This window comes from Pseudomonas sp. SHLD1, from assembly GCF_028640935.1.
Taxonomy (GTDB): Bacteria; Pseudomonadota; Gammaproteobacteria; order Pseudomonadales; family Pseudomonadaceae; genus Chryseomonas; species Chryseomonas aestiva.
The window spans coordinates 56587-113561 of record NZ_JAQZAD010000015.1 but is presented as its reverse complement, the minus strand read 5'-3'; the positions used below and the strand labels follow the sequence as shown (position 1 = coordinate 113561).

Here is a 56975-nt window from a genome sequence, read left to right as displayed (position 1 = left end):
CCAGCGCGACGACGGCAAGCAGTCGGCCTTTTCCCTGGCCTCGGCGCCCCACCAGGGGCGTGAGCTGGAATTGCACGTGCTGGCGCGCGAGGCCAGCAGCCAGGCGCTGCTGGCGCAACTGGAAAGCAAGGGCATGGCCCAGGTCGAGCTGCCCTATGGCGACGCCCACCTGGCCGAACTGCCTGAAGGCCCCCTGGTACTGATCGCCGCCGGGACCGGCATGGCCCAGATGCACAGCCTGATCGAAGACGCCCGCACCCGGGGCTTCGCCCATCCGGTGCACCTCTATTGGGGCGTGCGCACGCCGGACGACTTCTATGCCATCGAGGCCTGGGACGCCTGGGCGGAACTGCCCAATCTCACCCTGAACCGGGTGGTGAGCGATGCCTGTGGCTGGGAAGGGCGCTGCGGTCTGCTGCACGAGGTGGTGCGTGCGGATTTCGCCGACCTGAGCGGCCTGCATGTCTATGCCAGCGGCTCGCCAGCGATGGTCTATGCCACCCTGGACGCCTTGGTGGAAGCCGGCATGGACGCGCACCAGATGCGCGCCGACGTCTTCGCCTACGCGCCGCGGAGTTAATGCGGATTGCTACGGCGCACTAGCATGGCCGCGATGGATACGTCCGTAGGGTGGAAAACCGCGCAGCGTTTTCCACCTTGAGCCCCGGTGGATGAGGCTACGCCGTCATCCACGCTACGGGGATCCTTTCCAGGCTCAGCGCGCCGACTTGGCCACCATGCCGGTGTGTCTCAGGGTCATCGCCAGGAAGACGATGGCCAGGACGCAGGAGCCGATCAGCAGCATGAAGCCGCCATCCCAGCCGAAGTGGTCCACGGTGTAGCCGACCAGGGCGTTGGCCGCGACCGAGCCTCCCAGGTAGCCGAACAGCCCGGTGAAGCCCGCGGCGGTGCCGGCGGCCTTCTTGGGTACCAGCTCCAGCGCCTGCAGGCCGATCAGCATCACCGGCCCGTAGATCAGGAAGCCGATGGATACCAGGGCCGCCAGGTCGATGCCGGGATTGCCTTCCGGGTTGAGCCAGTAGACCAGGGTGGCGACCAGCACGCCGAGCATGAACACCACGCCGGTGGCGCCGCGGTTGCCGCGGAACAGCTTGTCCGAGAGCCAGCCGCAGAGCAGGGTTCCGGGAATGCCGGCCCATTCGTAGAAGAAGTAGGCCCAGGAGGTCTTGTCCACCGAGAAGTGCTTGGCTTCCTTGAGGTAGGTGGGGGCCCAGTCCAGCACGCCATAGCGCAGCAGGTAGACGAAGACGTTGGCAAAGGCGATGTACCAGAGCAGGCGATTCTTCAGCACGTACTCGACGAAGATCTCCTTGGTGGAAAATTCGCGTTCGTGACCTTCGCTGTAGCCCTCGGGAAAGTCCTGTTGCCAGTGTTCCACCGATGGCAGGCCGCAGGACTGCGGGGTGTCGCGCATGGCGATGAAGGCGAAGACCGCCACCGCCAGGGCCACCACGGCCGGGACATAGAAGGCGGCGTGCCAGTCGTTGAACCAGGCCAGGCCGAGCAGGAACAGCGGGCCGATCAGGCCGCCGCCGACGTTGTGGGCGACGTTCCACACCGAGACCACCCCGCCACGCTCCTTCTGCGACCACCAGTGCACCATGGTGCGACCGCTGGGCGGCCAGCCCATGCCCTGGAACCAGCCGTTGAGGAACAGCAGGACGAACATGATGCTGACACTGGAGGTGGCCCAGGGTGCGAATCCGAACAGCAGCATCACCAGCGCCGACATCACCAGCCCGAAGGGCAGGAAATAGCGCGGATTGGAGCGGTCAGAGACCAGTCCCATGAGGAACTTGGACAGGCCGTAGGCGATGGCCACCGCGGACAGCGCCACGCCCAGTTCACCCCGGCTGTAGCCTTGCTCCACCAGGTAGGGCATGGCCAGCGAGAAGTTCTTGCGCAACAGGTAGTAGCCGGCGTAGCCGATAAAGATCCCGGCGAAGATCTGCCAGCGGAGACGGCGGTAGACGGGATCGATGCGATCGGCGGGCAGCGGCGTGCGATGGGCCGCGGGGGCGAAGATTCCAAGCATGGGAGCCTCGGTATTGTTATAAGTATTAATCGAAAACGAACATTCCAGGTTCGTTTTCGAATATTACAATGATATTACAGCCTGCATAGGCTTTTCCGCCCTGTGGCAGCGAGCGCCAGGATTCCCCCTTGATCTGTACGGGTTGCGCGCCTAGGGTGGCGCGTCTTTGCTGCCGTTTTCACGAGTCGTCATGCCTGCCTGGAAAGTCCTGTCCTCCCGCGCCCTGAACCTGGCCACCGCCCTGTTCGAACGCTATCCGCGGCTGATCGCCCTGGCCGGCTTCATTTCGGGGATCTGCAGTTTCCTGCTGGTGGACCGGCAGAAGGGCTTCGCTCCGGTGATGGCGGTGATCATGCTGGCGAGCTGGGTCTGGCTGATGCTGGAAAACGTGCTGCGGGGCTGGGTCAGCCGGCGTTTCGGCTGGGAATTGCCGCCACCGCTGCTGCGCTACGCCACCCAGTTGATCCACCAGGAAAGCCTGTTCTTCTGCCTGCCGTTCTTTGCCATCACCACGGCCTGGAACAGCGGTCAGGCGCTGTTCACCGGGCTGATCGGCGCGGCCGCCCTGGTCTCCATCATCGATCCGCTCTACTACAAGGCGCTGGCGCCGCGGCGCTGGGTATTCCTCAGCTACCACACCCTGACGCTGTTCGCGGTGCTGCTCACCGCCCTGCCGATCATCCTGCACCTGACCACCACCCAGAGCTACGAACTGGCCCTGGGCGTCGCCGTGCTGCTGTCCTTTCCCAGTCTGGCGGTGGCCTTCCGGGTACGCCTGGGCTGGCGCTGGCTGGGATTGCTGGGTCTGTGCCTGGCCATTGGTGCCTTCGGCTGGCTGGGCCGCGCCTGGGTGCCGCCGGCCACCCTGTGGCTGACCGACATGGGCATGAGCACCAACTTTGACAGCCTCAAGCGCCAGCCCGGCGATGCGGTGAAGAGCCTGAGCAGCGCCCAGCTGCGCACCCAGGGGCTCTATGCCTTTACCGCCATCAACGCACCGCGCGGCCTGAACGAGCGCATCTACCATGTCTGGCGCCATGCCGGTCAGGAGGTGGATCGGATTCCGCTGGATATCAGCGGCGGTCGCGAGGCGGGTTATCGCGCCTGGACCCACAAGCAGAACTTCCCCGGCGACGTGACCGGCCGTTGGCAGGTGCAAGTGGTGACGGACGTCGGCCAGGTGATCGGAACCCTCAGGTTCGAGGTGACCCCTTGAATCCCGCTGGCTATGCTGCAGCCATTCACCTCTAGAGGATTCGCCGTGAAAGCCGTCGCTGCCGTTTTGCTGTCCTTCTGCCTGGCCTTCGGTGCCTGGGCGAACGAAGAGAAGAAGGAAGGGGAGGCACCCAAGACCGAATTCTACAACCTGACCCCGGCGCTGGTCGGCAACTATGGCAGCGGGCCCAAGCTCAAGTACTACAAGGCCGACATCGCCCTGATGATGACCGGCAAGGAAGCCAAGGATAAGGTGGAGTTTCACGAGCCACTGATCCGCAACCAGCTGGTGATGCTCTTCGCCCAGCAGACCGACGAGACCCTGGCCGGCGTGGAAGCCCGCGAGAAACTGCGCCAGGAGGCGCTCAAGCAGGTGCAGAGCGTGCTCACCCAGGAGGAGGGCAAGCCGCTGGTGGAGGACCTGCTGTTCAACAACCTGATCATCCAGCCCTGAGGCCGGCGCTCAGCCGCGCGCCGCGGCGACGATCGCCGTCCACTCCGCCGGGCTGACCGGCATCACCGAGAGGCGGTTGCCCTTGCGCAGCAGGGCGAAGTCGGCGAGCTCCGGCAACTGGCGCAGGCGCGGCAGGGTCAGCACTCGCGGAAAGGCCTCGACGAAGGCGACCTGGCGCGCCGTCCAGGGATTGTTCTCGGCGCTGGCCCTGGGCGCATGGTAGGGGCTTTCGGGGTCCAGGGCGGTGGGGTCCGCGAAGGCCGCGCCGACGATGCGGCCGATGCCGGCGATGCCCGGTTCGGCGCAACTCGAATGATGAAAGAAGAACAGCTCGTCGGGTGCCATGGCGCGCAGGAAGTTACGCGCCTGGTAATTGCGTACCCCGTCCCAGCGCGCCTGGCCCAGGTGTTCCAGGTCGGCTAGCGAGAACTCATCGGGCTCGGATTTCAACAGCCAGCAGGCCACGGTTCGTCTCCTGACGAATGGAGGCTCGGGAGCTTCCAGGAAAGGGTCTGGTCGATTGCAAGGGGCGACCGCTTGTCGCAGAATGCCGCCCATTCCGGATGTAGTCTGATCGTACGCGCTGAGCATAACAGGGCGACGTCCTGTCCTGCCCAAAGGTGCCAGCAAGGGGGTGGCCCAGCTCGATGAAACGCAAACCTGATCTGTTATGGGTGCTGGTCTTGATCTTTACCCTGGGCGTGGTCACCACCGGGTACACCCAGAGTTTCTGGGAACAGCACCAGAGCCAGCAGCAGTACGCCCGCTATGCCAGCGACGTTCAGCCGACGCGGGAAGTCTCTCCCATCCGCTGAGCGTACCAGTCGCCATCGCTCACCACGGCCGCCATGGGCACGTCCCAGGCTGCCAGTGCCAGTCGCTCCACCTTCTGACATTCATGGGCGCAGCCGATCAGCTGCGGACTGTGCCATTGCCGCCGGCGCGCCAGGTAGGCCAGGTTGCGGTCATAGAAGCCTTTGCCCATGCCCAGGCGTCCGCCCTGGGGATCAAAGCCCACCAGCGGCATCAGGATCAGCCCCAGGGCCCAGGTCGGCCGACTCAGGCGCCGATCCGGGCGCGGCTCGGCGATACCGAAGCGATTGCGCACCCAGGATTCGCCGTGACCGACGCGCTGAAAGATCATCGCCGTCCGCGGCCACCGCGAGAGCACGGGCAGATAGGTGGCCTTGCCGCGGCGCTGGGCTTCTTCGAGCAGTGGACGCGGATCGATCTCGCCATCGCTGGGCAGATAGAAGGCGATATGTCGGGCGCGGCGAAATAGCGGATGCTGGGCGAGTTGCCGATAGAGTTGGCGGGCGGCCTGGCGTTGCTGGACGGGGGTGAGGGCGCGACGTCGCTGGCGAAGAAGCTTGCGCAGCGCGGGCCTGCTGAGATCGGGAGAAGGCGGGATGGTCATGGAAAAAAATGAGCTCTCCGGAATGCCGCTGCCGGTGTAGCCCTTGAACCCTTGGTTCAAGGTGGGAGAAGTCGTAGACCTTTAGGCTTTCCGCCGTAGCGGACATGCACACCAGCCTTACGAGCAACCCCCGGGGTGTTGCTTATCGGCTCGGGGACATGACCGACTGGCGCACACACCAGAGAGTGACCTCCAGTATACGCCCCTGAGCCGGGATGCAAACCCCCCTGCCGATCCACGGCTGGCGGTCAGGCGGTGGTGTCGTGTTCGGTGATCAGCGCCCGATCGACGCGATCCAGCAGGTCGCGTACCCGCTCGCGAGTGCTGCTGACTTCCAGGCTGACGTCGTCCTGGCGGTGCAGCAGTTCGTGGGTGATGTTGAGGGCGGCCATCACGGCCACGCGGTCGGCGCCGATGACCTTGCCGCTGCCGCGGATCTCGCGCATCTTGCCGTCCAGGTAGCGAGCGGTGCTCTCCAGGTTGGCGCGCTCGTCAGCCGGGCAGCTGATGCGATATTCCTTTTCCATTATCTGGACGGTCACGGTCTCGATGCTCATGAGTCCTGCTCCAAAGCTTTCAGGCGTAAAATCATCGCTTCGACCTTCGATCTGGCCAATTCGTTCTTTTCGATCAACTCGGCACGCTCCTGGCGCCAGTTGCGCTCGCCCTGGCGCAGTTGTCGATTCTGCCGCTGCAATTCCTCAAGACGCAGGAGCAGGCGCTCCACACGGTCACCGAGGGCTTCCAGATCGGCGTCGAGGGGCGTGTCGCGAGACTCGCGCATGAGGGCTACAGCTCCAGAAGGGTGCAACGAGATTGGCCGCCGGCGGGGTCAGCGCGTAGGATAAGGCTTCATTCTAGCCAGCGCCTCCCCTCGACGCCATGTCCAGCTCAGCATCCGCCTACGCCGCCTTCTCCACCCTGCTCGCCGAGGCCGCTTTGCCGGTCTCGCCCGCCGAACTCCACGGTCACCTGCTCGGGCGGGTCTGTGGGGGCGCGGGCTTCGACGAGAACGACTGGCTGGCCGCGGCCAGCGAGCTGCTCGGTGGCGCGCCTGGCGAGCGTCTGCAGGCGGCGCTGTCGGGTCTGTTGGGCATGGTGCAGCAGGAATTCGCCGGCCAGCAGGTGGCCCTGGTGCTGATGCTGCCGCCGGACGAGGTGTCGCTCGCCGAGCGCACCGCTGCCCTGGGCCAGTGGTGCCAGGGTTTCCTGGCCGGTTTCGGACTGTCCGGGCGTACCGGCGAGGTCTCGGGCGAGGCGCGCGAGGTGCTCGAGGACCTGGCGGCCATCGCTCAGATTCAGGAACCCGCCGAGGAAGGCGAAGAGGGCGAGAACGACTTCATGGAAGTCACCGAATACCTGCGTGTGGCGCCGCTGCTGCTGTACGGCGAATACGGGCGCGGCCCCACCCCCGAACCTGCGCCCGTGGTGCACTGAGCGGCCATGCCGCGGATCCACAAGGCCGAATTCGCCCGTCGCCGCCGCGCCCTGATGGCCGAGATCGGCCACGGCGGCATCGCCCTGCTGCCCGCCGCGCCGGTGTGCCTGCGCAATCGCGACATCGAGCAGCCCTATCGCCAGGACAGCGACTTCCAGTACCTCACCGGATTTCCCGAGCCCGAGGCCCTGGCCGTGCTGATTCCCGGCCGGGCCCACGGTGAATACCTGCTGTTCTGCCGCGAGCGGGACGCGGAGCTGGAGCGCTGGGAAGGCCGGCGCGTCGGTCAGGAAGGGGCGCTGGCCGACTATGGCGCGGACGATGCCTTTCCCATCGGCGATCTCGACGACATCCTGCCCGGCCTGCTGGAAGGCCGCGAGCGGGTCTACTACGCCATGGGTGCCCATCCGGAATTCGAGCGGCAACTGCTCAACTGGATCGAACTGATCCGCGCCAAGGCCGACCAGGGCGCCTCGCCGCCGCGGGAGCTGCTGGCGCTGGATACCCTGCTGCACGACAGCCGGCTGTACAAGTCGGCCGCCGAGGTGCGCCTGCTCAAGGCCGCCGCCGAATTGACCGGTGCGGCCCACCTGCGCGCCATGCAGGCCTGCCGGCCGGGGCTGCGCGAGTATCACCTGGAGGCGGAACTGGACTACTGCTTCCGCCAGGGGGGTGCCCGACTGGCGGCCTATGGCTCCATCGTCGCCGCCGGGGCCAATGCCTGCGTCATGCACTACCAGGCCAACGACGCGCCCCTGCGCGACGGCGACCTGGTGCTGATCGATGCCGGGTGCGAACTGGAATGCTATGCCAGCGACGTGACCCGCACCTTTCCGGTCAATGGCCGCTTCTCGCCGGAGCAGCGGCAGCTGTACGACATCGTGCTGGCCGCCAACCAGGCCGCCATTGCCTGCGTGGCGCCCGGGCGGCACTGGAACGAACCCCACGAAGCCACGGTCAGGGTGATCACCGAGGGGCTGTTGGCGCTGGGTCTGCTCCAGGGCGAGCTGGACGAGCTGATCGAGACGGGCGCCTGTCGGCAGTTCTACATGCACCGCGCCGGCCACTGGCTGGGGCTGGATGTCCATGACGTCGGCGAATACCGCATCGGCGATCAGTGGCGGATGCTGGAGCCGGGCATGGTGCTGACCGTGGAGCCCGGACTGTATATCCCGGTGGAGGCCGAGGTGCCGCGCAAATGGCGCGGCCTGGGTATCCGCATCGAGGACGAGGTGCTGGTGACGCGCAGTGGTTGCGAGGTGCTGACCGCCGGCCTGCCCAAGGCGGCCGCGGAGATCGAAGGCTTGATGGCGGCCGCGCGCGACCGCCGGGAGAACGCTCATGCAACGTCCTGATATCGCCATCATCGGTGGCGGCCTGGTGGGTGCCAGTCTGGCCCTGGCCCTGCAGGCCGGCGCCAAGGCGCGCGGCTGGCGCATCCTGCTGGTGGAGCCCTTCGCCCCCGGCGACACCTATCAGCCCAGCTACGATGCCCGCTCCTCGGCGCTGTCCTACGGCTCGCGGCTGATCTACCAGCGCCTCGGCGTCTGGGACGCCCTGGCCGAGCATGCCGAGGCGATCCGCGAGATCCAGGTCTCCGATCAGGGCCGCTTCGGCGTGACCCAGCTGCTCGCCCGCGACGAGAATTTGCCGGCGCTGGGCTATGTGGTGGAGAACGCCTGGATCGGCCAGGTGCTCTGGCAGGCCCTGGATCGCGAGGTGGTGGAATGGCGCTGCCCGGCGGAGGTGCGCACGCTCGCCGCCATCGCCGATGGCTATCGCCTGGAGCTGGATGATGGCGACATCCTCGAATGCGGCCTGGCGGTACTGGCCGACGGCGGCCGCTCGGCGCTGCGCGAGTCCCTCGGCATCGAGGTGCGGCGGACGGTCTATGAGCAGACCGCGCTGATCGCCAACGTCTCGACCAATCTGGGTCATGGTGGTCGCGCCTTCGAGCGCTTCACCCCCCACGGCCCCCTGGCGCTGCTGCCCCTGCCGGGTCAGCGCAGCGCCCTGGTCTGGACCCAGCCGGATGCCGAGGCGCTGCGACTGCAACAGGCGCCCGACGCCGTCTTTCTCACCGAATTGCAGCAGGCGGTGGGCTATCGCCTCGGCAGCTTCACCCAGGTCGGTACCCGCCATGCCTATCCGTTGACCCTGCTGGAAGCCAATGAGCAGGTCCGCCCGCACTTGGTGGTCCTGGGCAATGCCGCCCACAGCCTGCACCCCATCGCCGGCCAGGGCTTCAACCTGTCCCTGCGCGATGTCGACAGTCTGGCCGAGTGCCTGCTGGAGAGCGCCGCGGTGCCCGGCGATTTCGCCACCCTGCAGGACTACCTGCAGCGCCAGCGCCTGGACCAGCAGCTGACCATCGGCTTTTCCGACCGTATCACCCGGCTGTTCTCCAACAGCCGGCCCTGGCTCAGTGCCGGACGCAACCTGGGCCTGGTCGGCCTGGAGCTGTGCCCGCCGGCCAAGAGTGCCTTCGCCCGCCAGGCCATGGGCCTGGGTACCCGTCCCTGACCTGCGAGGAGAAACGAGCATGCTGACCCATGCGGATCTGGTGATCGTCGGTGCCGGCATGGTCGGCAGCGCCCTGGCCCTGGCTCTGGCCGACAGCGGCCTGTCGGTGGTGCTGCTCGATCGCGGCCCGCTCACGCCGGGCGCGGTCGAAAGCGACCTGCCCTTCGAACCCCGGGTCAGCGCCCTGTCGCTGGCCAGTCAACGCATCCTGCAACGCCTCGGCGCCTGGGACGGCATCCTCGCGCGCCGCGTCAGTCCCTACCAGGCCATGCACGTCTGGGACGGCTCTGGCACCGGCGCCGTGCATTTCGATGCCGCCAGCGTGCATGCCGAGGTGCTTGGCCATATCGTCGAGAATCGCGTGGTGCAGGACGCCCTGCTCGAACGCCTGGCCGAGGCCAACGTCCTGCTCCTGCCCGAAGCGCGCCTGGAATTGCTGCGCCGCTCCGGCGACCAGTGGCTGGTGCAACTGGCTGGCGACCGCCAGATCCGCGCCCCGCTGGTGGTGGCCGCCGATGGCGCCACCTCCGCCGTACGCCGCCTGGCCGGTCTGGAAACCCGCGAGTGGGACTATCTGCACCATGCCATCGTCACCAGCGTGCGCTGCGCCGAATCGCACCAGCGCACCGCCTGGCAGAGATTCACCGACGACGGCCCGCTGGCCTTCCTGCCGCTGGACCGCGGTGGCGATACCCGCTGGTGCTCCATCGTCTGGTCCTGCACGCCCAAGCAGGGCGAGCGGCTGATGGCCCTGGACGACGCGGCCTTCTGCCAGGCCCTGGGCGAGGCCTTCGAGCAGCGCCTGGGCAAGGTGGAATGCAGCGACACGCGGCTGTGCATCCCGTTGCGCCAGCGCCATGCCAAGCGCTATGTGGAACCCGGTCTGGCGCTGATCGGCGATGCCGCCCACGTCATCCACCCGCTGGCCGGGCAGGGCGTCAACCTGGGCTTTCTCGATGCCGCGGTACTGGCCGAGGAGTTGCGCCATGCCCAGGCGCGCGGTGAATCCATCGCCGAACAGCGGGTGCTGGAACGCTACGAGCGCCGCCGCATGCCGCACAACCTGGCGATGATGGCGGCGATGGAAGGCTTCCAGCGGCTGTTCCAGGACGACCGCCTGCCGCTGCGCTGGCTGCGCAACGCCGCGCTCAAACAGGTCGATCGCCACTTCGAAGCCAAGGCGCTGTTCGTCCGCCGCGCCCTGGGCCTGTCCGGCGATGTGCCGGAACTGGCCAGGGTCGTGGCCTGACGGCTCAGGCGTCGCCCAAGGATCCGGCCAGCTCCAGCACCTGCTGCCGCCAGGCGGCCTCGCGGGGCAGGGCGAGGAAGTGCGGGTTGAGGAAGGACTCGCGCATCTCGTAGGTGAGGGGCTGGCCGTCCAGGGTCAGCACCTCGCCGCCGGCGCCTTCCAGCACGCCCTGGGCGGCGGCGGTATCCCACTGGGAAGTGGGGGCGAGTCGGGGATAGAAGTCGGCCAGGCCTTCGGCCAGGAGGCAGAACTTGAGCGAGCTGCCGACGCTCACCAACTTGGGTTCGCCGAGGGTATTGCCCAACTCGTCCAGCAACCGTTGCTGCGCCGGACTGCCGTGGCGGCGGCTGGCGACCACGGTGAAGGCGTCTTCCGGCTGGATGCGCACGCCGATCTCGATGCCGTCTTCGCCCTGGATGCGCCAGGCGCCCAGTTCGCGACCGCCGCTGAAGCAGACGTCACGGGTGGGGATGCCGACCACGCCGAAGATCACCTGGCCACGTTCGACCAGGGCCACGTTGACGGTGAACTCCTCGCTGCCGTCGATGAATTCCTTGGTGCCGTCCAGGGGATCGACCACCCACCAGACGTCCCAGGCGCTGCGCGCCGCGAAGGGGATGTCACAGGCTTCTTCCGACAGCACCGGCACGTCCGGGGTCAGCCGCGCCAGGCCGTCGGCCAGTACCCGGTGGGCGGCGAGGTCGGCGGCGGTCACCGGCGAGTCGTCGCTCTTCTGCCGTACCGCCACGCCCTGCCGCCAATGGGGCAGGATGGCCGCGCCGGCCTGGCGCACCAGGTCGATGACGTTGAGCACCAGGGGGGCGGTAATGGAAACGGGCGCCATCATGCCGGCAATTCTCCGCGTTGGGTGAGCAGGTCGCGCACCAGATAGAGGGCGGCCAGGGCGCGGCCTTCGGAAAAGCGCGGATTCTGCACCAGCTGCGACAGCTCGCGCAGGTCGACGCTGCTGACCTCGAGCGGCTCGGGTTCATCGCCCGGCAGGCGCTCCGGATAGAGGTCGCGCGCCAGCACCACATGGATGCGCTGACTCATGTAGCCCGGGCTCAGCGACAGCGCGGTGAGGTATTCCAGCTGATGGGCGCCGAAACCGGCCTCTTCCTTGAGTTCGCGATTGGCGGCGTCGAGGATCTCTTCGCCCGGTTCCACCAGGCCCTTGGGCAGCGACAGTTCGTAGTCTTCCACGCCACCGCAATATTCCTCGATGAGCAGGGCGCGGGTGGCGTCCTGCAGGGCCACCACCATCACCGCACCGTGGCCGGTGCCCTTGTTGGCCAGGCGCTCATAGGTGCGCTCCTCGCCATTGGCGAAGCGCAACTGCATCTCCTCGACGGTGAACAGGCGGCTCTTGGCCACGATCTGTCGGGCGAGAACAGTGGGTTTCTGGCGCATGGACGGCTCCTGGGCTGGGCGGACGGGTATGATAACCCGCCTGTTACATGATCCGGAGTCACCATGACCCCTCTCGACTGGAGCCGTATCGATACCGTGTTGCTGGACATGGACGGCACCCTGCTCGATCTGCATTTCGACAACCATTTCTGGCTGGAGTACCTGCCGCAGCGCTATGCCGAGCGCCACGGCCAGTCCCTGGCGCTGGCCAAGGCCGAGCTGGAGCCGCTGTTTTTCAGCCACCAGGGCAAGCTGACCTGGTATTGCCTGGACTTCTGGAGCGCCGAGCTGGGTTTTTCCATGCGCGAGCTCAAGGAGGAGATCGCCCACCTGATCGCCCTGCGTCCGGATGCCGACACCTTCCTGGCCGCCCTGCAGCGCGCCGGCAAGAAGGTGGCGCTGATCACCAACGCCCACCGCGATTCCCTGTCGCTGAAGCTGGAGCGCATCGAGCTGGCGCCCTATTTCGACCGGCTGATCAGCTCCCACGACTATGGCTTCCCCAAGGAAGAACAGCAGTTCTGGCACGCCCTGCAGGCCGACTTCGCCTTCGATCCGGCGCGCACCCTGTTCATCGACGACAACCTGCCGATCCTGCGCAGCGCCCGCGACTACGGGGTTGCCCACCTGCTGGCGATCCACGAGCCGGACAGTCGGCGCGGACCCAAGGACAGCGAGGAATTCGAGGCGGTGCGGGATTATCGCGAGCTGCTGCCGCAGTGACGACTGTTGCAGTCCTGGCGACCCTCACCCCGGCCCTCTCCCGGCGGGAGAGGGGGCAGAGCGCCTGGAGGTAATCCGTGGACATCAAGCAACTGCGCTTTCTTATCGCCCTGGACGAGACGCGGCACTTCGGCCAGGCCGCGGCGCGCTGTCACGTCACCCAGCCAACGCTGTCCATGCGCCTGCGTGGCCTTGAAGACGAGCTGGGGGTGGAGCTGGTGCGCCGCGGGCAGCGCTTCGAGGGCTTCACCGAGGCCGGTCAGCGCATCCTCGCCTGGGCGCGTACCCTGATGGCCGCCCACGACGGCCTCTATGCCGAGGCGCAGGCCTTCCAGGGGCAACTGGTAGGTACGCTGCGGGTCGGCCTGGTGCCGCTGGCCAGCTTCGATCCCATGCCGCTGCTGCAGCACCTGCGCCTGCTGCACCCCAAGCTGCATTTCCAGCTGCAGGTGCTGAGCACCGAGCGCATCCTCGAAGCCGTGGCCAGCAATCGCCTGGAGCTGGGCATCTCCTACCTGGAGCACCTGGACCCGGCGCGCTTCGACAGCCTGACCCTGACCGAGACGCGCATGGGCCTGCTCTATGACGAGCGGCATTTCAGCTTCGACCAGGCCGCGCTGGACTGGCAGGCGGTGGCCGGATTGCCGCTCGGCCTGCTGACCGGCGCCATGCATTTTCGCCAGTCGGTGGACCACGGCTTTCGCAGCCTGGGCCTGACGCCGCAGCCGGTGCTGGAGACCGATGCGGTCTATCTGCTCCTGCAGGCGGTCAATGCCGGTCTGTGCTGCGCCGTGGTACCCCTGGCCGGCGGCTTCGATCGTCTTACACCCCATGCCCGGCTGATTCCCATCGACACGGCCCGTACCCTGACGCCCCTGGGCCTGCTCATTCGTCGGACCGAACCCCGACTGGCGGTCGCCGATGCCTGCTTCCAGGCGGTCAAGGCGCTCTACGCCGAGAGTGATAGATAGCGTTTATCAAGGCATCGGTCATAGCGATTAGACGCCCCGGGATGTGCTGGTTAATCTTTGATCTGTGTCAAACCGCCGCAGGTCGTTTTCGCCCATGTCCCAGGAATCGCCAGACCTCGTTGCCGCGCCCCCCGCTGGCTATGCCTTCGCCGAGCTGGAGCAGCCTGCTGCGCGAGGCGAACAGCCGCTGGCCGAAGAGGTGGCGCTGGCCATCGCCTACAACGGCATCAGCCATGCGGTGATGATGGCGACCCCGGCCGACGTGGAAGACTACGTGGTCGGTTTCAGCCTCAGCGCGGGTATCGTCGATGCCATCGACGACATCTATGGCATCCAGGTGCGGCGCGTGGGCGAGGCCCTCAATGTCGACGTCGAGATCAGCAGCCGCACCTTCTGGGCGCTCAAGCAGCAGCGCCGCCAGCTGGCCGGGACCAGTGGTTGCGGCCTGTGTGGGGTCGAGGCGCTGGAACAGGCGCTGCCGCAGCTGGATCGACTGCGCAAGGTGCGGCTGCCCCCGGCCGCTCATCTGCACGACCTGCGCCAGCGGATCGATGCTGCCCAGGATCTTGGTCAACGCAGCGGGGCGGTACATGCCGCGCTGTTCATCGACGGTCAGGGTGAACTGACCCTGTGCCGCGAAGACATCGGCCGCCACAACGCCCTGGACAAGCTCATCGGCGCCCTGCTGCGCCAGCGCCAGCCGGTGCGCGAGGGCTGCGTGGTGGTCACCAGTCGCTGCAGTCTCGAACTCATCCACAAGGCGGTGCGTGCCGGGCTCGCCACCCTCATCACCCTGTCGGCGCCCACCGGTCTCGCCGTGGAATGGGCGCGCCGCCATCGTCTCAATCTGATCCACCTGCCGCACCGGTCCCCACCGCGGGTCTATGCCCCGGCGCCCGTTGCCCCTTGATCCCACAGGTATCGCCATGAACAAACCTCAGCAGTCCTTCAAACCCTATCAAGGCCCCGCCGCCGGCTGGGGCGCCCTGAAGAGCGTGGTGCACTTCTGGCTCGACAGCGGCAACGCCTTCAAGAATCTGCGGACGCTGCTCAAGACCAACCAGGACCACGGTTTCGACTGCCCGGGCTGTGCCTGGGGCGAGGCGCCGGAAAACGGCCTGGTGAAGTTCTGCGAGAACGGCGCCAAGGCGGTCAACTGGGAAGCCACCAAACGCCGTGTCGATGCGGCCTTCTTCGCTCGCCACAGCGTGACCTCGCTGCAGGAACAGAGTGACTACTGGCTCGAATACCAGGGCCGGCTGACCGAGCCGCTGCGCTATGACGCCGCCACCGATCGCTATGTGCCCATCGCCTGGGACGCCGCCTTCGCGCTGATCGCCAAGGAGCTCAAGGCCCTGGCCAGCCCCGACGAGGCCGAGTTCTACACCTCGGGTCGCGCCAGCAACGAGGCGGCTTTCCTCTACCAGCTGTTCGTGCGCGCCTATGGCACCAACAATTTCCCCGACTGCTCGAACATGTGCCACGAGGCCAGTGGCGTCGGCCTGGGTCGCAGCATCGGCGTCGGCAAGGGCACCGTGACCTATCACGACCTGGACGAGGCCGATGCCATCTTCGTCATCGGCCAGAATCCCGGCACCAACCATCCGCGCATGATCGAGACCCTGCGCAACGCGGTGAAGCGCGGTGCCCAGGTGGTCTGCTTCAACCCGCTCAAGGAGCGTGGCCTGGAGCGCTTCCAGCATCCGCAGAATCCGCTGGAGATGCTCACCAACGACTCGCGGCCGACCAACACCGCCTATTTCCGTCCGGCCCTGGGCGGTGACATGGCGGCGCTGCGCGGCATCGCCAAGTACCTCCTGCAGTGGGAGCGCGAGGCCGCCGCCAAGGGCGCCAAGCGCATCTTCGATCACGCGTTCATCGCTGCCCATACGCTGGGCATGGACGACTACCTGGCTCAGGTCGACGCCACCTCCTGGGAGCTGATCGAGCGCCAGTCGGGGCTGTCGCTGCACGAGATCGAGCAGGCCGCGCGCATGTATGCCCGGGCCGAGAAAGTCATCATCTGCTGGGCCATGGGCATCACCCAGCACCGCCATTCGGTGGCCACGGTGCAGGAGATCGCCAACCTGCAGCTGCTCTGCGGCCAGATCGGCAAGCCTGGCGCCGGTCTCTGTCCGGTGCGCGGCCACAGCAACGTCCAGGGTGATCGCACCATGGGCATCGACGAGAAGGCCCCGGCCTGGCTCAGCGACGCCCTGGCCAAGCGCTTCGCCTTCGAGCCGCCGCGCAACCGCGGCCACAATACCGTGGAGGCCATCGCCGCCATGGAACAGGGGCAGGCCAAGGTGTTCATCGCCCTGGGCGGCAACTTCGCCCAGGCCACTCCGGACACTCCGCGCACCCACAAGGCGCTGCGCAAGTGCCGGCTGACCGTGCACATCGCCACCAAGCTCAACCGCAGCCACCTGGTGACCGGGCAGCAGGCGCTGATCCTGCCCTGCCTGGGTCGCACCGAGACGGACGTGCAGAAGGGCGGCAAGCAGGCCATCACCGTGGAAGACAGCTTCAGCATGGTGCATGCCTCGGCCGGCATCCTGCGGCCGCTGTCGGCGCAGATGAAGTCCGAGCCGGCCATCGTCGCCGGGCTGGCCAAGGCCGTGCTGGGCAACCATCCGGTGGACTGGGAATGGCTGATCGAGGACTACGACCGCATCCGCGACCTGATCGCCGATGTCATCCCCGGCTTCCAGGACTTCAATGCCCGACTGGCCGCGCCCGGTGGCTTCTACCTGGGCAACAAGGCCGGGCGCCGGGAGTGGAACACCCCCACCGGCAAGGCCAATTTCGCCGCCAATGCGCTGCTGCATGACCTGCTGCCGGACGCGGTCCGCCGCCAGGGCGTGAAGCCGGATCTGATCCTGCAGACCATGAGATCCCACGACCAGTACAACACCACCATCTACAGCCTCGACGACCGCTATCGCGGCGTGAAGGGCCAGCGCGACGTGGTCTTCGTCAACCAGGCCGATCTGGATCGCCTGGGCGTGGCCGCCGGCGAGAAGGTGGATCTGGTCGCCCTGTGGGACGACGGTATCGAGCGCCGGGTCCGCGGCTTCACCGCGCTGCCGTTCGACATCCCGGTCGGTCAGGCCGCCGGCTATTACCCGGAGACCAATCCGCTGGTGCCCCTGGAGAGCTACGGCGAGGGCAGCTTCACGCCCACTTCCAAGTTCGTCGCCATCAAGGTCGAGAAGGCCAGCGCCGGCAACCGTATCGCCTCGGTGGCCTGAGGCCTTCCCGGAAATGAAAAAAGCCGTCGCGAGACGGCTTTTTTCATGGTGCGACTATCACTGCAGGGTGAAGAGGACCTTCACCTTGTCGGTGACCGCGGCCTTGTCCACGTAGCCGATGGCGTCGGCTTCGCCAGCCACCTGGGCGACCACGGCGGCGTCGCCGGCAACGCTGGGCAGCGGCTGGCCCTTGCCGGTGAACACCAGGCCCGACCAGTAGGACTTCAGCTGGGCTTCGTTCTTGTTGGCGACCTTGGCATAGAAGGTTTCCTTGGTGGCCGACCAGTCCTTCTGGTCGACGCCCTTCAGCGACTTGTCCTTGCCGAGGAAGATGTTGGCCACTTCATCCTGGCCGGGTGTCTTGGCCGCGGCCGGATTGACGATCACGGCGACTTCGGCGTGGACCAGGCCGACGCTGAGCAACAGGGCGGCGCCAGTGAGCAGGCGGAGAGAACTCATGGGCGGATTCCTTAGAAGATGAAGTCGAGGCCGATGCTGATGATGTCGCCGTCGAAGTTGCGCGCCGGCGCGCCGAAGCGACCGCCGCTGCGGTCGTAGACGGCATTGGCGATGCTCTCGCTGTCGGTTTTGACGAAGGTGCCGTTGTAGCCGCCGGTGGTGTCGACGCGCTTGTATTCGCTTTTGAGCACCAGGCTGGGGGTGATGTTGTAGTTCAGGCCATAGGTCCAGGAGCTCTGACGGCCGGCGTGTTCTTCGTCCAGCTGGGCGTAGGTCACGTGGGCCAGGAAGTCACCGAAGCGGCGACCGGCCATCAGGTAGAAGGCGTTGCTGCTGCCCTGGTTGTCGCCCTCGATGACGCGGCGGGTCCATTCGTTGCTGGTCAGCCAGGTGCCGTTGTCGTACTGGTAGCCGAGCGAGGTGAACTTGCCCTTCTGGTCGTCCAGGGTCAGCAACGGGTAGTGCAGGTCGATGCTCGATTCGGTGTAGGCCAGACGCACGGTGCCGTACTCGTTGGTCGCCAGGCTGACGTTGGCAGCGGCGATGCGCTTGTAGTCGATGTCGTAGAGATCATCGTTGACGAAGTAGTTGCGATTGACCGCCTGGCCACCGCTCACCTGGAAGTTCAGAGTGCCGAAGGCGACCGGCAGACTCCAGAGGGCGTCGGCGCCTTCGTAGTTGGAGACCTGCACCTGGCTGTAGACCTCGTCGGGCAGGCGCAGCCAGGGGTAGGTGATACCCACGTCCAGGGTCTCGGAATACATGAACACCGGCGTGCGCAGGCGGCCGGCGCGGAAGGTCAGGTTGTCGGTGGCGTGGAAGGCCAGATAGGCCCATTCCAGGTTGGCTTTCCACTGGTCCTGCTCGGCCTTGGCGGTGACCTGCACCGTGGCGTCCAGCTTGTCGGTCAGGCCGTACTGGAACTGGCCGCCCAGCTTGCTCAGCTGATCGCCACGCCAGTGATCGTTGGTCTGGCCGTTGATGCCGAAGCTGCGGCCGTCGTCTTCGCCACCCAGGTGGGTGATGCCGGCGGTGCCGAAGCCGTTGAAGCGGTAGTCACCCTGATCGAGGGCGAGCGCGGATCCCGCGCAGGTGAGGGCCGCGCCGAAGGCGAGCAGACGTGCAAAAGCCATGAAAATGCTCCTAGAGGTTTCTCGGTATAGGGAAAGTCGGTAGAGGACTAGCTAGATGCGGAAGCGTGAGGTCGCCTGCCGGAGATCGGTGTCGACCACCACCAACTGCTCGCCCATGCGGGCGGTGGCGGTGGTGCTGTCCGCACTGGACTGGGTATCGGTCTGCAGGCGGCGGGTGTCGCTGCTGATCGAATCGGAAAGACTCAGCTGTTCGCCGGTGAGCAGGGCGATCTGAGCGTTGTAGTCGTTGATGCGCGCCACGGCCTGGGCGATGCCTTCGAGCATCGCGGTGGCCGCCTGGGAGCTGCTGGCGCTGACCTGAGCCTGGGTGTGGCTGCCCTGCATGGCCTGCAGCACGCGCTGCGCGTTGCCCTGCAGGCGTTCGATGATCTGCTGGATCTCGGCGGTGGAGCGCGCGGTCTTCTGCGCCAGATTGCGCACCTCGTCGGCCACCACGGCAAAGCCGCGGCCCTGTTCGCCGGCCCGCGCGGCCTCGATGGCGGCATTGAGCGCCAGCAGATTGGTCTGCTCGGCGATGGACTTGATCACGTCCAGCACCAGGCCGACCTGGCGGGTTTCCTGTTCCAGCTGCTGCATGGACTCGGCCGACTGGCGCACGCTGTCGTCCAGTTCGCCCATGTTGCGCGACAGCTGGCCGATGCTGGTACGGGCGGCGGCGGACTGCTCGGCCGCGGCGGAGGCCTGGTCGGCGGCCTCGCGCGAGCGGTCGGCCACCTCGTGCAGGTTGGTGTTCATGGTCTGGATGTCACGGCCGATGGACTCGGTGTGACCCTGCTGGGAACGGGCGTTGTTCTCTACCGTCTGGGTGAGTCTATAGAGCTCGCCGGAAACCTGACCCAGCGGATGGGCGGCATCGACGATGGCCTTGATGGTGCCCTGCAGCTGATCGAGAAAGACATTGAACAGTGCGGTCATCTGGCCGATCTCGTCCCGCGAGCCGACCTGCAGGCGACGGGTGAGGTCGCCGTCGCCCTCGGCGATGGCGCGCAGCGAAGTGATCACCTCGCGCACGCTGCCGAGCACGCTGCGGATGGTCAGCACGGCGGCTCCGGCCAGGATCACCACCAGCAGCAGACTCAGCCAGATGCCGACCCGGGTGGTGTCGGCATTCTGGTCGCGGGCCTGGGCCAGGGTCTGCTGGAAGTCGGTATAGGCATGGCTGCGCAAGGTGGTACCCAGCTGCTGGGCAGCGGCGAGATCCGTGGCCATGCGGTCCAGATTGGGCCGCAGGGAATCGAAGGAACCGCTGCCCTTGATCAGCTGTTCGGAGGCGCTCAGGGCGTTGTCCGCATAGCGATGGATGCCCTGGCGCCAGCTGGAGATCTCGTCGTTGCGGGCCGAGGTCTGGCGGGTGAGGTCGGCCATTTCCTGCAGGCGGCTGTCGATGTCGTCGACCACCTTGCGGGCCTCGCCCAGGGTTTCCAGTTCACTGGCGGTCACGGCGCTGTTGAACAGCCCGGGCAGGCGGGAAAACTGGAAGAGCACCGCGTCGGCCTTTTCCAGCAGCGGATAGCTGTGGTTTTCCAGCTGGTCGAGGCGTTGATCGTTGCCAGCCAGCTGGGCAGAGGTATAGGCCACGTAGAGCAGCAGGCCCAGCAGAGCGGCAGCCGGCAGCAGCGACAGCTTGAGCGTCAGCGACAGGTTACGAAACATCTACACCTCGGGAAGCATGGGCAGTAGCAAGCAGCGAGGTGCGGCACCCTCTTTTCGAGCGAGGGCTTGCCAAGGGTCATGTCCTGACCGGTCACCACGTCCTGTTGGCCTCGCAAACGTGATTAAGCGAAGCCGTCACATTTTCGACATCTGCTGGTAAAACTTAAGACGACTAAACGTTATTGCGATTATTGGCGATGGGCGTTGCGAAAGGCGGTGCAGGCGGTCATCTTCGGGTTTTTCAGACTGACCAGTCCTGCCATGGCCCCCTTGTTTTCCCAAATCGAGTCCTGGTTGAAGGCCGATGCCGAGCGTCTGCGCCTGCTGCGCGTCCTTGCCGATTTGCACCTGCCCGACGCCTGGTTGGCTGCAGGCTTCGTGCGCAACCTGGTCTGGGATCGACTGCATGGCCATACCGAATCGACGCCGCTGGCGGATCTGGATGTCATCTATTTCGACGCGACCGACTGTCGACCCGAGCGGGACCGGGAGATCGAAGCGCTGCTGTTGCAGCGAGCGCCAAATTGGCCTTGGTCGGTACGCAATCAGGCCGCCATGCACCTTCGCAATGACGATGCGCCCTATGGCGATAGCCTGGATGCCATGCGTTTTTGGGTCGAGGTAGAGTCTGCCCTGGCCGCGCGCCTGACCGCCGAAGGTGCGCTCGAAGTCGTCAGTCCCTTCGCCCAGGAAGGGCTTCTGGCCCTGCATCTCACGCCCAATCCCTGGCGGCCCCGGCCGGAAGCCTTTCGCCAGCGGCTCGCGACCAAGGGCTGGCTGGAGCGCTGGCCGCGATTGCAGGTACGGACGGATCCCCTGCACGACGACCAGGGTTGAGCAGCAGCGGCGCTGGGAAAGCGTTCACTGCCAGGAACTCGGCAACACGCCAGGCCTTGCCGCTGTAGTGACGTCGAAAGGCCTGTGCAGGAACTGTCGAGGGGTTCGGTGACAAACCCTGAGCGCCAGGTGGAACTATCTGTTGAGATAAGAGATATCGTTCAACCGATAACAAAGGAAAGTGGGTCGTGGAGTCCTTGTTTCAAGTTTATGACTATTGAGAATGCTCTTCCTCCAAAGACTGACGAACTTCGGTCAGGATGAAGGCTTTATTACTTCCATAACTTCGCGGTTGGTTTTAAACCGATAACAGGAATTCTTTCGCTGCAGGCTTCTGCCTGGTTGAAGTATCGCCGAAGTGCATGGGGAAGACGCCCTTGGACGTCATGCCTGAATGAGCCCTCCGGTCATCAACGTCCGGGGGTTTATGTCCGTGAAGGGCAGGCCAGGAGCTCAGCGGAACGGGAGCCGGCCAGGCCTCAGACCCTAAAGCGCGACGTCAGCTCTTGCAGCTGCAGGCTCAGGTTGGCCAGTTCGGTGCTGGAACCGGCGGTTTTCTCGGTGGCGGCGGCGGTCTGGTCGGCGACTTCATGGACCTTGACCACGCTGCGGCTGATGTTTTCACCGGCCGCGCTCTGCTGCTCGACCGCGGTGGCGATCTGCTCGTTCATGGCCTCGATCTCGCTCACCGCACTGCTGACGCTGCCCAGGACCACGCCCGCCTGGCGGGTCAGGTCGACGCTGTCGCCGGTCAGCTGGATATTGCGGTCCAGGGCGGCGCTCATCTTGTCGGTGCTGCCGTGCAGCCGGGTGATGAGGCTGGCGATCTCGTCGGTGGAGGAGCGCGTACGCTGCGCCAGGCCGCGCACCTCGTCGGCGACCACGGCGAAGCCACGTCCCGCTTCACCAGCGCGAGCGGCCTCGATGGCGGCGTTGAGCGCCAGCAGATTGGTCTGCTCGGCGACCGCCTTGATCACGTCCAGCACGCCGCCGATGCGGTCGGCGTCCTGCCTGAGCAACTCCATGGTGGCCTGGGTGCTGTCCACTTCCTGGGCCAGGGTCTGGATCTGGGTGGCAACCTGGTTGACCATCTCATCGCCCTCGCGGGTCTTGAGGGTGGCCTCGCGGGCGGTCGTCGACGCCTGTTCGGCATTGCGCGCCACCTCATTGATGGTGGCGCTCATCTGCTGCATGGCTGTGGCGATCTGCTCGGTTTCCATCTTCTGTGCCGAGGCGCCAGCGCGCGTCTGCTCGGTGATGGCGGAGAGTTCTTCGGCGGCACTGGCGACCTGGATGACGCCATCCTTCTGCTCGCGGATCAGGTCACTCAGATTGACGATCATGAGCTGCATGGCCGCCTGTAGCTGACCGAGTTCGTCCTTGCGCTCCAACTCGATCTGCACGGTCAGGTCGCCGGCAGCGAGCTGCTCCACGGTCGCCAGGGTCTGGCGCAGCGGCGTCACGATGGAGCGGGTGATGATCCAGGCCGCGATCAGGCTGAGCAGTATCGCCAGCAGCAGCCCGCCAAAGAGCATCAGCTTGGCCTCGCGGATATCGTCGAGGCGGAACTGGTTCTGTATCTGCTTCATTTCGTCGGAGGTCTTGAGCAGCACCTGGATATGCTGGTAGAGGCCCTGATTAACGTCCTGGTACGCCTTCTGGATACTGAACAGCTGTTGGACCTGGCGCTGATACTCGTCAAGGAGCCCTGGCAGCTGCTGCAATTCCGGGGTCGAGGGCAGGGTCTTGAGTACCTCGCCGACCCTGTCCAGGGACGCTTGCAGGGCCTCCTGCTGGGGGCCGGCTGACTTGAGTACATAGAGGTGCAGGTGGATCCGCAGCTGCTGCAGCGCCGTCAGCAGGGAAGGCAGCGGTGCGCTGGCCTGATCGCCTTCGCGGTTCAGGGCGCCGGACGCCTCCTGCAACCGCTTGTCCAGCATATCGCCCGTGTTGCGCACGTCCTGAAGCGTGGTGGTGCGGTCCTGGGTCACCTTCAGCGTCTGCCGATAGAGGTCACGGTATTCCTTGAGGGTCTGTTCGGTACGGGCCAGCAGCGCTTTGCTCTCCGGGCGTTTGAACAGCGGACGGGCATCCTGCAAATGCTGTTCGAGGGCATCGATGCCGCCTTTCCAGCGACCGGCCTGGTCCGCTTCCGGCAAGATCGCAAAGTCCTTGCGGGCATTGCGCATGTCGCGGGCGAGTAGCCCGATCTGGGTGAACTGTTCGATCAGGTTGCCGCGTCGGCCCAGGGCCTGGATGCCGTTCCAACCGGTATAGGCGATCGCCAGGGTCAGGATGATCAGGACGGTAAAGCCGGAAAACAGCTTCGTACGAACACTCATGTTGCTCATTTTCATGGGGCTATTTCCCAACGTTCGGCGGAAAGTTCCGGGGTTCGAGGAGTGCTGAGGGCGTCGGATTCTAGCCGAGGGTCATGGGGAAAAGTTTGGTATTTACAACATTTAAATAATGGTAAGTCTAATATTTATATAGGGGCCTGAAGAGGGGTTTTGCTGTTTGCCAGTCTCCGGCATCAGGGCTATTGAAGAGTTGGATGTTTGGTCGGAAGTTTGAATGGAACGAGTGGTGCTGTTTCCAATAGGCTATTTTTTATTAGTCATGCTTTAGTGATGCGGCCAAAGGGTGGGGATCGAGAGGCCCTGGCCTGGATCCGGCAGGGAAGGGCGGCTGGAGGCCTCGTCGCCAGCAGGTGCGGCCCCTGGCGGAGATGAGCGACGCCTCGCGCCATCATCGGTTGTCCGGCGAACCCTGGAATGCCGCTAGACTCCATAGAAAGGTCATCCGCTTTCCCTCTCCGGCAAGGAATCCCCATGTCCACCACGGAGCGTCGCCGCGCCTTTCTGCAGCATCCGGGCTTTTCACGACTGTTCGCGCCAGGTCGTCTGACCCTGGGCTTTCTGCTGCCGCTGGAAGGCTATCCCGACGATCCCATGCCGACCCTGCGCGACCATGCCCGCCTGGCGCGGCTGGCCGACCAGCTGGGCTTCGCGGCGCTCTGGGCGCGCGACGTACCCTTCTACGATCCCGGCTTCAACGACGCCGGCCAGGTGTTCGAGCCCTTCACCTATCTCGGCTACCTGGCGGGCATCACCCAGCACCTGACCCTGGCCACCGGCAGCGCCGTCATCACCCTGCGCCATCCGCTGCACCTGGCCAAGATGGCGGCCTCGGTTGACCAGTTGAGCGATGGTCGGCTGGTGCTGGGGGTGGCCTCCGGCGATCGTCCGGTGGAATACCCGGCCTTTGGCCTGGAAAGCGAATTCGAGCGGCGGGGCGAGCGCTTTCGCGATGCCTTCGAGATGTTCCGGCTGGCCGGCGAGACTAATTTTCCCCGGGGTGAATTTCGCCGTTTCGGCGATCTGCAGGGATTGGCCGATCTGGTGCCCAAACCGGTGCACGGCCGCATCCCGGCGCTGGTGACCGGACGCAGTCGGCAGACGGTGGACTGGATCGCCGCCAAGGCCGATGGCTGGTTCTACTATTTCGTGCCCGCCGAGCACGTCCCGGCCCTGACACGGGTCTGGCGCGAGGCGCTGAACGAGATCGGCGGGCGCGAGCTGTTCAAGCCCTTTGCCCAGGGGCTGTTCTTCGAGCTGGCCAGCGATCCGGCCCAGCCACCACGGCCCATCCATGCCGGACTGTCCTGCGGGCGGCGAGCGCTGGTGGACTACCTTGCCCAATTGCAGGAGGCAGGCGTCAATCACCTGGCCCTCAACCTGCGGCCCTCGCGGCGTCCGGCCAGCGAAGTGGTCCAGGAGCTGGGCGAATTCGTGCTGCCGCATTTTCCGTCCCTGGCCTGAAGCCAGCGCCTTGGTGTGAAGCCAGGTAACACTTGCCAGGCTAACGATCTCTCCACGTCCGGCAGGCTCCCCTATGGCAGGGGTTCAACCTGGTCGCACCCCTTGGCCTGATCTCTGCATAGTCTTGCGATCTGTTACCCGCCTGCTGGTGCAACCGGATCGACGGTAGAACCTCATGGGTTGCACTTGGTTGCACTATTCTTTCGAGCAGCGCTAAGCTGCGCCGAATTTCGACGCCTTCTTGCTTGAGGACCTGCGCATGGCCACTACCACTACCCTGGGCGTAAAGCTCGACGAAGCCACTCGCGATCGTCTCAAGGAAGCGGCGCGCCGCATTGATCGGACGCCTCACTGGCTGATCAAGCAGGCCATCTATACCTACCTGGAAACCCTGGAAAGTGGCGCGACCCTGGCCGACCTGCAGGGCATCGCCCAGCGCCTGGCGGAAGGCGACAACGAAGCCGTCGAGGCCCTGGCCGATCCGGTCTACCAGCCCTTCCTGGAGTTCGCCGAAAGCATCCTGCCGCAGTCCGTCCTGCGCTCGGCCATCACCGCCGCCTATCGCCGGCCGGAAGAAGAGCTGTTGCCGCTGCTGCTGGAACAGGCGCGCCTGCCCGCGGCCCAGGCCAAGGCGACCCACGAGCTGGCCCATCGCATCGCCGAGAAGCTGCGCAACGCCAAGGGTGCAACCGGGCGCTCCGGAATGGTGCAGAGTCTGCTCCGCGAGTTCTCGCTGTCCTCGCAGGAGGGCGTGGCCCTGATGTGCCTGGCCGAAGCCCTGCTGCGCATTCCGGACAAGGGCACCCGTGATGCCCTGATCCGCGACAAGATCAGCACCGGCAACTGGCAGCCGCACCTGGGCAACAGCCCGTCACTGTTCGTCAATGCCGCCACCTGGGGCCTGTTGCTGACCGGTCGCCTGGTGTCGACCCACAACGAGGCCGGCCTCACCAGCTCGCTCAATCGCCTCATCGGCAAGAGCGGCGAACCGGTGATCCGCAAGGGCGTGGACATGGCCATGCGCCTGATGGGCGAGCAGTTCGTCACCGGCGAGACCATCGCCGAGGCCCTGGCCAACGCCAGCAAGTTCGAGGCGAAGGGCTTCCGCTACAGCTACGACATGCTGGGCGAGGCCGCCTTGACCGAGGCCGACGCGCGCCGCTACCTGGCCTCCTACGAGCAGGCCATCCACTCCATCGGCAAGGCCTCCCACGGTCGCGGCATCTACGAAGGCCCGGGCATCTCCATCAAGCTCTCGGCCCTGCATCCGCGCTACAGCCGCGCCCAGTACGACCGGGTGATGAGCGAGCTCTATCCGCGCCTACTGGAGCTGACCCTGCTGGCCAAGCGCTACGACATCGGCCTGAACATCGACGCCGAGGAAGCCGATCGCCTGGAGATCTCCCTGGATCTGCTGGAGCGCCTGTCCTTCGAGCCGCAACTGGCCGGCTGGAACGGCATCGGCTTCGTCATCCAGGCCTACCAGAAGCGCTGCCCGCTGGTGATCGACTACCTGATCGACCTGGCCAGGCGCAGCCGTCGCCGCCTGATGATCCGGCTGGTCAAGGGCGCCTACTGGGACAGCGAGATCAAGCGCGCCCAGGTGGAAGGCCTGGAGGGCTATCCGGTCTATACCCGCAAGGTCTACACCGACGTGGCCTACCTGGCTTGCGCCCGCAAGCTGCTGGCCGCGCCGGAAGCCATCTATCCGCAATTCGCCACCCACAACGCCCACACCCTGGCCGCCATCTACCAGCTTGGCGGGCAGAACTACTACCCCGGCCAGTACGAATTCCAGTGCCTGCATGGCATGGGCGAGCCGCTGTACGAGCAGGTGGTAGGCAGCGTCAAGGACGGCAAGCTGGCGCGGCCGTGCCGCATCTATGCCCCGGTGGGCACCCACGAGACGCTGCTGGCCTACCTGGTCCGCCGCCTCCTGGAGAACGGCGCCAACACCTCCTTCGTCAATCGCATCGCCGACCACTCCATCTCCCTCGACCAGCTGGTGGCCGATCCGGTGGTGCAGATCGAGCAGCAGTCCACCAGCGAAGGCGCCATCGGCCTGCCGCATCCGCGCATTCCCCACCCAAGCGCCCTGTACGGCGCCGAGCGTTGCAATTCCAGCGGTCTGGACCTGTCCAGCGAACACCGCCTGGGCTCGCTGTCGGCCGCGCTGCTGGCCAGCGGCAACACTGCCTGGGAAGCCCGCCCGCTGCTGGGTCGCACCAGCGAGCCGTCGATTCCGCAACCGGTGCTCAATCCGGCCGATCGCCGCGATCGCGTCGGCCAGGTCAGCAACGCTACCCGCGCCGATGTCGACATCGCCCTGGAAGAGGCCCTGGCCGCCGCACCCATCTGGCAATCCACCCCGCCCGAGCAGCGCGCCGCGGCCCTGGATCGCGCCGCCGAATTGATGGAGGCCCAGCTGCAGCCATTGATGGGCCTCTTGGTACGCGAAGCCGGCAAGACCTACGCCAACGCCATCGCCGAGGTGCGCGAGGCGGTGGATTTCCTGCGCTACTACGCCGCCCTGGTGCGGCGTGACTTCGCCAACGACAGCCACCGCCCCCTGGGTCCGGTGGTCTGCATCAGCCCCTGGAACTTCCCCCTGGCCATCTTCAGCGGCCAGATCGCCGCGGCCCTGGCCGCCGGCAACACCGTGCTGGCCAAGCCGGCCGAGCAGACGCCGCTGATCGCCGCCCAGGCCGTGCGCCTGTTGCTGGAAGCCGGCATCCCCGAGGGCGTGCTGCAACTGCTGCCGGGCGAGGGCTCCACCATCGGCGCTGCCCTGGTCAACGATGTACGGGTCAAGGGCGTGATGTTCACCGGCTCCACCGAGGTGGCCCAGATCCTGGCGCGCAACATCGCCGGGCGCCTGGATGCCCAGGGCCGGCCGATCCCGCTGATCGCCGAGACCGGCGGCCAGAACGCCATGATCGTCGACTCCTCGGCGCTGGCCGAGCAGGTGGTGACCGACGTGGTCGCTTCCGCCTTCGACAGCGCCGGTCAGCGTTGCTCGGCCCTGCGCGTGCTCTGCGTGCAGGACGACGTGGCCGATCGCGTGCTGGAGATGCTCAAGGGCGCCATGGCGGAGTGCCGCCTGGGTAACCCGGAGAACCTGGCCATCGACATCGGCCCGGTGATCGACGGCGAGGCCAAGGCTACCATCGACAAGCATATCCAGACCCTGAGAGGCAAAGGCCGCCGGGTGCACCAGGGCGGTCGTGTGGAAGGCGATGCCATCCACCGCGGCACCTTCGTCATGCCCACCCTGATCGAGCTGGAGAGCCTGGCCGAACTGGGTCGCGAGGTCTTCGGGCCGGTGCTGCACGTGGTGCGCTATGGTCGCAAAGACCTGGACAAGGTCATCGACCAGATCAACGCCACCGGCTACGGCCTGACCTTTGGCGTGCACACCCGCATCGACGAGACCATCGCCAAGGTGATCGAGCGCGCTCATGCCGGCAACCTCTACGTCAATCGCAACATGGTCGGCGCGGTGGTCGGGGTGCAGCCCTTCGGCGGCGAAGGCCTCTCGGGCACCGGTCCCAAGGCGGGCGGTCCGCTCTACCTCTATCGCCTGCTCAGCACGCGTCCGGATGGCGATCCCGCCGTGGCCCTGGCCAAGGGCAGCACTGGCGAAACCGAATGGCAGGTGCGCGACGCCCTGCGTCAGCAGGCCGGCAATCCGCTGGGCGCCCTGCACGACTGGGCCAGGCAGCAGGGCCTGGGCGAGCTGGAACAGGCCTGCCTGAGGTTCGCCGAAGAGTCCCTGAGCGGTCTGACCCGTCTGCTGCCGGGCCCGACCGGGGAGCGCAACAGCTACAGCCTGCTGCCGCGCAGCCGGGTACTGTGCCTGGCGGCCGACGACAGCGATCTGCTGCTGCAACTGGCGGCGGTCATGGCGGTGGGCAGCACGGCGCTGGTCGAGGACGCCCACAAGACGCTCCTGACACGCCTGCCGCACGCCGTGCGCGCGCGGGTGCAGGTGGCGGCCGACTGGCGCAAGGACGAGGTCGCCTTCGAAGCGGTCCTGCATCACGGCGATTCCGATCAGCTGCGCCAGGTCTGCCAGCAGGTGGCCAAGCGCAATGGCCCCATCGTCGGCGTCCAGGGCCTGGCCCGTGGCGAGACTGCCATTCCGCTGGAACGCCTGCTCATCGAGCGCGCCCTGAGCGTGAACACGGCAGCGGCCGGCGGCAATGCCAGTCTGATGACCATCGGTTGAGGGCTCGTCGGGCTGAGCTGGATGCAGCGAAGTCCGACATTCGCGTAGCCGTTGGGCTTCGACGATGGAGCTGTCTCAACCCAACCTACGGCAGTTCATTCGTAGGTTGGGTTGAGCGCAGCGAAGCCCAACAGGCAGGCCATGGCCTCGCTCAGGCGAGACTCCAGCAGGGCCTAATACTGCGCCCCATACCCCTCAGGCTCCACCGGAAAGCCGCCGTCGTTCGCCGCGATCAGCTTGTTCAGGCGTACCGGGATGGCCTTGGCCGCCGGTACCTTGCTGCCTTCGGCATGGTGCCAGAGCGGAATCAGGGCGTTGCATTCCGGGTAGTAGCCGCCACAGGCGCCTTCCGGGATGTTGTAGGGCGTGACCCGCAGCGGCCCCACTTCGCGGCGCACGCCATCGTCGGCCACCGTCGACACCTGCACCTTGTCGCCTTCGGCCAGGCCCAGGCGTTCGATGTCGTTGCGATTCATGAAGAGCACCGCCCGGGTACCCTTCACGCCGCGGAAACGATCGTGATAGCCGTAGATGGTGGTGTTGAACTGGTCGTTGCTGCGCAGCGTCATGAGGGTCAGGACGTCACGCCCGCTCGCGGGCATGTCCGGATCCTCTTCCAGGCTGCGTGGCACGATGAGGTTGGCCTTGCCGGTTTCGGTCTTCCATTCGCGCTTGGCTGCCGGCAGCGGGCGATGGAAGCCACCTACCTCCCACATCCGCGCATTGAAGTCGTGGAAGATCTCCGGAAAGGAGAGGGCGATCTCGTCGCGGATCAGGGCGTAGTCTGCCACCCAGGCATCCCAGGCGACCCTGGGGTTGTCGGGCAGGGTAGCCTTGGCCAGCCCGGCGACGATGGCTGGCTCGGACAGCAACTCACCCTCGGGCGGCTCGGCCGCGCCGCGCCAGCCGTGGATGCAGCCGGTGCTGTCCTCGGTGCTATGGGCCTGCTCCACCTCGTTCTGGCGATCGATCTCGGTACGCCCCAGGCAGGGCAGCAGATAGGCTTTGTCCGCCGGCACCAGATGATTGCGATTGAGCTTGGTAGCAATCTGCACCGACAGGCGCAGGGTGCGCCAGGCGGGCTCCATCAGGCTGGTCTCGGGAATGGCGCGCAGGAAGTTACCGCCCAGGCCGATGAAGGCCTTTACCGAGCCGTCGAGGATGCCTTCGCAGGCCTCTACGGTATTGCGGCCCTTGTCTTGCGGCGGGGCGAAGCCGAAACGCTCGCCCAGCTGCTTCAACGGCGCCAGTTCCGGTTTTTCGGTGATACCCACGGTGCGCTGACCCTGGACATTGGAATGCCCCCGGACCGGACAGATACCGGCGCCAGGCTTGCCGAGGTTGCCGCGCAGCAGCAGCAGGTTGGCCAGCATCTGGATGGTTTCCACCCCGTAGCGATGCTGGGTCAGCCCCATGCCATAGATACCGATGACCTTCTGGCAGCGGGCATAGACGGCGGCGGCCGCCTCCAGCGCGCTGCGGGTGAGACCCGACTGGCGCTCCAGCTGGGGCCACTCCTGGCGTTGCAGCCATTCGCAGAAGTCGGCGAAGCCATGGCAGTGCTCGGCGATGAAGGCATGGTCGAGCACCGCGGGCTGGCCCTGTTCACGGGCCTGGTCATCGGCGGTCAGCAGCGCCTTGCACATGCCGGTAAGGGCCGCGAGGTCGCCGCCCGGCTTGAGCTGATGGTACTGGGTGCTGATCTGGGTGGGATGGTCGGTCAGCATCTCCACCGGCGATTGCGGATTGACGAAGGTCTCCAGGCCACGTTCGCGCAGGGGGTTGAAGGTGATGATGGGCGCGCCGCGTTTGCGTGCTTCCTGCAGGTCATGCAGCATCCGCGGGCTGTTGCTGCCCGGATTCTGGCCAAAGAACAGCAGGCAGTCGGTCTGATCGAAGTCGTCGAGGGTCACGGTGCCCACGGTCACGCCGATGCTCTTGGGCAGGGCCACCGAGGTGCTCTCGTGACACATGTTGGAACTGTCCGGCAGGTTGTTGGTGCCATACAGGCGGGCATAGAGCTGATAGAGGTAGGAGGTCTCCAGCGCGGCACGACCCGAGGCGTAGAAGATCACCGAATCCGGATCCAGTGCCTTGAGCTCGGCACTGATGTCGGCGAAGGCCTCGGCCCAGCTCACCGGCCGATAGCGATCGCTGGCGGCGTCGTAGCGCAGGGGGTGGGTCAGGCGTCCGACCTCTTCCAGGTCGTAGTCGCGCCAGCCGCGCAGTTCGGTGAGGGAATGGCCGGCAAAGAACTCCGGTCCGCACCTCTTGCTCGTGACCTCCCAGGCGGTGGCCTTGGCGCCGTTCTCGCAGAATTCCAGCGGGTGAGGCTTGCCGGGCTTGGCCCAGGCGCAACTCACGCAGGCGAAGCCACCGTGCTTGTTCTGCCTGGCCAACAGGGCGCCGGACTTGAGCGGCACCCGTTCACGCAGGACGATTTCGGTCACCGAGCGCGCCGAGCCCCAGCCACCGGAGGGCGCATCGTAGCGTTCAACCTTGGGTTTGCCGATCTTGCTCATGGTGCGCCTCGTGTGACGGTCTGGCGATGTGCCTGTAGGTCATGGGACGGCGCGTCTGGGAGTAAGGTTCTGGCGGTCAGCCCGGCGGTGCGGCGAAGCCCAGTTGGCGCCAGCCTTCGTAGACCGCCACGGCCACGGTGTTGGACAGATTGAGACTGCGGCGATTGGGCAGCATGGGCAGGCGCAGCCGCTGTTCGGGCGGCAGGGACTCCAGCACCTCGGCCGGCAGGCCGCGACTTTCCGGGCCGAACAGCAGGGCGTCGCCCGGCGCATAGGCAATCTCGGTGAAGCGATGGCTGGCCTTGGTGGTGAAGGCCAGCAGTCGGGGTGGCTGCAAATCTGCTATACAGGCCGCGAGGCTGGCATGGGTCCGCACGCTGGACCACTCGTGGTAGTCCAAGCCGGCGCGGCGCAATTTCTTGTCGTCCAGCGCAAAGCCCAGCGGCTCGATCAGATGCAGGCGGCAGCCGGTGATGGCGCACAGGCGAATGACGTTGCCGGTATTGGGCGGAATTTCCGGTTGGTAGAGGATGATGTCGAACATGAAGGGCAGGGCGCCTGGCAAAGCGCCTATGGTACTGCGCCGCCGGCGCGCCGTCGCGAGCGGGGGCGGGCGATGAACCTCTGGCGCCGGCTGGTCGACTGGCTGCTGCGCGAACAGCGCGCCCGCCGGGACGAACTGGCGCGGGTGGAGGATCCCGACCTGCTCAAGGCCGAATGGCGCAGCCAGCGCCAGCGCCTGACCCTCTGGCTGGCCTCGGCGGCCCTGGGCGCCGGCCTGTTCGGCATGATCATCGGCCAGCTGGTGTACCAGCGTACCCATCCCGATCCCTGGTCGTCCGAGGCCCGCCGCCCGGTCATCCTGGGGGTGGACAGTCGCCAGGAAGCCGGCCGCTTCGAGTTGCTGATCACCGCCGATCGCTCGCTGTTCTACGAACGCTATCGCCCCGACGGCGCCCTCAGCCTGCGCCTGCCCCGTGCCCGCTGGGACGGCGGCGAACGCCAGGGGCGGGTGGCGCGGCCGGGCGGCAGCTTTTCCTGGATGGTGCGCCAGGACGGACAGGACCTGAAGGTTTTGCTGGTAGGCGTCGGCGGCGCCCTGCAGGCCAGTGATCGTATCGTCGAGGAAGGCGAGGACTGGGTGCTCCACGTCGAGGTCCCGCTGACCCCCTGAAATGCCCCGTTATCAGGCAAAGGACTGGTGGTTTGCACCAGAGCGGAACGGGATGTGGCGCCGGGTTGCCCAGATGCTTCGCCTTCCGCCGAAGGTCGTGCCGTCTCGGATTTTGCACTGGAAGCCCTCTGGAATGAGGCTTGTGGCTTTTCGTAGACGAAAAAAAGAGGCCATCACACTGGGTGATGGCCTCGGGAAGAAAAGAGGGGATTCCCCAGCCTGCCTGTACCGAGGTCCCCAAAAGGGTAGTTACCTAGGGTGTTGCAGGAGGTGTGCCAGGTTTGCGTTTGTGGGGGTGGAGATTTTGTAGGTTGGGTTGAGCGCTAGCGAAGCCCAACAATGCGGAGCTGACAGTAGTGCCTTGGTTTATCGTTGCCCTAGCTGTTTAGCGTGGTCTGCTTGTAGCTCTTGTTTCGCCCACCCGGGCGAGTCACTTTTGCCAATCGCGGCTGCGCGTCCCGGACTACGCGGCCCGGACTACGCGTCCCGGACAAAAGTAACCAAAACCGCTTGCCCCGATCATCCGGCCCTTCGCTGCGCTCACCCTTCGGGCCAGCCTGCGGCTGTTACTCCGCCTCGCTACGTTTCGCTCACCCCAGCGCCGTTCCGGGGTCGGCCTACACGGGCCGTCCATGGCCCGTTAGGCCTCTCGCCGCATCCCTGCGGCTCGACCCACTCCACGACCCTGGCGTTCGCCCTCCTGAACGGGGCGATTCGCTAGCCTGAAAGTGTTGGTTGAAGAGCCCGTAGCGTGGACAACGGCGAAGCCTTGTCCACGGATGACGTCCGAGCTCAACTATGAAAAACGCTGCGCGGTTTTCCACGCTACGAATCTGGCTCTCCATGTAAACACCGCAGCCTCAGGCTGGCGCCCCGTCCCCGTCAGTGAGGCCGAGTTCCGGTGTCGTGGCGTGGGTTGCGAGGCAGGACGCCGAGCAAGGCGCGAGGGGCAGGAAGCCCCTTCGTGCCGTGCCCCTGGAGCGGCGCCGGAGCGAGGGGACCCGGAGCGCAGCGGAGGGCCGAAACGTGGGGACAGCGTTTTTGCTTACTTTTGTCCGGGGCGCGCAGCCGCGATTGAAAAAAGTGAGTCGCCCGGGTGGGCGAAACAAGGGCTATCAGCAAAACACGATAAGCAGCTAGGGCACCGATATGAAGTTCAAGCCTGGCAATGTTGGGTTTCGCTATCGCTCAGCCCAACCTACGGTACGGTCGATAACCTTCAGTCCTCCCCCTCCTCATCCGGCCCGTCCACCTTCATGCCCAGCTCCTTGATCTTGCGGGTCAGGGTGTTGCGGCCCCAGCCCAGCAGGACGGCGGCATCACGGCGGCGGCCGGCGGTGTGCTTGAGGGCGGTCTCGATCATGATGCGTTCGAAGGCCGGCACGGCGTTGTCCAGCAGGCTGGACTGGCCGCGAGTGAGGGCCTGGTCGGCCCACTGGCGCAGCGCCTGTTCCCAGTTGGCGGCGGGGGCGGCGTCCTGGGGCTGGTTGAGCAGCTCCGGCGGCAGATCGTCGATCAGCACTTCGCGGCTGGAGGCCATCACCGTGATCCAGCGGCAGGTGTTCTCCAGCTGGCGCACGTTGCCCTGCCAGGGCAGGCCTTTCATGTACTCCTCGGTCTCGCCGCGCAGGGTCTTGGGTTCCACGGCCAGTTCCTGGGCGGCGCGGGCGAGGAAGTGGCGGGCGAGGGCGGGGATGTCCTCGCGGCGATCGGCCAGGCGCGGGATATGGATGCGGATGACATTGAGGCGATGGAACAGGTCTTCGCGGAACTTGCCCTCGCGCACCAGGCCTTCGAGGTTCTGGTGGGTGGCGGCGATGATGCGTACGTCCACCTTGACCGGCGTATGGCCGCCGACGCGATAGAACTCGCCATCGGCCAGTACGCGCAGCAGGCGGGTCTGGGTGTCGGCCGGCATGTCGCCGATTTCGTCGAGGAACAGGGTGCCGCCGTCGGCCTGTTCGAAGCGGCCCCGGCGCTGAGCGGCGGCGCCGGTGAAGGCGCCTTTTTCGTGGCCGAACAGCTCGGACTCCATCAGATCCTTGGGGATGGCGGCCATGTTCAGGGCGATGAAGGGCGCCGCGGCGCGCGGACTGTGGCGGTGCAGGGCGTGGGCGACCAGCTCCTTGCCGGTACCGGATTCGCCGTTGATCAGCACCGTGATGTTGGAGTGCGAGAGCCGGCCGATGGCGCGGAACACCTCCTGCATCGCCGGCGCCTCGCCGATGATCTCGGGGGTGCGGGTCAGGTGCGCTGGCTCGGCGAAGCCCTGCTGCTCCTGGGCGTGCTGTCCGGCGCGCTTGACCAGGGCCACGGCCTCGTCGACGTCGAAGGGCTTGGGCAGGTATTCGAAGGCGCCGCCCTGGTAGGAGGCCACGGCACTGTCCAGGTCGGAATGGGCGGTCATGATGATGACCGGCAGGCGCGGGTGCATCTCGCGGATGCGCGACAGCAGGTCCAGGCCACTGGTCCCCGGCATGCGGATGTCCGAGATCACCACGTCCGGCTGCTGGCGGCCAAGGCGGGTCATGACGCTGTCGGCGCTGTCGAAGGCGACGGTGGTCATGCCCTCCTGTTGCAGGGCTTTTTCCAGGACCCAGCGGATGGAACGGTCGTCGTCGACGATCCAGACGGTCTCCTGACGGCTCATGCGTACTCCTCGTTATTCCAGCGGCAGGAAGATGCTGAAGGCGGTGTGGCCAGGATGGCTTTCACACTCGATCAGCCCCTGGTGCTGGGTGATGATGTTCTGGGTAATGGCAAGCCCGAGGCCGGTGCCGTCGGGGCGACCGCTGACCATGGGATAGAAGATGGTTTCCTGCAGGTCCTGGGGGATGCCCGGACCGTTGTCGGTGATCTCCACCTTGCACACCAGGCGATGGCGGTGGTGGCCGATGGTGAACTGGCGCAGGGTGCGCGTTCTCAGAGTCACCCGGCCCAGGCGCAGTTCGTTCTGCTGGGAGATGGCCTGCATGGCGTTGCGCACGATATTGAGCACCGCCTGGATCATCTGCTCCCGATCGATCATCAGGTCGGGAATGCTCGGATCGTAGTCGCGCACCAGGTTGATCAGCCCCTGGCTTTCCGCTTCCACCAGGCTGCAGACCCGTTCGAGCACCTCGTGAACGTTGGTGATGGCGAGCTTCGGCAGCTTGTTGGAGCCGAGCATGCGATCGACCAGATTCCGCAGCCGGTCGGCTTCCTCGATGATGACGTTGGTGTAGTCCTTGAGCGCCTCTTCCGGCAGCTCGCGCGCCAGCAGCTGGGCCGCGCCGCGGATGCCGCCGAGGGGATTCTTGATCTCGTGGGCCAGGCCGCGCACCAGCAGCTTGGTGGTCTCCTGCTTGGAGATCTGCGCTTCTTCCTTGGTTATGCGCAGCAGGCGGTCGCGCGGATGGACTTCCAGCAGCAGCAGGGTGTTGTGGCGATCCAGGATCGGGGTCACCGCATAGTCCACCGTGAGGCTGTTGCCCGAGGTGGAGATCAGCAGCGCCTCGCGCTTGGTGAAGGGGTGGGCATGGTCCACCGCCTGACGCAGCGCCTGCAGGGCCTCGGGCGATTCGGTGAACAGCTCGCTGATGAACTGGCCATGGCTGCGCTGGCCACTGATGGCCAGCAGCATCTCGGCCGCCGGGTTCATGTACTCCAGGCGCAACTCCGCATCGAGCAGGATGACCGCGGTGGTGAGGTTGTCGAGCAGGAGTCGGTGGATGACGTCGGTAGGCATGAGGGGCCACAGCGCTATAGGGACGATAGGAAAATGCAAGAAGCAAACCAAGACGCCCCGAGTTAGGGCAGATGGCTGTAACGTGCACTAACAGCCGCCGTGCGGCGGGCGGAGCAAAACTGGATTTGTATCAAGATGGTGCACAATGAAAAAGCGCACCAAATAGGTGCGCTAGAGGAAGGGTAGCCAGGATTTCCTGGGTTCGGGCGGTTTCAGGTCCAGCGGGCACTCCGGGCGCTTGCCCCAATCCTTGTCGCTGCAGGGATGGGCCAGGCGCTTCTGCTCCAGAGAGGGGCGGCGCAGGTGGAAGGGCTGCGCCGGCGTCCGCTCCAGCACGTTGCCATCCGCGGCGAGGATCTCCGCCACCAGGCTGTGGCTGCCGCGATCCAGGTTGCCCAGGGGAAACACCGGACTGCGCCCGGCACCGGCTTCCTTGTCGTCCAGCAGCAGCCGGTAGGTGTGCCCCGGCTGCAACGCCGGCTCGCTGACCAGGCTGACGATGAGTTGCCCTTCCTGATCGATCACCGTGGCATCCGGCTCGGGCACCAGGATGCGCAGCATCTGGTAGCGGAAGGGCGCTGCCTTGGGGGTCCTGGCCACCGGGGCGGCGGGGGTCGGACTCAGCTTGCGGGTCGGCTGGCCCTGCTGGTTGAGGTTGTTGGGCACCGTGATCGGCACCTGGGTCGCCTTGACGCCCTTGGGTGGCTGGTCGGTGTAGACCCGATTGCCTTCCTTGTCGACATAGCTGTAGACCGCCGCCTGGACAGGCGGCAGCAGGCAGAGCAGCAGCAGGATCAGCAGCGGACGCATCAGCGGGCCGGGCTGTTGACGCTGATGCGCTGCACGGTCACGGTCTTCTCGGCACTGGTCTGGATCACCTCGCCGTTGCCGGACAGCACCTGGGCCGCGAAGCGGTGCTCGCCGCGCTCCAGATTGGCCACGCCGAAGCGGGTGCTCTGGCCGGGGCTGCCGTAGGGCGCGCCGTCTACCAGCAATTGCAGCGACTGCCCCGGGCCCAGGGCCGGTTCCACGGCTACCCCCACCGAGAAGGTACCGTTGTTGGCACGGATGGCCTCATCGTCGGGCACCTTGACCTCCAGACGGCTGAAGGCCGGACCGGCGGGGGTCGCCGCTGCAGGAGCACTGGGGGTGGGCGGCGCCGGTCGTGGATTGTCCACGGTATTGGTGGGCGCCACCTGCACCGGCTTGGCATTGGCCGAGGGCTGATCGCTGAATACCGTGTTGCCTTCGGCATCCACCGACTTGTAGATCGCGGCCTGGGCGGAGCAGGCAAGGCAGAGCAGACAGCAGGCAAGCAGGCGAGGCATGGCGGAATCTCGGCCGGGCGATGGGGATCAAGGGTAGCAGGCGCGTCGTGTGGGCAGGTAGGCAGCTCGGCCGCTCCGCGCTGGCGTCGGTCGCGGCGATTTTCCCAGGGCAAAAGAAAAGGCCTCCCGAAGGAGGCCTCTTTCAATTACCGCAGCGGGATCAGACGCTGTAGTACAGATCGTATTCCAGCGGGTGCACGAAGGTACGCACCTTGATCTCTTCCTCGGACTTCAGCTCGATGTAGGCATCGATGAACTCGTCGGTGAAGACGCCGCCCTTGGTCAGGAACGCGCGACCGGCGTCCAGGGCTTCCAGGGCTTCCTTCAGGCTGCCGCAGACCTGCGGGATCTTCTTGCCTTCTTCCGGCGGCAGATCGTACAGGTTCTTGTCGGCGGCATCGCCGGGGTGGATCTTGTTCTGGATACCGTCCAGGCCGGCCATCAGCAGGGCGGCGAAGCACAGGTAGGGGTTGGCAGCCGGATCCGGGAAGCGGGCTTCGATGCGGCGGGCTTTCGGGCTCGACACATAGGGGATGCGGATGGAGGCGGAGCGGTTACGGGCCGAGTAGGCCAGCATGACCGGGGCTTCGAAGCCGGGCACCAGACGCTTGTAGCTGTTGGTGGACGGGTTGGTGAAGCCGTTCAGCGCCTTGCCGTGCTTGATGATGCCGCCGATGAAGTACAGGGCGGTATCGGACAGGCCGGCATAGCCTTCGCCAGCGAAGGTGTTCTTGCCATCCTTGGAGATGGACATGTGCACGTGCATGCCGGAGCCGTTGTCGCCGTACAGGGGCTTGGGCATGAAGGTGGCGGTCTTGCCGTAGGCATCGGCCACGTTGTGCACGACGTACTTCAGGGTCTGGGTCTCGTCGGCCTTCTTGACCAGGGTGTTGAACTGCACACCGATCTCGTTCTGGCCAGCGGTCGCCACTTCGTGGTGGTGGACTTCCACGACCAGGCCCATCTCTTCCAGGGCGTTGCACATGGCGGTACGGATTTCGTGATCGTGATCGACCGGCGGAACCGGGAAGTAGCCGCCCTTGACGCCCGGACGGTGGCCCTTGTTGCCGGACTCGAAGTCGGCATCGGTGTTCCAGGAGGCCTGCTCGGAGAAGATCTTGAACATGGAGCCGGAGATGTCCGACTTGAACTTCACTTCGTCGAAGATGAAGAACTCGGGCTCCGGGCCGACGAACACGGTGTCGCCGATGCCGGTGGACTTCAGGTATTCCTCGGCAGCGCGGGCGATACCACGGGGGTCACGCTCGTAGGGCTGCATGGTGGAGGGTTCGATGATGTCGCAGACCAGGATCAGGGTCGGCTCTTCGGTGAACGGGTCCAGAACGGCGGTGCTGTCGTCGGGCAGCAGGATCATGTCGGAGGCTTCGATGCCTTTCCAGCCGGCGATGGAGGAGCCGTCGAACATCTTGCCGTGGGCGAAGAAATCTTCGTCCAGCGCGTCACGCGCCGGCATGGTGACGTGTTGCTGCTTGCCTTTGGTATCGGTGAAGCGCAGGTCTACCCACTTCACGTCGTTTTCTTTGATCAGTTGAACAGCCTTCGACATGGTTTCCTCCAGAGGAATTTCGGCCGGGAGCGGTTGGCGGTACTCCCGGTATCAGCTGTGCCCTTGAGGGGCGCTTCCGTACTGCCTGGTCAGCGACCGGCGTTCCACGAAAAGCGCCCTATGCTGGCCCAGGGGCGGCTGCCTCACAAGAGAGCAAGTTGTATGCCAGTGCCCTCAAATGGGCTGGAAGCCCTTCCTGACGCCAGTCGTGCCGTTTTCAGGCCAATCGGCGACGTATCTACGCACCAAGTTGGTGCTTATAAATTCTTCTCTGCACCTAAATGGCGCCGTAGATGATTTTGTCGGCTGAATTCGAGTGCGTGATGGTTTTCAGGTATGATATTCGCCCTTTTCTTTCGCGTTACCCGCCCCCCGTTTCCCGCTCATGAAGCTCATCATCAAGGTCTTTCCGGAAATCACCATCAAGAGTCGCCCGGTGCGCAAGAATTTCATTCGCCAGCTGGTGAAGAACATTCGTGTCGTGCTGCGCGATCTGGATCCGGATGTCCGCGTGGAAGGGGTCTGGGACAACATCACCCTGGAGACCGCGCTCGCCGAGCCGCGGCTGCTGGCGGAGCTGAAGCAGCGCCTGGCCTGCACCCCGGGCATCGGCCAGTTCCTCGAGGTCCACGAGTATCCGCTGGGCGACTTCGACTCGATTCTCGAGTTGTGCGTACGCCACTTCGGCGAGCGGGTGCGCGGCAAGGTGTTCTCGGTGCGCTGCAAGCGTGCCGGTCGCCATGGTTTTTCCTCGATGGACGTCGAGCGCCATGTCGGTGGTGGCCTGCGCGAACGCTGCGGCGGCGCCGGCATCGCCCTGAAGAATCCCGAGGTGAACGTTCGCCTGGAGATCCGTGACCAGCGGCTGTTCATCATCGACGAGCACCACGAAGGGCTGGGCGGCTATCCGCTGGGCGCCCTGGAGCAGGTGCTGGTGCTGATGTCCGGTGGTTTCGATTCCACCGTGGCCGCCTACCAGATGATGAGGCGCGGGATGGTCAGCCATTTCTGCTTCTTCAATCTCGGCGGGCGCGCCCACGAACTGGGCGTGATGGAAGTGGCCCACTATCTCTGGGAGAAGTACGGCCGCTCCCAGCGCGTGCTGTTCATCAGCGTGCCCTTCGAGGAAGTGGTGGGGCAGATCCTCACCCAGTGCGACGACAGCCACATGGGCGTGATCCTCAAGCGCATGATGCTGCGCGCGGCCAGTCGTATCGCCGAACAGCTGCAGATCGAGGCGCTGGTGACCGGCGAAGCCGTCTCCCAGGTCTCCAGCCAGACCCTGACCAACCTGGCGGTGATCGACAAGGCCACCGATACCCTGGTGCTGCGCCCGCTGCTGGCCAGCCACAAGCAGGACATCATCGACACCGCCCAGCGCATCGGCACCGCCGACTTCGCCAAGCACATGCCCGAGTACTGCGGCATCATCTCGGTGAATCCCACCACCAAGGCCAAGGCCCTGCGGGTGGAGCACGAGGAAGGCAAGTTCGACCTGGCGGTGCTCGACGCCGCCCTGGAACGCGCGCGCTTCATCACCGTCGACAAGGTGATCGAGGAGCTGGGCAAGGACGTGCAGGTGGAAGAGGTTGACCAACCGCTGCCCGGGCAGGTCGTGGTGGACATTCGCCATCCCGACGCCCAGGAAGACCAGCCGCTGGAGCTGCCCGGCATCGAGGTGCAGGCCATGCCGTTCTTCGCGCTCAACAGCCGTTTCAAGGAACTGGACGAGAATCGCCAGTACCTTCTCTATTGCGACCGCGGGGTGATGAGCCGGCTGCACGCCCATCACCTGCTCACCGAAGGGCACGCCAATGTGCGCGTTTATCGTCCGGCCTAAGCAGCCGGGCCTGCTGGGTGGCAGTATCCGCCACCGCCCTCCCGACCTCTTCTAGCCCGCCGGCCACGTGCCGGTCGGCCGCGTTTCGCGCCTTTGCAATCTCCGGCTGTCAGCCTGCTGGCTGAAGCTCCTTCATTTCTATACCGAGAACACCACTGTGATCGAGAATCTACGCAACATCGCCATCATCGCGCACGTCGACCATGGCAAGACCACCCTCGTCGACAAGCTGCTGCGCCTGTCCGGCACCCTGGACCGCAAAGAAGCGGAAAACGAGCGGGTGATGGACAGCAACGACCAGGAAAAGGAACGTGGCATCACCATCCTGGCCAAGAACACCGCCCTGAAGTGGGGCGACTACAACATCAACATCGTCGACACCCCCGGCCACGCCGACTTCGGTGGCGAGGTGGAGCGCGTGATGTCCATGGTCGACTCCGTGCTGCTGGTGGTCGACGCCCAGGACGGCCCCATGCCGCAGACCCGCTTCGTGACCCAGAAGGCCTTCAAGGCCGGCCTGCGTCCGATCGTGGTGGTCAACAAGATCGACCGTCCCGGCGCGCGTCCGGACTGGGTCATCGACCAGATCTTCGACCTGTTCGACAACCTCGGCGCCACCGATGAGCAGCTGGACTTCCCGATCGTCTACGCCAGCGCCCTGAACGGCATCGCCGGTCTGGACCACGAGAAGATGGACGACAACATGGATGCCCTGTTCCAGGCCATCGTCGACCACGTGCCGGCCCCGCAGGTCGATCTGGATGGCCCCTTCCAGATGCAGATCTCCCAGCTGGACTACAACAGCTTCCTCGGCGTGATCGGCATCGGCCGCATCGCCCGTGGCCGCATAAAGGCCAACACCCCGGTCGTCGCCATCAGCGACGACGGCAGCAAGCGCAACGGTCGCATCCTCAAGATCATGGGCCACTCCGGCCTGCAGCGCGTGGAAGTGGCCGAAGCCGAAGCCGGCGACATCGTCTGCGTCTCGGGCATGGACGAGCTGTTCATCTCCGACACCCTGTGCGATCCGCAGAACGTCGAAGCCCGTCCGCCGCTGACCGTCGACCAGCCCACCGTGAGCATGACCTTCCAGGTCAACGACTCGCCGTTCGCCGGTCGTGAAGGCAAGTTCGTCACCAGCCGCAACATCAAGGACCGGCTGGAGAAGGAACTGCTGCACAACGTGGCCCTGCGCGTCGAGCCGGGCGAGTCGGCCGAGAAGTTCAAGGTCTCCGGTCGTGGCGAGCTGCACCTGTCGGTACTGATCGAGAACATGCGCCGCGAAGGCTTCGAGATGGCCGTGGGCCGTCCGGAAGTGGTGATCATCGAGAAGGACGGCGTGAAGCAGGAGCCCTACGAGAACGTCTCCATCGACATCGAAGAGCAGCACCAGGGCTCGGTGATGGAGCAGATGGGTCTGCGCAAGGGCGATCTGACCAACATGATCCCCGACGGCAAGGGCCGTATCCGCCTGGAATACACCATCCCGGCGCGTGGCCTGATCGGCTTCCGTAACAACTTCCTGACCCTGACCTCGGGCAGCGGCATCCTGACCTCGACCTTCAGCCACTACGGCCCGATCAAGGCCGGCGAAGTGACCAACCGTCAGAACGGCGTGCTGGTCTCCATGGCCACCGGTACTGCGCTGACCTACTCGCTGGAAACCCTGCAGAGCCGCGGCAAGCTGTTCCTGGCGCCGGGCGACGAGATCTACGAAGGTCAGCTGTGCGGCATCAACAGCCGTGACAACGACCTGGTGCTCAACCCCACCAAGGGCAAGAAGCTGGACAACATGCGCGCCTCGGGCAAGGACGAAGTCATCGCCCTGGTGCCGCCGATCAAGTTCACCCTCGAGCAGGCGCTGGAATTCATCGCCGACGACGAGCTGGTGGAAGTGACGCCGAAGTCCATCCGTCTGCGCAAGAAGTACCTGAACGAGAACGACCGCAAGCGCTTCGAGCGTTCCAAGGTCTGATCCCGCCCGGGTATTACAGGAAAGCGCCTTCGGGCGCTTTTTTGTTGGCTGTTTTTCTGCGAGCGCGACGCGCGGAGCCGGTGGTTCTGCTAGGTTTGGTCTCATGGCCGCGCCACTCCGGACGGCCTCCTTGCAGGATGCTGCCATGCTCAAGAACACCCTCGTCGCCACCCTCACCCTGGCCGGTATTTTCGGGCTCGCCACGGCCCAGGCCGCCGGTTGCGGCACGCCACGCAATGCCTTCGACACCGTCTACTGCGCCAGCAACCTGTTCGCCCAGAGCGACAAGTCGCTGAACCAGACCTATGGCGAATTGCGCAAGCAGCTGCAGGCCGATCAGCAGGCCGTGCTCAAGCAGAGCCAGCTGGCCTGGATCAAGCAGCGCGACAGCCAGTGTGCCCGAGAGGAGGCCGATGGCTACTTCGTCAACCTGGACTGCGCCGTCAGCCTGACCGACAGCCGCCTGGAGGTGCTCAAGGAGCGCCTGCGCGAGTGCGCCAGCACCGGCTGCGAGGCGGGCAAGCTGGGGCAGTGAGGTAGCTGGCGGGGTAGAGATCTCGCCGTTCCCCCACCCCAGCCCTCTCCCAGAGGGAGAGGGGGCTATTCGAGCGGGCGCTCAGCATCATTGCCCCGGAGAAAACCGTAGCGTGGAAAACGGCGCAGCCTTTTCCACTGGGGGTTCGCCGCCAGAGAGCCCTCCCCCCCAACCCTTTCCCCGTGGGAGAGGGGCTATCCAAGCGGGCGCTCAACGTCAGCACCCCATGAGCGCTGCCACTGGTTGATCAGCAGACTCGACAGTCATGGCGGGCCGCCCTGGTCGAACTATCGACAGCCGTCTGGCATGCCGTCCAGACGGCATGAACGTCTTGCAAGTTTTTGTTCACTCCCAGATACAACGTCACAAAAACCGTCTAGCGTGGGGCTACACGCCCTGACGCGTGCTCCGATAACAACAATCAAGGATGCAGGCATGACATCTTTCCTCCGGCAACGCCTGCCGCTGGCCATCGCCCTGGCGACGACGCTCGCGGCAACCGCCCAGGCGGCTCCCAATCCCTACAGTGGCTTCACCGTGTTCGGCGACAGCCTGCTCGATGCCGGGCAGTTTCCCGACACCGGGGTCAACGGTGCCAGCCTCAGATTCACCAACCGCGTCGGGCCGGGCTACAGCCCGGCCAGCGGCGCGGTGACCGGACCGGTGTCCTCGATCCTGCTCGGCCAGCAACTGGGCTTCGATGTCCGCACCCTGGACGCCTCCACCTCGCTGATCAACCAGCGGATCGGCCTGAGCGACGGCGACAACTGGGCCACGGGCGGCTACACCACGGCGCAGATCCGCGATTCCATCACCGCTCGCAATGGCTCGGTGGTGGCGGTAGGGGGCCTGACCCTGCGCAGCCGGGACGGCTACCTGCCCGGACTCGCCAGCCAGGGACTCAGCCTGGATCCCAACACCCTGTTCTATATCAGCGGCGGGGGTAACGACTTCCTCCAGGGACTGGTCACCTCGCCGGCCACCGCGGCGGCCGCGGCCAATCGCCTGGGTGACGGCGTTGCCGCCCTGCAGCAGGCCGGCGCCCGCTACATGGTGGTCTGGCTGCTGCCCGACATCGGCCAGACCCCGGCCCTGGCCGGTTCGCCGCAACAGGCGGCCAGCTCGGCCCTTAGCCGGGTCTACAACCAGGCGCTGGTGGCGCGCCTGGCCGGCATCGACGCCGAGATCATCGGCCTCAACGTGCCCCAGCTGCTCGCCGAGGTGGTGGCCGAACCGGGGCGCTATGGCCTGGCCAGCGGGCAGAATCTGACCGGCACCTGCTTTAGCGGCGACAGCTGCACCCGCAACACCACCTATGGCCTGGGCGCGGCAGCGGCCGATCCCAGCCAGCTGCTGTTCAACGACCGCGTCCACCCGACCATCACCGGGCAGCGACTGATCGCCGACTACGCCTATTCGCTGCTGGCGGCGCCCTGGGAGGTCACCCTGCTGCCGGAGATGGCCCAGTCCACCCTCAGGGCGCACCAGGACGGCCTGCACCAGCGCTGGCTGGGCGACTGGCATGCCTGGCAGCCGGTGGGACGCTGGCAGGGCTATGTGGATACCAGCGCGCGGCGCCTGGACGTCGACGACCAGCGCAGCACCGCCGGTGGCGATGGCAACGGCTACAGCCTGGACCTGGGCGGCAGCTACCGAATCAGCGAGGAGTGGCGCCTCGGCGTGGCCGCCGGCGTCGCGCGCCAGCACCTGGAGCCCGGCGCGGCCGATTCCGACTATCGCCTCAACAGCTATCTGCTGAGTGCCTTCGCCCAGTACCAGGGCGAACGCCTCTGGGGCGATCTCACCGCCACCGGTGGCCGGCTGGACTATGACGACCTGAGCCGTCGCTTCGCGCTTGGCCCGACCACCCGCAGCGAGCAGGGCGATACCGACGGCGATCTGCGCGCCCTCTCGGCGCGCCTGGGCTATGACCTGGCAGCGGCCGGCAGCCCCTGGCACCTGAGTCCCTATCTCAGCGCCGACTATGCCCGTGTCCAGGTGGACGGCTACCGGGAGCGCGGCAATGACGCCACGGCGCTGGAATTCGACGACCAGTCGAGCACCTCGCGGCGGCTGGGGCTGGGCCTGCAGGGCCGCTGGCAACTCGCACCGGCCACGGCGCTGTTCGCCGATCTGGGCCGTGAGCGGGAGTTCGCCGATGGCACTCGCGATGTGACCATGCGCCTGAACAGCGTGCCAGGTCTGGACTACACCCTGGACGGCTATCAGCCCGACAGCGACCGCACCCGGCTGAGTCTGGGCGTGGTCCAGCGGCTGACGCCGGAGCTGACCCTGCGCGGCGGCTACAGCTATGCCGGTGCGGGCGATACCCATCAGCAGGGCGTGGGCCTGGGCCTGTCGCTGGATTTCTAAGCGCAGCCCCACCCGGTAGCGTTCGCTGACCTTGCGTCAGCGAGCGTCATCCCTAGCGCCGGCTGGGATCACCCAGCCGTTGGCGTTGCCAGTCGCGCAACTCGTCCAGGCGCCGCGGCGGGCAGACCAGAAAGCCCTGCAGGAGATCGCACCCGGCCTGGTGCAGGCAGAGCTGCTTGAGTTCGGTGTCCACGCCCTCGGCGATGACCTGGGCGTCGCGGGCATGGCAGAAGGCGATGAGCGCATCCAGGCTGGCCTGGTTGCCAGGCTGGCTGAGGCGCTCGACGATGAGCCGGTCGAACTTGATGGTGTCGGCGGGATAGTCGGTGACCTGCTGGATGGAGGTGTAGCCGACGCCGAAGTCGTCGATGGCCACGCGAAAGCCCTCGGCGCGCAATTCGTGCAGCAGCCCCAGCGTCCGCTCGTTCAGCTCGGCGGCGAAGGTCTCGGTGAATTCCAGCTCCAGGTGGCCCGGATCGACGCCGTGGTGGCGCACCCGCTCGCGCAGGTAGGGGACGATGTCGGCCTGGTCCAGTTGCGCGGATGACAGGTTGACGGACAGCACCAGCTCGCTGCCCAGCACCTCCTGGAGCGCCGGGTATTCGCGGCAGGCCTGGTCCACGACCCAGCGATCGATCCAGCGGAAGTGCCCCTGACGTTCGGCGATGGGGATGAATTCCGCCGGTGAAACCGGGCCGAGACGCGGCGAATTCCAGCGCAGCAGGGTTTCGGCGGAGCGCACCTGGTCGTTGCTGTCGACCGCCGGCATGTAGACGAGGTGGAATTCCTCGTCCGGGTTCATCCGCCGCAGGTGCTCGTCCAGCAGATCCTGGCGACGCTGGCGCGCGGCCAGTTCCGGGGTGAAATGCACCAGGCGATTGCCGCCTTCGTTCTTGGCCCGCTCCAGGGCCAGGTCGGCCTGGGCCAGCAGATCGGCCAGATCCAGCGGCGCCTCGGGGGCCGCCAGGCCGATGCTCAGGGTCACGGCATAGCGCCGTTCGCCGACCAGGGTGCCGTTGTCATAGTTCTGCTGCAACTGCTGGCCCAGGGCGAGGGCGTCGGTCGCCGCCGCCGGGCCACGTAGCAGGATGGCGAATTCATCGCCCGCCAGGCGGGTGAACACCAGCTCGTTGTCTGCCTGATAGGCCGCGAGCTGTTGCTGGGTCTGCCGGGCCACGGCCTGCAGCAATTCATCGCCCACCTCGTGGCTGAATCTGTCGTTCACCGACTTGAAATGGTCCAGGCCGAAATAGAGCAGGGCGATACGACGACCGTCCGGCTTGCCTGCCAGCCAGGATTCACCCATGAGCTGGAAATAGCGGCGATTGCCGATCTGGGTGAGGACGTCGGTGCGCAAGGCCGTGCGCAGCTGCGCCAGGATTGCCAGGTTGTTGTCGTGCAGGCGCTTCATGTTGGCGCCCAGGTGGCCGATCTCGCCGGGTTCGTCACCGGTTTCGAGCGCCTGGCGCTGGCCTTCCAGGACTTCCGTGAGCTGGCTGTCCAGGCGGGCGATGGGCCGGGTGATGTAGCGGCGGATCAACACGATCAGCACCAGGATGCAGGCCAGGGTCACCAGCAGGCCGCCGCTGAAATAGGCGATCGCCAGGCGGCGCAATTCCTTGTCCAGGCGCGCCGGGTCCGGAGTCAGGCGTACATAGAGATCAGGCGACAGCCGTTCGATGGCACTGAAATCGCCGGTACGGGCGGGTGGCGTTCTGCTGAACTCCAGGGGCGCGCCATAGCTTTGCTCCAGGCCATGGCGCAGGGCTTCCATCCGGTCCGGGCTGACCGCCAGCTGCAGCGTCATCGCCAGGCCACGCTGCCCCGGCAGGGGTGGTCCGGCGGTGCTCGGCAGCAACGAGGTGGTCGCCACCAGCAGTGAGCGCCCCTGTTCGTCGAGCAGATAGTCGCGTCGCTCCAGTGGTCCGTTCGGCTCCTTGGCCAGGCGTTCGAGCAGCTGGCGCTGGACGCCGCTCAGCTGGGCGAAGGGATCGCCACTGCGCTCGTAGTAGTAGGCCAGGCTGAGATCGGGGCGGGCGATCGCCAGCGAGATGCGACTGGGTGCATCGTCGCCAGCCAGCTGGCGCACCGCCAGTTGCAGCTGGGTACCCAGGGCTTCGTTGCGATAGGGCACCTCGGTCTGTCGCAGGAAGTTGCCCAGGGCGGCGCTGTTGGACAGGGCATAGAGCAGGTTGCGGCTGAAGTGATCGTACTCGCGATAGGTGGTTTCCAGCGCCGCCAGGTCGTGGCTGAGCCGCGAACGTTCGAGGCCGATCACCGCTTCGCGCTGCACCGTGTAGCCCAGTCCCACCAGGGTCAGGCTGCAGAGCAGGGCGACCGGCAGGATCAGCAGCAGGGCGCGCCTATTGAGCGTCATGGCGACCTACCAGAGCGCTGCCGATGCGTTGCCGGGTCTGGAAGGTGTCGGGTGGACCTTCACGAAAGACCTGGCTGCGGGCGAGCACGTCGTCGGGGGGGAACAGGCTGGGATCCTGGCGCAGGTCTGCCGGCAGCAGGCGCAGGGCGCCGGCGTTGGGGGTCGCCAGGTGCAGTTCCTCGGTCGCCAGCACGGCGTTGCGCGGCTCGTTGAGGAAGTCGATGAAGCGCCAGGCGGCCGCCTGGTGCCGGGAGCTGCTGAGCAGGGCCACGCAGTCCACCCACAGCAGGCTGCCTTCGCGAGGCGTGACGAAGCGCCAGGGCTGCCCGGGCGTGGCGGCATTGAGCAGGTGCTGGTCGCCGCTGTAGCCCAGGGCCAGCTCGATGCGATCGCTGTAGGCCGGATTGCGCAGGGCGCTGACCACGTACTGATAGGTCAGCACCGCCGGGGCCTGGGCCTTGAGCAGGGCGAAGCTGCGTCTGAGCAGCTCGGGATCGTCGCTGTTGATGGCGGCGCCGAGGGTGATCAGGGGCGCTACCAGCAGGTCGTCATGGTCTTCGAGCATGGCGATATGGCCGTGCAGGGCCGGCTCCGGCTGCAGCAGCGGCTGCCAGGACGAGGGCGCCTGGGGCAGACGATCGCTGCGATAGAGCAGACCCAGGGTGCCCCAGACGTAGGGTACGGCATAGTCGCCGCAACTCTGGCGCCAGCGCGGATCCAGCTCGCGCAGATGCGGCAGGCGCTGGGGATCGATGCGTGTCAGCAGGCCGTCCTGGCCGAGGCGGGTGGCGCTGACCTCGTTGATCACCACCAGGTCGAGATCGACATCGCCGCGCGCCAGGGTGGCGTCGCGCACGTCGCTGCTGTCGAAATGGATTTCCTGCACAGGGGAATGGGCCTTGGCCCAGCGCTGCAGCAGGGTGTCACTGAAGTAGCCTTCCCAGGTATAGAGTCGCAAGGACTCGGCAGTCGCCACAGGTGACGCGGACAGCCCGGTGAGCACCAGGCTGCAGACAAGGGGGAGGCAGTAGCGCATGCGGACGACTCGGCGGCAAGGACTGACTTGGATAGGAGCGGCCGAAAGGCCCTGGCGTTCACCCCAGGAACGTCAGGGCTCTTGCCAGTCTAGGAGTCTCCTGGGTATTCGCCAGCCGCCGCGGCGTCTATTGCACGCGCCGAGCCCGAGTCCCTCAATTCTGCAGCGGTGCCACCCCGGCACGCTGATGGGCGCGGGTCCAGGGCTTCTGCTCGTCGGCGAATTTCACCGCCAGACGTTCCAGCACCCGTTGCGTCGGCGCGTTGGTGCCATGCAGCAGCAACAGGGGCAACAGCAGCAGGCTGGCGCCCAGCGCCGCCTGGCGCGGTCTGAGGTTGACCTCCTGGCCCCGCAGCAGCCACAGCAGGCTGCCGCTGGCGGCGTAGCCGATGGGCAGGCCGGTCACCACTTCCGAGATCGAGTGATAGCCCAGCACCACCCGCGAGACGGCGATGAGCAGGGCGCACAGCGCGCCGAGGGCGGCTGCGCTCAGCTGCAGCGACGGCCGCGCCCGGCTGGCCAGCAGCCAGCCGAGGACCGGCAGCACGCTGCCCACCAGCATGGAATGGCCGCTGAAGCCGGTGAAGTCCAGGCGGGGGATGCCCAGGCCCCAGCCGAAGAAGGCGATCTTCGACAGGGCAACGCTGAGGCCGGCGGCACCAAACAGCAGCAACCAGAGCAGTGCCGCGCGCGCGGACAGACCGGCAAGCAGCCAGAGCGCGATCAAGACGGCGCAGGGAAGCATCACCGAAGAATCGCCGAAGTTGGTGATGAACAGCCACATGGATAAGCAGACTCCTGGGGAAGACGAGGCATTCTGACCATCAGATGCCCAGAGGTTGCATCGCGCGTGCCAGGCTGTGGACTGGCGCAAGAAAGCGCTGGGATTCCGCTGGCAGACCCAGAAAAAAGCCCCGGCACCTGGGGTGGCGGGGCTGTTTGCCGAGCGGGGTGTTACAGACCGGCGGCGGCGCGCAGGGCGGCGGCGCGGTCGGTGCGTTCCCAGGTGAAGGTGGTGAAGGTGTCGTCGCCCACGGTGACTTCCTGCGGGTGGCGGCCGAAGTGACCATAGGCCGCGGTGGCCTGGTACATAGGATGCAGCAGGTCGAGCATGGTGGTGATGGCGTAGGGGCGCAGGTCGAAATGCTCGCGCACCAGCTGCACGATCTTCTCGTCGCTGATCTTGGCGGTGCCGAAGGTGTTGATCGAGATGGAGGTGGGCTGGGCCACGCCGATGGCGTAGGACACCTGGATCTCGCAACGATCGGCCAGGCCGGCGGCGACGATGTTCTTGGCGACGTAGCGGCCAGCGTAGGCGGCGCTGCGGTCGACCTTGGACGGGTCCTTGCCGGAGAAGGCGCCACCGCCGTGACGGGCCATGCCGCCGTAGCTGTCGACGATGATCTTGCGGCCGGTCAGACCGCAGTCACCCACCGGGCCGCCGATGATGAACTGGCCGGTCGGGTTGATGTGGAACTGGGTGTCCTTGTGCAGCAGCTCGGCGGGGATGACGTGCTTGACGATCAGCTCCATCACGGCTTCGCGCAGGTCGGCGTACTTGACCTCGGGATTGTGCTGGGTGGACAGCACGATGGCGTCGATGCCGACCACCTTGCCGCCTTCGTAGCGGCAGGTCACCTGGGACTTGGCGTCCGGACGCAGCCAGGGCAGCAGGCCCGACTTGCGTGCCTCGGCCTGACGTTCCACCAGGCGGTGGGAGAAGGTGATGGGCGCGGGCATCAGCACATCGGTCTCGTTGCAGGCATAGCCGAACATCAGGCCCTGGTCACCGGCGCCCTGATCTTCCGGCTTGCTGCGATCGACGCCCTGGGCGATGTCCACCGACTGCTTGCCGATGATGTTGACGATGCCGCAGGTGGCGCCGTCGAAGCCCACGTCCGAGCTGTCGTAGCCGATGTCGACGATGACGTCGCGCACCAGTTGCTCCAGGTCGACCCAGGCGGAGGTGGTGACCTCGCCGGCGACGATGGCCACACCGGTCTTGACCAGGGTCTCGCAGGCCACGCGGGCATGCTTGTCCTGGGTGATGATGGCGTCGAGCACGGCATCGGAGATCTGGTCGGCGATCTTGTCCGGATGGCCTTCGGACACGGACTCGGAGGTGAACAGGGAATATTCGCTCATCGAATGGTTCCTAAATTACCAGGGGGTAGGGGCCCGCAGGCCGGTCGAGACAGCAGTTTCCTTGCTGGACATGACGCCCTTGAGCGTCGGGTCCGCCCGCCACTGGCCAGTTGGCCTCATGACGGGGTGTTTCCCTGATCCGGGCGCGCGAACTGGCGCACCTGGATCTGAAAGCCGTTGCGCAGGCCCAGGTAGAGGCTTTCGCCCGCCTGCAGGCCGGCGGCCTGGGCCCAGCGCGCCAGTTCGTCCTGGTCGAAGCCCAGCCAGAGATCGCCACAGGCCGCGCGGGCCCAGGTCTGGTCGTGGGGGCAGAGGTCGGTGATCACCAGGCTGCCACCCGGCGCCACGCGCCGGGCCAGTTGCTGCAGGGCTTCCGCCGGTGCGGCCAGATGGTGCAGGACCATGTTGAGGACCACGCAGTCGGCCGCTGGCAGCGGCTCGGCGAGGGCGTCGGCCAGTTGCAGTTCGACATGGGCGAGACCGTCGCGCTGGCAGCGCTGACGCGCCAGTTCGAGCATGGCCGGGCTGTTGTCCACCGCCACCACCCGGGCGAAGCGCCGCGCCAGGTCCGGCAGGAAGGCGCCGTCGCCCGGGCCCACCTCCAGCGCGCAGCCGCGCGGATCCAGGGCCAGGGCGTCCAGCAGGCTGAGCAGGCCGTCGCGATACTGCGGCAGGCTGGCGATCAGGTCCTGCTGGGCCTGGAATTTTTCCGCCACCCGGGCGAAGAAGTCGCGACTCACCGCCGCGCGCTGGGCATGCACCTCGCCGATCCGCGCCTGCACGGCGCCGGGCAGGGCCAGGCTGTCCACCTCTTCGAGCAGGGCGGCGTGCAGGGCGCCTCCCAGGCTGCCGGGACGCGGCAGGGCGCGGCGATAGAAGATGGCATTGCCCTCGCGGCGGGTGGCCACCAGCTGCGCCTGGGCCAGCACCTTGAGGTGGTGGCTGATGCCGGACTGGCCGGTGGCGAAGATCTGTGCCAGTTCCAGCACGCCGAAGGAGGCGCTGTGCAGGGCGCGCAGGACGTTCAGGCGCAGGGGATCGCCACCGGCCTTGCACAGGGCGGCGAGGGTATCTCCTGGTTCCTGGCCGAGCGCCGGCACGCGTAGGGGATTCATGGGGCGCTAGTCTAGAGACCCGTCCCGGGCCTCGCAAGAAAAGCATCAAAAAGTTTTGATACTTGTCCGCAACGGCTGGCCGCGCATACCTTCGTCGAGGAAGGTAAGATGCCGGGGCCTTTTGCTCAGCGGTCTTCGCGGCGTTGCGGTAACGACCGCGAGACTCGCGCGTCCAACCTGCAGCCCTCTTCCAGGAGCGTCACCGGGTAACCCATGTCCGTCCAGCCACCATCCCCTTCCGCGCCTGCTGCCGGCACGCGCCTGGTGATCTGCGAGCACTGCGATTCGGTGCATCGCCTCGAACCCCTCGCGGTGGGTGAGCGGGCGCATTGTCTGCGCTGTGGCGCCTTGCTCTATCGCGCCAGCCGCCTGGATATCCAGGGCCTGCTGGCGCTGGCGATCGCCGCGGCGGTGCTGTTCGTGATCGCCAATGTCGGGCCGATCCTGCAACTCAGCTTTCGCGGCCTGCACAGCGAGGCGACCCTGCTGGAATCGGTGGTCGCCATGAGTCGCGGCTTTGCCGGACCCATGGCGCTGGTGGTGGCCATGACCCTGTTCGTGGTGCCGCTGCTGCAGATCGTCCTGCTGCTCTGGGTGCTCGGCTTCGCCCAGCTCGGCCGCCGCGCGCCCGGCTTCGCCACGGCCATGGTCACCCTGCACTACCTGCGGCCCTGGAGCATGATCGAGGTCTTCGTGCTCGGCGCCCTGGTGGCGGTGATCAAGCTCGCCGGGTTGCTGCACGTGGTGGTGGGCCTGGGGCTGTTCGGCATGGTCGGGCTGATGGTGGTCCTGCTGATCATCGCCAAGCGCGACCTGCACCCGCTGTGGGACGCCGTCGGGGAGCGTGAGCCGTGACCGCGCCCCAGCTGCCGCCGCGCGCCGACGAACTCGGCCTGTGCCTCTGCCACGTCTGCGGCAAGGTCTGCACCGCGCCACGCCGGCACAAGGCCGGCTGCCCGCGCTGCGGCTCGGCCCTGCACCGGCGCAAGCCGAACGTCTATGCCAAGACCTGGGCCTATCTGCTCGCCGCGCTGATCCTCTATATCCCGGCCAATACCCTGCCGGTGATGTTCACCGGTACTCTGGGCCGCGGCACGGAAAGCACCATCCTCGAAGGGGTGATCGAATTCTGGGAGAACGGCTCCTGGGGCGTCGCCCTGGTGATCTTCATCGCCAGCGTGGCGGTGCCCTCCATCAAGTTCCTGGTGCTCGGCACCCTGCTGGTGACCTGCCAGCGCCGCAGCGACTGGGCCACTGCCCAGCGTGCCCGGCTCTATCGCTTCGTCGAGCTGATCGGCTACTGGTCGATGCTCGACGTGATCGTGGTGGCCCTGGTATCGGCGCTGGTGCACTTCGGTGCCCTGAGTTCGGCGGCGCCGCGCCTGGGTATCGTGTTCTTTGGTTTCGTGGTGGTGCTGACGATGCTCGCCGCGATGAGTTTCGATCCCCGCTTGATCTGGGATGCAGAGGTGAACGATGACGGACAGGCATGAACCCGACGCCCTGGCGCCTACCCCCGAGGTACGCCGCAGTCGCTGGAGCGTATCGCTGATCTGGCTGGTGCCCATCGTGGCGGCCCTGATCGGGCTGTCCATGGTGATCCACAGCTGGGCCTCGCGCGGTCCGACCATCACGGTGACCTTTCTCACCGCCGAGGGCCTGGAAGCCGGCAAGACCCAGGTCAAGTACAAGAACGTGGTGATCGGCACCGTCAGCGACATCCAGCTGGCGCCGGATCGCAACCGGGTGATCACCACCATCGAGCTGGAAAAGTCCGCCGAGGGCTTCGCCACCAAGGACGCCCGCTTCTGGGTGGTGCGCCCGCGCTTCGGCGTCAATGGCGTCTCGGGGGTCGACACCCTGGTGTCGGGTGCCTTCATCGGCGCCGACATCGGCGATTCCAGCGAATCCCATCGCGACTTCCGCGGTCTGGAGCAGCCACCGGCGCTGATCCACGGGGCCTCGGGCAAGAGATTCATCGTCACCGCCGACGACATCGGCTCCCTGGACGTCGGCTCGCCGGTCTATTACCGGCGCATCCAGGTCGGCCGGGTGGTGTCCTTCCACCTCAATCCGGATGGCAAGGGCGTCAGCGCCCAGGTCTTCATCGATTCGCCCTACGACCGCTTCGTCACCGCCAACAGCCGCTTCTGGAACGCCAGCGGGGTCGATGTCTCGCTCAGCGCCTCCGGGCTTAAGCTCAACACCCAGTCGCTGGCTACGGTGGTGGCGGGCGGCATCGCCTTCGTCACCCCCGAATGGCCGAAGGATCCGCAGGAGGCCCAGGAAGACCAGAACTTCACCCTGTTCGACGACCAGACCAGCGCCCTGGCTCCGCCGGATGGCGAGCCCTTCTATGTACGGATGAGATTCCAGCAGTCGCTGCGCGGGCTGTCGACCGGAGCGCCGGTCGAGTTCCTCGGCATGAACGTCGGCCGGGTGGTGTCCCTGACCCCCGACTACGAGGACAGCCAGGATCGCTTCTCGCTGATCGTCGGCGCGGTCATCTATCCCCAGCGGCTGGGTGATGTCGGCAAGCGCATCGAGACCAAGGACCGCGACGGCAAGCTGTTCGCCGGCTGGGTGGCCCGCGGCCTGCGCGCCCAGGCCCGCACCGGCAACCTGCTGACCGGCCAGCTCTACATTTCCGTCGACTTCGTGCCCAATGCGCCCAAGGTGGCCTTCGACCCCCAGGCCAAGCCACTGTCGATTCCCACCGTCACCGGCAGCTTCGATCGCCTGCAGGAGCAGATGGCCGGCATCGTCAACAAGATCGACAAGATTCCCTTCGATTCCATCGGCAAGAATCTCGACACCAGCCTGGCGCAGCTCAGCGGCACCCTCAAGCAGCTCAACGCCGGGGTCCTGCCGCAACTGACCACCACCCTGATGGGCGTGCAGCAGCTTACCGGCAGCGCCAGCCAGAGCCTGGGCGCCGATTCGCCGGTGCAGCAGAATCTGACCCAGACCCTCGAAGAGATGCAGCGCATGGCGCGCTCCCTGCGCGTGTTCGGCGACTACCTCGGCCGCCATCCGGAATCCCTGATCCGCGGTCTGGTGACCGATCCGCCGCCCAAGTTCGAGCCGGGCTCCCGCGATCCCGCCAAAGGAAAACTGCAATGAAGCGCCTGACCTGTCTGGCTCTGCCCCTGCTGCTGGCTGCCTGTTCGTCCAAGGCGCCGCTCAACTACCACACCCTGACCAGTGCCGCGGAGCCCGCGACCCAGGCGCGCAGCGCCGGCTTCCGCTTCGCCCTGCAGGGCGTCTCGGTACCACCGCAGGTGGATCAGCCGCAACTGGTGGTCCGCCAGGGCGACGGCATCGCCCTGCTGGAAAACGAACGCTGGATCGCGCCCCTGGCCGACGAGGTGCGCAGCGCCCTGTCCGCCGACCTATCCCGGGACCTCGGTACCCTGGACCTGGGCGATGCCCCGCGCGGCAGTGGCACCCCGGTGCTGCGCATCAAGGTGGATCTGCAGCGCTTCGATTCGCAGCCCGGGCGGGGCGTCCAGCAGGACGCGCTCTGGACCCTGCGCCTGGCCGGGCCGGGCGGCGAGCGGGTGCTGACCTGTGGCAGCCGGATCAGCCAGCCCGCCGGCGGCACCTATGCCGAGGTCGTGGCGGCGCATCGCCAGGCCCTGGCGACCCTGGCCAGGCGCATCGAACCGGTGGCACGCGCCTTCGTGGTCGACGACGCCACGGTCTGCCCGGCGGGCTGAGGCGACCGCGCCGATTGCTGGAAGTGCCCTGGCTGGGCCAGAATAACGGCCCCTTCGCTCTGCCTCTGCCAGGAGACACCGCAATGCCCAGCCGTCGTGATCGAGCCAACGCCATCCGCGCCCTCAGCATGGATGCCGTGCAAAAGGCCAACAGTGGCCACCCCGGCGCCCCCATGGGCATGGCCGACATCGCCGAGGTGCTCTGGCACGATCAGCTCAAGCACAACCCTGGCAATCCCCTGTGGGCCGACCGCGACCGCTTCGTGCTGTCCAACGGCCACGGCTCCATGCTCATCTATTCGCTGCTGCACCTGTCCGGCTACGACCTGTCCATCGACGACCTGAAGAATTTCCGGCAGCTGCACAGCAAGACCCCCGGCCACCCCGAATACGGCTACGCCCCCGGCATCGAGACCACCACCGGTCCCCTGGGCCAGGGCATCGCCAATGCCGTGGGCTTCGCCCTGGCGGAAAAGGTCATGGCTGCCCAGTTCAACCGCGACGGCCACCGGATCGTCGACCACCACACCTACGCCTTCCTCGGCGATGGCTGCATGATGGAAGGCATCTCCCACGAGGTCTGCTCCCTGGCCGGCACCCTGGGCCTGTCCAAGCTGATCGCCTTCTACGACGACAACGGCATCTCCATCGATGGCGAGGTCGAGGGCTGGTTCACCGACGAC

The 56975-nt window shown here is 66.2% G+C and carries 48 protein-coding genes, 1 other RNA gene and 1 pseudogene (2 of these 50 only partly in view); 25 read left to right on the top strand and 25 right to left on the bottom strand.

Annotated elements, in window-relative coordinates; all coding sequences use genetic code 11:
• Positions 1-580, top strand: the 3' portion of a protein-coding gene (locus PVZ77_RS12770) for a CDP-6-deoxy-delta-3,4-glucoseen reductase (protein ID WP_273806857.1). Its footprint begins 389 nt before the window's first position; 580 of the gene's 969 nt are visible here — the last part of the coding sequence; its start codon lies off the left edge, out of view; its stop codon occupies positions 578-580.
• A 135-nt stretch (positions 581-715) separates the two neighbouring features.
• Here the strand turns inward: PVZ77_RS12770 and glpT are convergent, their stop codons facing one another.
• Complete coding sequence (glpT, locus tag PVZ77_RS12765; RefSeq protein WP_273806856.1) at positions 716-2056, bottom strand: glycerol-3-phosphate transporter; 1341 nt, start codon at positions 2054-2056, stop codon at positions 716-718.
• Positions 2057-2246: 190 nt separating this feature from the next.
• On the opposite strand from glpT, the gene PVZ77_RS12760 reads away from it, so the two are divergent.
• Both PVZ77_RS12760 and PVZ77_RS12755 read left to right on the top strand, forming a co-directional pair.
• Positions 2247-3272 carry a DUF5924 family protein gene (locus tag PVZ77_RS12760; protein WP_273806855.1) on the top strand — a complete coding sequence of 342 codons (1026 nt, stop codon included), beginning with the start codon at positions 2247-2249 and terminating at the stop codon, positions 3270-3272.
• Between the two features lie 45 nt (positions 3273-3317).
• Complete coding sequence (locus PVZ77_RS12755; protein WP_273806854.1) at positions 3318-3725, top strand: flagellar basal body-associated protein FliL; 408 nt, start codon at positions 3318-3320, stop codon at positions 3723-3725.
• A gap of 9 nt (positions 3726-3734) precedes the next feature.
• Here PVZ77_RS12755 and PVZ77_RS12750 read toward each other — a convergent pair whose 3' ends face one another.
• On the bottom strand, positions 3735-4190 hold the full coding sequence (locus tag PVZ77_RS12750) for an EVE domain-containing protein (RefSeq protein ID WP_273806853.1): 456 nt from the start codon (positions 4188-4190) through the stop codon (positions 3735-3737).
• 182 nt (positions 4191-4372) lie between these two features.
• On the opposite strand from PVZ77_RS12750, the gene PVZ77_RS12745 reads away from it, so the two are divergent.
• Positions 4373-4540: a hypothetical protein gene (locus PVZ77_RS12745; protein WP_166655883.1), complete on the top strand. Its 168-nt coding sequence runs from the start codon at positions 4373-4375 to the stop codon at positions 4538-4540.
• Here the strand turns inward: PVZ77_RS12745 and PVZ77_RS12740 are convergent.
• From PVZ77_RS12740 to PVZ77_RS12725, 4 genes are all read right to left on the bottom strand, one after another.
• A complete protein-coding gene (locus PVZ77_RS12740; RefSeq protein ID WP_273806954.1) occupies positions 4507-5136 on the bottom strand; it encodes a 5-formyltetrahydrofolate cyclo-ligase in 630 nt (209 codons plus the stop codon). The genes PVZ77_RS12745 and PVZ77_RS12740 overlap by 34 nt on opposite strands.
• Positions 5137-5152: 16 nt before the next feature.
• A non-coding RNA gene (gene ssrS / locus PVZ77_RS12735) (6S RNA) lies at positions 5153-5330 on the bottom strand.
• A gap of 60 nt (positions 5331-5390) precedes the next feature.
• Positions 5391-5699 (bottom strand): cell division protein ZapA, encoded by a 309-nt coding sequence (locus tag PVZ77_RS12730; protein WP_133860477.1) that lies wholly within the window; start codon positions 5697-5699, stop codon positions 5391-5393.
• The gene (locus PVZ77_RS12725; protein WP_007161334.1) at positions 5696-5926 is read right to left on the bottom strand and encodes a TIGR02449 family protein; all 231 of its coding nucleotides are present in this window, start codon (positions 5924-5926) and stop codon (positions 5696-5698) included. Before PVZ77_RS12725 ends, PVZ77_RS12730 begins: the two co-directional genes overlap by 4 nt.
• A gap of 98 nt (positions 5927-6024) precedes the next feature.
• On the opposite strand from PVZ77_RS12725, the gene PVZ77_RS12720 reads away from it, so the two are divergent.
• Genes PVZ77_RS12720 through PVZ77_RS12705 form a run of 4 tightly spaced genes read left to right on the top strand, consistent with a single transcriptional unit; the run spans position 6025 to position 10352 of the window.
• The gene (locus PVZ77_RS12720; protein ID WP_273806852.1) at positions 6025-6579 is read left to right on the top strand and encodes a UPF0149 family protein; all 555 of its coding nucleotides are present in this window, start codon (positions 6025-6027) and stop codon (positions 6577-6579) included.
• Between the two features lie 6 nt (positions 6580-6585).
• Positions 6586-7935: a Xaa-Pro aminopeptidase gene (gene pepP, locus PVZ77_RS12715; protein WP_273806851.1), complete on the top strand. Its 1350-nt coding sequence runs from the start codon at positions 6586-6588 to the stop codon at positions 7933-7935.
• Positions 7922-9103 carry a 2-octaprenyl-6-methoxyphenyl hydroxylase gene (gene ubiH / locus PVZ77_RS12710; RefSeq protein WP_273806850.1) on the top strand — a complete coding sequence of 394 codons (1182 nt, stop codon included), beginning with the start codon at positions 7922-7924 and terminating at the stop codon, positions 9101-9103. Before pepP ends, ubiH begins: the two co-directional genes overlap by 14 nt.
• Before the next feature lie 19 nt (positions 9104-9122).
• Positions 9123-10352, top strand: a complete 1230-nt coding sequence (locus PVZ77_RS12705) for a 2-octaprenyl-3-methyl-6-methoxy-1,4-benzoquinol hydroxylase (protein WP_273806849.1) — start codon at positions 9123-9125, stop codon at positions 10350-10352.
• Between the two features lie 4 nt (positions 10353-10356).
• Here the strand turns inward: PVZ77_RS12705 and cysQ are convergent, their stop codons facing one another.
• Positions 10357-11199, bottom strand: coding sequence for a 3'(2'),5'-bisphosphate nucleotidase CysQ (cysQ, locus tag PVZ77_RS12700; RefSeq protein ID WP_273806848.1), 843 nt, complete (start codon positions 11197-11199; stop codon positions 10357-10359).
• A complete protein-coding gene (nudE, locus tag PVZ77_RS12695; RefSeq protein ID WP_059316538.1) occupies positions 11196-11762 on the bottom strand; it encodes an ADP compounds hydrolase NudE in 567 nt (188 codons plus the stop codon). The genes cysQ and nudE overlap by 4 nt, the downstream gene beginning before the upstream one ends.
• Positions 11763-11825: 63 nt before the next feature.
• Between nudE and yrfG the strand changes: the two genes are divergently transcribed.
• The 4 genes from yrfG to PVZ77_RS12675 all read left to right on the top strand — a co-directional run bounded on the left by yrfG (position 11826) and on the right by PVZ77_RS12675 (position 16707).
• A complete protein-coding gene (yrfG, locus tag PVZ77_RS12690; RefSeq protein WP_273806846.1) occupies positions 11826-12485 on the top strand; it encodes a GMP/IMP nucleotidase in 660 nt (219 codons plus the stop codon).
• Between the two features lie 77 nt (positions 12486-12562).
• Positions 12563-13456, top strand: coding sequence for a LysR family transcriptional regulator (locus tag PVZ77_RS12685; RefSeq protein ID WP_273806845.1), 894 nt, complete (start codon positions 12563-12565; stop codon positions 13454-13456).
• Positions 13457-13550: 94 nt separating this feature from the next.
• Positions 13551-14366 (top strand): formate dehydrogenase accessory sulfurtransferase FdhD, encoded by an 816-nt coding sequence (gene fdhD, locus PVZ77_RS12680; protein WP_273806844.1) that lies wholly within the window; start codon positions 13551-13553, stop codon positions 14364-14366.
• Positions 14367-14382: 16 nt separating this feature from the next.
• Positions 14383-16707: an FdhF/YdeP family oxidoreductase gene (locus PVZ77_RS12675; RefSeq protein WP_273806843.1), complete on the top strand. Its 2325-nt coding sequence runs from the start codon at positions 14383-14385 to the stop codon at positions 16705-16707.
• Between the two features lie 57 nt (positions 16708-16764).
• On the opposite strand, the gene PVZ77_RS12670 is transcribed toward PVZ77_RS12675, so the two are convergent.
• The 3 genes from PVZ77_RS12670 to PVZ77_RS12660 are packed head-to-tail and all read right to left on the bottom strand — an operon-like array spanning position 16765 to position 19973.
• A complete protein-coding gene (locus PVZ77_RS12670) occupies positions 16765-17166 on the bottom strand; it encodes a phosphate ABC transporter substrate-binding protein (protein WP_208693132.1) in 402 nt (133 codons plus the stop codon).
• 11 nt (positions 17167-17177) lie between these two features.
• Entirely contained in the window at positions 17178-18299 is a 1122-nt protein-coding gene (locus tag PVZ77_RS12665) for a hypothetical protein (protein WP_273806841.1), read from the bottom strand.
• Between the two features lie 51 nt (positions 18300-18350).
• Entirely contained in the window at positions 18351-19973 is a 1623-nt protein-coding gene (locus tag PVZ77_RS12660; RefSeq protein WP_273806840.1) for a methyl-accepting chemotaxis protein, read from the bottom strand.
• A 261-nt stretch (positions 19974-20234) separates the two neighbouring features.
• Here PVZ77_RS12660 and PVZ77_RS12655 point away from each other — a divergent pair, with 261 nt between their 5' ends.
• Entirely contained in the window at positions 20235-20810 is a 576-nt protein-coding gene (locus PVZ77_RS12655; RefSeq protein WP_273806839.1) for a nucleotidyltransferase family protein, read from the top strand.
• Between the two features lie 479 nt (positions 20811-21289).
• On the opposite strand, the gene PVZ77_RS26105 is transcribed toward PVZ77_RS12655, so the two are convergent.
• Together PVZ77_RS26105 and PVZ77_RS26100 are read right to left on the bottom strand one after the other, a co-directional pair.
• The gene (locus tag PVZ77_RS26105; RefSeq protein ID WP_405046309.1) at positions 21290-22003 is read right to left on the bottom strand and encodes a methyl-accepting chemotaxis protein; all 714 of its coding nucleotides are present in this window, start codon (positions 22001-22003) and stop codon (positions 21290-21292) included.
• Between the two features lie 144 nt (positions 22004-22147).
• A pseudogene (locus tag PVZ77_RS26100) lies at positions 22148-23152 on the bottom strand (methyl-accepting chemotaxis protein); the annotation flags it as partial.
• A gap of 489 nt (positions 23153-23641) precedes the next feature.
• On the opposite strand from PVZ77_RS26100, the gene PVZ77_RS12645 reads away from it, so the two are divergent.
• Together PVZ77_RS12645 and putA are read left to right on the top strand one after the other, a co-directional pair.
• A complete protein-coding gene (locus PVZ77_RS12645) occupies positions 23642-24631 on the top strand; it encodes an LLM class oxidoreductase (RefSeq protein WP_273806837.1) in 990 nt (329 codons plus the stop codon).
• Positions 24632-24890: 259 nt separating this feature from the next.
• On the top strand, positions 24891-28859 hold the full coding sequence (gene putA / locus PVZ77_RS12640) for a trifunctional transcriptional regulator/proline dehydrogenase/L-glutamate gamma-semialdehyde dehydrogenase (RefSeq protein WP_273806836.1): 3969 nt from the start codon (positions 24891-24893) through the stop codon (positions 28857-28859).
• Positions 28860-29032: 173 nt separating this feature from the next.
• Here putA and PVZ77_RS12635 read toward each other — a convergent pair whose 3' ends face one another.
• The gene (locus PVZ77_RS12635) at positions 29033-31381 is read right to left on the bottom strand and encodes an FdhF/YdeP family oxidoreductase (protein WP_273806835.1); all 2349 of its coding nucleotides are present in this window, start codon (positions 31379-31381) and stop codon (positions 29033-29035) included.
• A gap of 76 nt (positions 31382-31457) precedes the next feature.
• Entirely contained in the window at positions 31458-31925 is a 468-nt protein-coding gene (locus tag PVZ77_RS12630; RefSeq protein WP_273806834.1) for a tRNA (cytidine(34)-2'-O)-methyltransferase, read from the bottom strand.
• A gap of 72 nt (positions 31926-31997) precedes the next feature.
• Between PVZ77_RS12630 and PVZ77_RS12625 the strand changes: the two genes are divergently transcribed.
• Positions 31998-32555, top strand: a complete 558-nt coding sequence (locus PVZ77_RS12625; RefSeq protein ID WP_273806833.1) for a hypothetical protein — start codon at positions 31998-32000, stop codon at positions 32553-32555.
• Positions 32556-33774: 1219 nt separating this feature from the next.
• Here the strand turns inward: PVZ77_RS12625 and ntrC are convergent.
• From ntrC to glnA, 5 genes are all read right to left on the bottom strand, one after another.
• A complete protein-coding gene (gene ntrC / locus PVZ77_RS12620; protein WP_007161316.1) occupies positions 33775-35205 on the bottom strand; it encodes a nitrogen regulation protein NR(I) in 1431 nt (476 codons plus the stop codon).
• Between the two features lie 12 nt (positions 35206-35217).
• Complete coding sequence (glnL, locus tag PVZ77_RS12615; RefSeq protein WP_208693123.1) at positions 35218-36282, bottom strand: nitrogen regulation protein NR(II); 1065 nt, start codon at positions 36280-36282, stop codon at positions 35218-35220.
• 171 nt (positions 36283-36453) lie between these two features.
• Entirely contained in the window at positions 36454-37092 is a 639-nt protein-coding gene (locus PVZ77_RS12610; protein WP_273806831.1) for a DUF4124 domain-containing protein, read from the bottom strand.
• Positions 37092-37610: a DUF4124 domain-containing protein gene (locus PVZ77_RS12605; protein ID WP_273806830.1), complete on the bottom strand. Its 519-nt coding sequence runs from the start codon at positions 37608-37610 to the stop codon at positions 37092-37094. Before PVZ77_RS12605 ends, PVZ77_RS12610 begins: the two co-directional genes overlap by 1 nt.
• A gap of 160 nt (positions 37611-37770) precedes the next feature.
• Positions 37771-39177 (bottom strand): glutamate--ammonia ligase, encoded by a 1407-nt coding sequence (gene glnA / locus PVZ77_RS12600; protein ID WP_017639449.1) that lies wholly within the window; start codon positions 39175-39177, stop codon positions 37771-37773.
• Positions 39178-39562: 385 nt separating this feature from the next.
• Between glnA and thiI the strand changes: the two genes are divergently transcribed.
• From thiI to PVZ77_RS12580, 4 genes are all read left to right on the top strand, one after another.
• The gene (gene thiI, locus PVZ77_RS12595) at positions 39563-41017 is read left to right on the top strand and encodes a tRNA uracil 4-sulfurtransferase ThiI (protein ID WP_273806828.1); all 1455 of its coding nucleotides are present in this window, start codon (positions 39563-39565) and stop codon (positions 41015-41017) included.
• Positions 41018-41174: 157 nt separating this feature from the next.
• Entirely contained in the window at positions 41175-42992 is a 1818-nt protein-coding gene (gene typA, locus PVZ77_RS12590; protein ID WP_183631680.1) for a translational GTPase TypA, read from the top strand.
• Between the two features lie 145 nt (positions 42993-43137).
• On the top strand, positions 43138-43527 hold the full coding sequence (locus PVZ77_RS12585) for a lysozyme inhibitor LprI family protein (protein WP_273806826.1): 390 nt from the start codon (positions 43138-43140) through the stop codon (positions 43525-43527).
• A 435-nt stretch (positions 43528-43962) separates the two neighbouring features.
• Positions 43963-45900 (top strand): autotransporter domain-containing SGNH/GDSL hydrolase family protein, encoded by a 1938-nt coding sequence (locus PVZ77_RS12580; protein WP_273806825.1) that lies wholly within the window; start codon positions 43963-43965, stop codon positions 45898-45900.
• A 52-nt stretch (positions 45901-45952) separates the two neighbouring features.
• On the opposite strand, the gene PVZ77_RS12575 is transcribed toward PVZ77_RS12580, so the two are convergent.
• From PVZ77_RS12575 to PVZ77_RS12555, 5 genes are all read right to left on the bottom strand, one after another.
• On the bottom strand, positions 45953-48277 hold the full coding sequence (locus PVZ77_RS12575; RefSeq protein WP_273806823.1) for a putative bifunctional diguanylate cyclase/phosphodiesterase: 2325 nt from the start codon (positions 48275-48277) through the stop codon (positions 45953-45955).
• Positions 48264-49313, bottom strand: coding sequence for a polyamine ABC transporter substrate-binding protein (locus PVZ77_RS12570; protein WP_273806822.1), 1050 nt, complete (start codon positions 49311-49313; stop codon positions 48264-48266). Before PVZ77_RS12570 ends, PVZ77_RS12575 begins: the two co-directional genes overlap by 14 nt.
• A 154-nt stretch (positions 49314-49467) precedes the next feature.
• Positions 49468-50097 (bottom strand): phosphatase PAP2 family protein, encoded by a 630-nt coding sequence (locus tag PVZ77_RS12565; RefSeq protein ID WP_208693115.1) that lies wholly within the window; start codon positions 50095-50097, stop codon positions 49468-49470.
• A 170-nt stretch (positions 50098-50267) separates the two neighbouring features.
• Positions 50268-51458, bottom strand: coding sequence for a methionine adenosyltransferase (gene metK, locus PVZ77_RS12560; protein ID WP_064307819.1), 1191 nt, complete (start codon positions 51456-51458; stop codon positions 50268-50270).
• A gap of 116 nt (positions 51459-51574) precedes the next feature.
• On the bottom strand, positions 51575-52573 hold the full coding sequence (locus PVZ77_RS12555) for an ArsR/SmtB family transcription factor (protein WP_273806820.1): 999 nt from the start codon (positions 52571-52573) through the stop codon (positions 51575-51577).
• Between the two features lie 213 nt (positions 52574-52786).
• On the opposite strand from PVZ77_RS12555, the gene PVZ77_RS12550 reads away from it, so the two are divergent.
• The 5 genes from PVZ77_RS12550 to tkt form a co-directional block, all read left to right on the top strand.
• Entirely contained in the window at positions 52787-53428 is a 642-nt protein-coding gene (locus PVZ77_RS12550; protein WP_133860511.1) for a paraquat-inducible protein A, read from the top strand.
• Positions 53425-54066, top strand: a complete 642-nt coding sequence (locus PVZ77_RS12545; RefSeq protein ID WP_405046262.1) for a paraquat-inducible protein A — start codon at positions 53425-53427, stop codon at positions 54064-54066. Before PVZ77_RS12550 ends, PVZ77_RS12545 begins: the two co-directional genes overlap by 4 nt.
• Entirely contained in the window at positions 54050-55696 is a 1647-nt protein-coding gene (locus tag PVZ77_RS12540; RefSeq protein WP_273806819.1) for a PqiB family protein, read from the top strand. Before PVZ77_RS12545 ends, PVZ77_RS12540 begins: the two co-directional genes overlap by 17 nt.
• Positions 55693-56292, top strand: a complete 600-nt coding sequence (locus PVZ77_RS12535) for a PqiC family protein (RefSeq protein ID WP_273806818.1) — start codon at positions 55693-55695, stop codon at positions 56290-56292. Before PVZ77_RS12540 ends, PVZ77_RS12535 begins: the two co-directional genes overlap by 4 nt.
• Positions 56293-56375: 83 nt before the next feature.
• Positions 56376-56975: the start of a transketolase gene (gene tkt / locus PVZ77_RS12530; RefSeq protein ID WP_273806817.1), read on the top strand. 1398 nt of this gene lie beyond the right edge of the window; the window shows 600 of its 1998 coding nt (coding positions 1-600); it begins with the start codon at positions 56376-56378; its stop codon lies beyond the right edge, outside the window.

Coding starts and splice junctions, on each gene's coding strand:
- glpT (WP_273806856.1), bottom strand. CDS start 2,056: ATGCTTGGAATCTTCGCCCCCGCGGCCCATCGCACGCCGCTGCCCGCC.
- PVZ77_RS12760 (WP_273806855.1), top strand. CDS start 2,247: ATGCCTGCCTGGAAAGTCCTGTCCTCCCGCGCCCTGAACCTGGCCACC.
- PVZ77_RS12745 (WP_166655883.1), top strand. CDS start 4,373: ATGAAACGCAAACCTGATCTGTTATGGGTGCTGGTCTTGATCTTTACC.
- PVZ77_RS12730 (WP_133860477.1), bottom strand. CDS start 5,699: ATGAGCATCGAGACCGTGACCGTCCAGATAATGGAAAAGGAATATCGC.
- PVZ77_RS12725 (WP_007161334.1), bottom strand. CDS start 5,926: ATGCGCGAGTCTCGCGACACGCCCCTCGACGCCGATCTGGAAGCCCTC.
- PVZ77_RS12720 (WP_273806852.1), top strand. CDS start 6,025: ATGTCCAGCTCAGCATCCGCCTACGCCGCCTTCTCCACCCTGCTCGCC.
- pepP (WP_273806851.1), top strand. CDS start 6,586: ATGCCGCGGATCCACAAGGCCGAATTCGCCCGTCGCCGCCGCGCCCTG.
- ubiH (WP_273806850.1), top strand. CDS start 7,922: ATGCAACGTCCTGATATCGCCATCATCGGTGGCGGCCTGGTGGGTGCC.
- PVZ77_RS12705 (WP_273806849.1), top strand. CDS start 9,123: ATGCTGACCCATGCGGATCTGGTGATCGTCGGTGCCGGCATGGTCGGC.
- cysQ (WP_273806848.1), bottom strand. CDS start 11,199: ATGATGGCGCCCGTTTCCATTACCGCCCCCCTGGTGCTCAACGTCATC.
- nudE (WP_059316538.1), bottom strand. CDS start 11,762: ATGCGCCAGAAACCCACTGTTCTCGCCCGACAGATCGTGGCCAAGAGC.
- yrfG (WP_273806846.1), top strand. CDS start 11,826: ATGACCCCTCTCGACTGGAGCCGTATCGATACCGTGTTGCTGGACATG.
- fdhD (WP_273806844.1), top strand. CDS start 13,551: ATGTCCCAGGAATCGCCAGACCTCGTTGCCGCGCCCCCCGCTGGCTAT.
- PVZ77_RS12675 (WP_273806843.1), top strand. CDS start 14,383: ATGAACAAACCTCAGCAGTCCTTCAAACCCTATCAAGGCCCCGCCGCC.
- PVZ77_RS12670 (WP_208693132.1), bottom strand. CDS start 17,166: ATGAGTTCTCTCCGCCTGCTCACTGGCGCCGCCCTGTTGCTCAGCGTC.
- PVZ77_RS12665 (WP_273806841.1), bottom strand. CDS start 18,299: ATGGCTTTTGCACGTCTGCTCGCCTTCGGCGCGGCCCTCACCTGCGCG.
- PVZ77_RS12660 (WP_273806840.1), bottom strand. CDS start 19,973: ATGTTTCGTAACCTGTCGCTGACGCTCAAGCTGTCGCTGCTGCCGGCT.
- PVZ77_RS12655 (WP_273806839.1), top strand. CDS start 20,235: ATGGCCCCCTTGTTTTCCCAAATCGAGTCCTGGTTGAAGGCCGATGCC.
- PVZ77_RS26105 (WP_405046309.1), bottom strand. CDS start 22,003: ATGCAGCAGATGAGCGCCACCATCAATGAGGTGGCGCGCAATGCCGAA.
- PVZ77_RS12645 (WP_273806837.1), top strand. CDS start 23,642: ATGTCCACCACGGAGCGTCGCCGCGCCTTTCTGCAGCATCCGGGCTTT.
- putA (WP_273806836.1), top strand. CDS start 24,891: ATGGCCACTACCACTACCCTGGGCGTAAAGCTCGACGAAGCCACTCGC.
- PVZ77_RS12635 (WP_273806835.1), bottom strand. CDS start 31,381: ATGAGCAAGATCGGCAAACCCAAGGTTGAACGCTACGATGCGCCCTCC.
- PVZ77_RS12630 (WP_273806834.1), bottom strand. CDS start 31,925: ATGTTCGACATCATCCTCTACCAACCGGAAATTCCGCCCAATACCGGC.
- PVZ77_RS12625 (WP_273806833.1), top strand. CDS start 31,998: ATGAACCTCTGGCGCCGGCTGGTCGACTGGCTGCTGCGCGAACAGCGC.
- ntrC (WP_007161316.1), bottom strand. CDS start 35,205: ATGAGCCGTCAGGAGACCGTCTGGATCGTCGACGACGACCGTTCCATC.
- glnL (WP_208693123.1), bottom strand. CDS start 36,282: ATGCCTACCGACGTCATCCACCGACTCCTGCTCGACAACCTCACCACC.
- PVZ77_RS12610 (WP_273806831.1), bottom strand. CDS start 37,092: ATGCGTCCGCTGCTGATCCTGCTGCTGCTCTGCCTGCTGCCGCCTGTC.
- PVZ77_RS12605 (WP_273806830.1), bottom strand. CDS start 37,610: ATGCCTCGCCTGCTTGCCTGCTGTCTGCTCTGCCTTGCCTGCTCCGCC.
- glnA (WP_017639449.1), bottom strand. CDS start 39,177: ATGTCGAAGGCTGTTCAACTGATCAAAGAAAACGACGTGAAGTGGGTA.
- thiI (WP_273806828.1), top strand. CDS start 39,563: ATGAAGCTCATCATCAAGGTCTTTCCGGAAATCACCATCAAGAGTCGC.
- PVZ77_RS12585 (WP_273806826.1), top strand. CDS start 43,138: ATGCTCAAGAACACCCTCGTCGCCACCCTCACCCTGGCCGGTATTTTC.
- PVZ77_RS12580 (WP_273806825.1), top strand. CDS start 43,963: ATGACATCTTTCCTCCGGCAACGCCTGCCGCTGGCCATCGCCCTGGCG.
- PVZ77_RS12575 (WP_273806823.1), bottom strand. CDS start 48,277: ATGACGCTCAATAGGCGCGCCCTGCTGCTGATCCTGCCGGTCGCCCTG.
- PVZ77_RS12570 (WP_273806822.1), bottom strand. CDS start 49,313: ATGCGCTACTGCCTCCCCCTTGTCTGCAGCCTGGTGCTCACCGGGCTG.
- PVZ77_RS12565 (WP_208693115.1), bottom strand. CDS start 50,097: ATGTGGCTGTTCATCACCAACTTCGGCGATTCTTCGGTGATGCTTCCC.
- metK (WP_064307819.1), bottom strand. CDS start 51,458: ATGAGCGAATATTCCCTGTTCACCTCCGAGTCCGTGTCCGAAGGCCAT.
- PVZ77_RS12555 (WP_273806820.1), bottom strand. CDS start 52,573: ATGAATCCCCTACGCGTGCCGGCGCTCGGCCAGGAACCAGGAGATACC.
- PVZ77_RS12550 (WP_133860511.1), top strand. CDS start 52,787: ATGTCCGTCCAGCCACCATCCCCTTCCGCGCCTGCTGCCGGCACGCGC.
- PVZ77_RS12540 (WP_273806819.1), top strand. CDS start 54,050: ATGACGGACAGGCATGAACCCGACGCCCTGGCGCCTACCCCCGAGGTA.
- PVZ77_RS12535 (WP_273806818.1), top strand. CDS start 55,693: ATGAAGCGCCTGACCTGTCTGGCTCTGCCCCTGCTGCTGGCTGCCTGT.